Here is a 40,663-nt window from a genome sequence, read left to right as displayed (position 1 = left end):
TGAGTTTCTCGGCTTAAATCTCTAATAAATCTCATAAGTCTCTTGTTTTCTTGACTTTTGTTTTAGCTTATTCTACTTTTTATTATGTGTAATTTATTTTACATAAGCACTTACCTGAAAACGAAGGCACGCGCTATGAGATTATTGATGGAGAGTTGTTTATGGCCAGAGCGCCCCACTGGAAGCATCAACGCACCTGCTTCAACATCTGTTGAGAAGTCGATGCTTGGTCTGTTTTTAGTGGTTTAGGGCAAGCCAGCATCACTCCGGGTGTGCTATTCAGCGAATCAGATAACGTCATACCAGATGTAGTGTGGGCTAGTAACGGAAGATTAGCTGTATTGCTAGACGAGGCGGGACATCTAACAGGCGCACCAGAATTAGTGGTGGAAGTGTTATCACCTGGTATAGAGAATGAACGCCAAGATAGAGAACCTAAACTCAAACTTTACGCATCACGGGGAGTCCAAGAGTATTGGATTGCTGATTGGCGCTTGCAACAAGTTGAAATCTACCACCGCGAAAATGCCATGCTGAAATTAATCCCAATGCTACTAAATAATGATGAATTAAGTTCGCCTCTGTTACCAAGTTTTACCTGTCCTGCGGCTCGTTTTTTTGTGTAGGTAAGGGTAGAGGAGGAAGGCGATCGCGCTCTTCATTTAGTGTTCCCACCCACCTCTAGCCACAACAAAATTATTGGCTGACAACGGAGTAAAGATGCGATCGCACCCTACCTCACTTCATTAGCAATTGCGATCGCTCTCAACTGAGTCTAAGCCTTCCGGCTGATGTATAGCGGCAATAAAATTTCAACACTTGTGGCATAACTGACAGAAAAAATCTGTAGTTATGAAATCTCATTTGTGCCTTATAACCGGAGGAAAAACAATGTTTTCAAATCAACCGAAGCACGTTGATGCCGTAGGCGCTGACAACACTGGCAGTGGGTTTCTCACCCCTGATGCTGGCCCGGATACCGCACGCGCCGATTATTCTGATCAAGCAGATTTGAATGACGCAAGCCATGATTATGACAACGCTGATGAACCTGTTCCCGATACCTCTGTTGAGGAGTCGAAGGGTAACGTTGTCGATCGTCAAATGAGAATTATTGGACGCACCTCAGGGTGACATCGCAAGTATCATTCAAACAATCAAAATCGGGATGACTGGATTCGAACCAGCGGCCCCTTCGTCCCGAACGAAGTGCGCTACCAAGCTGCGCTACATCCCGTTGTCACAAGTGACAAACTAGATCCACAATATCACGCCAAATCCCAAATCACCAACCCACGCCACCAGAAATTAATTCAGCGAGTCCGTTGCTTGCTAGGATAAACTCTGTATGACTGAGAGTAAAAAGAGTGGGTTGTGGCTGTTAAACCAGATTGGTTGCGCGTCAAAGCGCCTCAGTGGGAGCGAGTCGGTAGTGTTAAAGAAATTTTGCGGGATTTGGGGCTGAATACCGTTTGTGAGGAAGCGTCTTGCCCCAACATCGGCGAGTGTTTCCAAGCCGGTACAGCGACATTCTTAATTATGGGGCCAGCCTGCACGCGGGCTTGCCCCTATTGCGATATCGACTTTGAGAAAAAGCCCAAAGCGCTTGACCCCACGGAACCAGAAAACTTGGCGGAGGCAGTTAGACGACTCCGACTCAATCATGTCGTAATTACCTCCGTGAACCGGGATGACTTGCCGGATGGCGGTGCGTCTCAGTTTGTCCGCTGCATTCAAGCGGTACGCGCCACCTCACCAAAGACGACAATTGAGGTATTGATTCCTGACTTGTGCGGCAACTGGGGGGCACTCGAAACAATCCTCCAGGCAGCACCCGAAGTGCTAAACCACAATACAGAAACGGTTCCCAGCCTTTACCGGCGGGTGCGTCCTCAAGGAAATTATCAGCGATCGCTCGAACTACTACATCGAACCCGCGAGTTAGCCCCTTGGGTTTACACAAAATCTGGTTTGATGGTAGGGCTGGGAGAAACTGACACCGAAATCCGGCAGGTAATGCAAGATTTACGAGATGTCGATTGCGATATTTTGACGATTGGGCAATATCTCCAACCCTCCCAAAAACATTTGAAAGTCGATAGCTTTGTCACACCTGCTCAGTTTGATGCTTGGAGACAGTTTGGGGAGTCGCTGGGTTTCCTGCAAATCGTCTCCTCTCCCCTGACTCGGAGTTCTTATCATGCCGAACAGGTACGGGAATTGATGGAACGCTATCCTCGATTCAAGAGTTATGAGTGACCAGAACTCCTCTAACTCAATCAAAATCATTCCCTTGAGGGAAGCGAAAGGTCAAAACTCAAAACTCACGATAGCGATTCTTGGATCGGGCGCTTGGGGTACGACCCTTGCCTCTCTCGCATCTCAGAACGGTCATCACGTCCGTGTGTGGTCGCGTCAGTCTTCCCTATGCTTAGAGGCGGTTCTAGAGAATGCTGAAATTGTTTTATCCGCCATCTCGATGAAAGGTGTCGGCGAGGTTGCGGCGAATGTAAAAAAAGCTGTCTCTTCTAAGCCAATTTTCGTTACTGCTACCAAAGGATTAGATCCCGTTACCACCTGCACCCCTTCGCAGATTTGGCAGGCGGCATTTCCGACTCGCCCAGTGGTCGTTTTATCGGGGCCAAATCTTGCTAAAGAAATTCAACAAGGATTGCCAGCCGCTACTGTAGTAGCCAGCCGGGACGCTGCCGCTGCCTCGTCGGTGCAAGCGGTATTTTCTTCTCCCAGTTTTCGGGTTTATACCAATGCTGACCCTTTAGGAGTGGAACTCGGCGGAACGCTAAAAAACGTGATGGCGATCGCTGCCGGTACTTGTGATGGGTTGCAACTGGGAACGAATGCCAAAGCCGCTTTGTTAACCCGTGGTCTCACTGAAATCATCCGCATCGGCAACTGCTGGGGGGCACAACCTGAAACGTTTTATGGATTGTCAGGACTTGGTGACTTACTCGCCACCTGCAACAGCAGTCTCAGTCGCAATTATCAGGTCGGTTACAGATTGGCTCAAGGTAAGACACTCTCCGAAGTTTTAACCGAGCTGGAAGGAACCGCTGAAGGGGTCAACACCGCTTCCGTGCTGATTCAACGAGCGGATCGAGAAGAAATTTCAGTTCCGATTTCTTACCAAGTCTATCGCTTGCTCAAAGGGGAAGTTACCCCACTCTCAGCAGTTGAAGCACTCATGCTAAGAGACAGCAAACCTGAGTATAGCTAGGTTTTAGCCCTTAAAACCATCTATAGGGAACTCTTTGAGCCAATATTCTTTCTTAACCCTAGGGATTTTTCAGGAAATCCTTCAATTGGTGATGTAGATTAACTTGGCCTTTGACCCAAATCACTACTCTAAGATTGAGCGCTGCCTATACTACCCAAAGATAGAAATCTGAATCCTACTAGAGACAGGTTTTTCTGAATGTCACGTCGTCCCTGCCTGCATAACCATCGATATCGATGAATTCAGTAAGTGTCATGCAGCTAGATGTAACAGAAAGTAACAGAAAGGTAAGCATTAGCTGTTTCGTCCTGGAGGGTGGGAATTCTAGCAATAAGTAGTGAAGTGATTAATTGAAAGACTATTCCGGACGCAATTGAGAGATCCCTATGCCAGCCACTCCTTTTTATGCAGAGACAGATACAGAATTTGACTCCGAGTTGCCAAATTACAACTTTGGGTCTGCCGTGTTGAACGACGATGCTCGACCCCCGGTGGATGATCTCGATAGCCCTGAGATGGAAGGTCTAGATGCAGAGTACGGGCGACTCGGCGAGGCATCTCTACGGGCAACTGCCAGCCGTCGTACTACCGATCTGGTTCGGTTATATCTTCAGGAAATTGGTCGGGTTCGGTTACTAGGGCGAGATGAGGAAGTCTCGGAAGCTCAAAAAGTCCAGCGTCATATGCGGTTGCTGGAGCTGAGAAATGATACTGCCAACCAGGCAGATCCAGTGATTCAGCCGTATGTACATCTGATTGAAGTACACGATCGTCTAGCATCTCAGTTGGGGCACCGTCCTTCTTTGGAACGGTGGGCGACGGAAGCGGGTATTGAGCTGAGCAACCTGAAGCCCACATTAGCTGCTGGGAAGCGTCGCTGGGCAGAAGTAGCAGGTCTGGCAGTTGAAGAGCTAGAGCGGATTCAGGCTACTGGCATTCGCGCCAAAGAACACATGATCAAGGCCAACCTGCGTCTAGTGGTTTCTGTGGCGAAGAAGTATCAAAATCGCGGATTGGAATTGTTGGATTTAGTCCAGGAAGGAACCCTTGGGCTAGAACGGGCGGTTGAGAAGTTCGATCCGACCAAGGGTTATCGGTTTAGCACCTATGCTTACTGGTGGATTCGCCAAGGAATTACCAGAGCGATCGCAACTCAAAGTCGTACCATCCGCCTGCCGGTTCACATCACCGAAAAGCTTAACAAAATTAAGAAAGCTCAGCGCAAAATTTCTCAAGAAAAAGGTCGCACGGCAAGTATTGAGGATATCGGCGTTGAGTTAGAAATGACACCGGAGCAGGTACGGGAAGTTTTACTTCGGGTGCCTCGTTCTGTCTCTTTAGAAATTAAAGTAGGAAAAGAGAAAGACACAGAATTAGGCGACTTGCTGGAAACAGACAGCATATCTCCCGAAGAAGTGTTAATGCGAGAAGCTTTACACCGAGATTTGCAGCAGCTGCTTGCCGATCTCACCAGCCGCGAGCGAGATGTGATTCGGATGCGGTTTGGCTTAGGAGATGGTCATCCTTACTCCTTGGCAGAAATTGGTCGCGCTCTGGATTTATCTAGAGAACGAGTTCGTCAAATTGAAGCCAAAGCTTTACAAAAGTTGCGGCAACCCAAGCGCCGCAACCGTGTACGCGACTATCTGGAGTCCTTAGGCTAAGAAATAGTAATTTCATTTTCACAACTGCCCAATACTAATTTCTCAAAACCCCCCTTAAAAAGGGGGGTTTTGTGATTTCAAATATAGTCTTGCAACAGAGAAATGTTCTAATACCATTTCACGAATTTGCCTGCAACAGAGCCGACAGACCGCCGCGATGGAAGTGCGGAACCCGGTAACAAGGGCGGCAAAGAGAACATCGCCAGTGTAGCGCCAGTAAAGTGAATGGATATAAACAAGTCAAAAATAAAAGTCCGATTTTTTTGACAAATGCGAATAAAAGTTAGGGAGCGGCGAGCAGTCGTAAAAAGAGGTAAATACTGCACCCAGCAGGGACAACGCATCAAACTAGATCCTACAACTAACAACTGACACGCACAGCAGCGGTCAAAAGGAAATAAGAAAAAAGTAAAAGATATAATTCTTTACTTATCTTGTTTCCTTTTTCCTATTGCTTTCCCTATCTCTTAGCCTTGTTTCTTATTAGACATTATTCTCAATAAGCTTCGATTGTTGCAAATATTCTAGGAATTCGCTATTCTTCTCAATAGGGCTACTTTCTTGAGAAGGTCAACATGTCTTTCTACACAGCAACCTCACTCAAGGCTGAACTGAACGAACGGGGCTGGCGTTTAACTCCCCAACGGGAAACGATCCTGAATGTCTTTCAACATCTTCCTAGAGGTCAGCATCTTAGTGCTGAAGACCTCCACGAGTTGTTGCACAGTGAAGGTGAGGACATAAGCTTATCCACCATTTACCGAACCTTAAAGTTGATGGCTCGGCTGGGCATTTTGCGCGAACTTGAACTGGCAGAAGGACATAAGCATTACGAACTCAATCAACCTTACCCGCATCACCATCACCATTTGATCTGTGTTCGGTGTAACAAGACGATTGAATTCAAAAATGACTCGATTTTAAAAACCGGCACCAGAACAGCCAGAAAAGAAGGGTACCACCTGCTTGACTGTCAGATGACGATTCACGCTATCTGTCCAACTTGCCAGCGGGCGTTACTACCCATTTAAAAAGCGATCGAGTAGGGTTAGGGCGGGATGCACCACTTCCACCATAGCGATTAGCTAGTAGTATAGCTAATCGCTAATTGCTATGTTTGTTTAAAAACGTCCCTTGACGATGTCATCAGCGCTGAGACCATAAGCACGTTGGGCAGCTTCAACTGCTGCTTTGGTTTGCGCCTCGAAAACCCCATTTAATGGTCCGCGATAAAAGCCGTTTTCTTTCAGACGCTTTTGTAAAGACAATACATTAAAGCGATCGCTTGTATTTTCCAGAGCCAATATAGTATCGGGTCTAGCGATTCCATCAGCTGTTAAACCTTGCGATTTCTGAAACTGAATCACGGCGTCTTTGGTGTCTTGATCGAAGTAGCCAGTCATGGCACCTTGAAAAATTCCCATCTGCCGCAACCGTCGCTGGAGTTCTACCACCTCCCGGTTGTTACTGCCTAACTGTAGGATCTGTCCGCTAGAAGCTGTATTAAAGCGATCGCTTGTATTTTTCAGAGCCAATATAGTATTGGGTCTAGCGATTCCATCAGCTGTTAAACCTTGCGATTTCTGAAACTGAATTACGGCATCTTTGGTGTCTTGATCAAAGTAGCCAGTCATGGCCCCTTGCAAAATTCCCAGTTTCCGCAACCGTCGCTGGAGTTCTACCACCTGCCGGTTGTTACTGCCTAATTGTAGGATCTGCCCACTAGAAGCGATATTTTTAGGCGGAGTCCGATCCTCTCCGCCTCCCACACCTATCAAAGCTGCCTGGGTATCCGAACCGACAATGCCATCTACTGGCATTCCCGCCGCTTGCTGAAATCGGTTAACAGCTGCTTTTGTGATCGGGCCATAATAGCCAGTGATATTTGCTTGAAAATAGCCCTGTTTTTGCAACCGTTGCTGGAGGGCTACTACCTCCGGACCGCTGTCTCCTTCCTGTAGGACTCCACTCCTCGGACGTTGGCTGACCTGAGAAGCCTTGCTGACCGGCTGCGGACGTTGCCTGACAGACTGGAAACGCTGGCGGCTGACCTGTCTGACCTGCCGAGATTGGCTGGTCTGCGCCTGAATTGGCTTGCCTCGCTTCTTCTGTAAGGCGGCTTCGGTTCGCGGCCCCACAATGCCATCCGGTTCCAGCCCATTAGCTTTCTGGAATTGGATCACAGCTTCCGTTGTAATTGGGCCAAAATTGCCTGTGATACCTGCTTTGAAATAGCCTAGCTGCTGCAAGCGCTGCTGGAGAGTGGCTACCTCCGCGCCGGTGTTTCCTGGCTCAAGTATTGCTAAAGCTTGAGACATTCCCAAGAGGCTCAGTGAGACAAAAAGCGATAGCAGAGACAAACTCGCTCTAGTAGACAGCTTTTGGCGGTTCAGTCCTTCAAAAATTTTTTGGCTATTCCAGACTATAGGAAACTCGCTGTTCGTAGAGGCTTCGTAGGCCAGGGCAAGATGCAGGTAGGCAAGGGTTTCCATAATTTTACTGGCAAACTCTTGATAGACAGTTTAAGAAGGTCAATTTCATCAACTAGCTATACCATACCAGTGCCTAGGGGCGATATACCACCCGTGCATCTAGTCCGCGCGATCGCAGTAGCTCGGAGCGGCTTTCGGCAAGCTGCCGATTGGAAAATGCCCCTGCATTTACATAGGAACCTCGTTTCGATTTCGGCCCCAGATCCGCATTCGGTACATAGCGGAGGACTTTATTCAATGTTGCGTAATTTCCTGGTACGACTACCACGTAGCGATTCTCGGCAAAATTAATTCCTAATTCCTGTAGAGTTCGTGCATCTGCAATGCCGTCAGGGTATAAACGCCGAGCTTGCTGAAACCGCCTGACAGCTCGCTGGGTAGCGGGACCATAAACCCCATCAATGCGACCAGGGTTGAAGCCTTGATCGCTCAATCGCCGTTGGAGATCCTCGACCTCGGAACCGCGATCGCCAGGTTGGAGACTTCTACGACTCCTGTCGTTCCGGTTGCTGTAGTCACTTAGTTGTTGACTTGGACGACCGGCAACGTAGTCGTCTAGTGCCCGCAGCGTTTCTGAAGTAATCGTCCCGCTGGGGGATAAACCTACACTTGCCTGGAACTCCCTGAGAGCTTGCGCCGTATTTCGACCAAATACTCCATCAATACGACCGGGGTTGAATCCTGCCTGTGCTAACTGTTCTTGGACAAGCCTAATGTCTGAATAGGTATTTTCTGAATAGGTATTTTCTGAATAGATATCTTCTGGATAGATATTTTCTGCTCTCAGTGTAGGGATGTTGGGAGGAGACAGTGTAGGGTTTTCCGGAAGCGAGTCAAGAGTTCTGTCCGGAGGTGGCAGCGTAAACGGGTCATTGTTGAAGCTTTGGCTTATAGTCGGTCTAACTTGATTAAATAATTCTGCCCTGGTTCCTCGACCCACAATCCCATCTGGTGTGAGCCGATTGGCTTGCTGGAATCGAATCACCGCATTTTTAGTTTGCGAGCCAAAATTGCCAGTGGCGGGCACACTAAAGCCTCGCGCCTGTAACTGCTGTTGTAATGCGCGTACCTCAGAACCGCGATCGCCTTGTTTCAGCGTTCTCTGTGCTAACGCCTGAGAAGAGATTCCTAGCATCGCTAAGGCAACGGCAATCGATAGAAAATGAATCGTTGCGTGGCTAGAAAGTTTTTTCCAATTCAATCCGGTCAGAAATTCCTGGTTTTCCCCAACCGGAGAAACACCGGCTTCTTGTACAGGTGTTTCGTAGACTAAGGCTAGATGAAGATAGGCAAGGGTTTCCATTACTTTTTACAGCATAGATTTTAACGCCAGTCTAGCCGATTGATTGCATCAAATCGCACTCTCTATCGACGATATACCACTCGTGCATTCAGTCCTTGCGATCGCAACATCTCTGACTGACGTTCTGCCCCAGACTCAGTGGCAAATGCTCCTGCCTGAATATTTGAATCGCTACTGGAAGTCTCCAGATAAGCATTCGGCACATACTGGCGCACTTGGCGCAGCGTTTCGGTAGTCTCAGCCATTACGATCACCGAGTAAGGAGAATTTGAAGTCGCAAGATACCCGGCAGCAAACCAGGTTTCCCGCCCCATAATGCCGTCAATCTTTAAACCCCTCGCCACTTGAAAGCGCTTCACAGCTTGCTCTGTTTTCCAGCCAAATTTTCCATCAATAGAACCCGGATTAAAACCAGCCGCTTTCAGCCTTTGCTGAGCTTCGGTGACTTCCCGACCGCGATCGCCCAGTCGCAACCCGCGCTTACCAATGTTCATTGCACTCGTCTGCGGAGTGTTGTGCGACTTTTTACTTTTCTTGCTTTTGCTCTCCAGATATCGCTTTAATGCTTCTAGGGTCTCCGAACCCGCGATGCCGTCAGCATCTAAGTCACTGATCGCTTGGAAACGCCTCACCGCTGCCTCGGTCAACTTGCCGTAGTATCCAGTGACAGGTCCCTTATAGTAGTTGGCTGCCATCAAGTTTGTTTGCAAAGCCGTCACTTCAGCACCCCTATCCTCTATCTGTATTGCGCTAGCACTGTGGAGCAAACTGAGGAAAGCTAGATTTAGAGCCAGCGATAGCAGATAGCTTGTCGCGGTGCTAGAAAGCTTTTGCCGATTGAGATCCTTAAAAAGTTCTAACTTTTCTATAACTGGAAAAGCCAGAGGATCTGTCGTTTCCTCGTAAGCTACTGCTACATAAAGATAGGCAAGCGTCTCCATTCTTGTCCTGCAAAACTCTTAGCAGCTAATCCACTCACTGAAGTTTTCAGAGAAGTTTTAACTGCTATTTTTGGCTTATTTTACGTTATTTTCACGTTTTTTGTTTACTAACTACAGAGAGAATACTTTAAGCTAGATGGTTTCTAGGTCTTGTTTTTGAGAAACTCTAGACGTTTTCAGCGATTAAACTAAACCTTAGCATCAAAAATTAAGGCAACTATCACCGCTACACCAGTAATGCCTAAAGCTACGAGCGGGTGTTGACCTTGACTTACAGCAAAAGAAGTAACGATACCAGCACCCAATGCCGCGATAACGGCAGATCCTAATAAATCTTGATGAGAGTTTTTATTGAACATTGTTGCGCTCCAGCAGCCAAGTTAAAAATAGCTGTGACTTACAGTTTTTCAACCTACCACCAGACTTTAGTAGGTTGAAAAGTTGCTGGAATATTGCAATTAAGATTTAAATTAAGCTAATTTTCTTAACACGTCCCAAGGTTACAGAAACGGGGGAACTCTATGCTTGTACTGCAATCCCCCGCACTGAAATCTCTGTCAGATTTCGCCTATTGCTGTTGTTCTGTCTCAACTCGCTCAATGTTACCGGCTTTGATCCAGCCTTGTTGTTCGCCCTCTTCCAGACGGATCTGTTGCCATCTTTTATCATCGCTTTCTTTGATGACTACAATCCGCTGATTGTATCCGACCCCACCGACGCGGTTGGCTTCCAAAGTTGGTGCCTCTCGTAAGCTTAAACCTTCGCGCCAGGTAACGCGAGCGGTATACGCTCCAGGTTCTAGCACTTTAGCAGGAGCAGTGCTGGGCGTCGGCGTTGGGTTGGGTTGAGCGGAGGACGCCGATGTTGTCTTGACAGCGCCAGGAGAAGCTTTGGCTTTTACCTCTGGTTTATCATTTGCATAAACCGGCTTGGGCGGAGGAGCCGACAGTTTAGTTAAGAAGTAATAGGCGGTAGCACCACCACCCACAGCGAGGAGGACGATCGCTAGGAAGAAACCAATTATAAATTTTGCTAAACCCGACCAACTCATGCTTGTGATTCCGGTTGTTGCAGCTGATGAAAGCGACTACTCAAAGGGCTGTGTCTCGATGCCATACGGGCTTTACCGGCGGCTGCCCAATCTTGCAAAAACTGGATTTGCTCTTGGGCAGTCCGAGCTAGGGGCACAATCTGACTGGCGGCTTCTAAAATATCATCGGTAGTGAAGTCTCGATTCTGGCTAAAGCCAATGTGCATCGCTTCTATCAAGGTTTGCTCAATTTCTGCCCCAGAAAAATCGGGGGTTTCGTATGCTACCCGATCGAGATCGTAACTACTCAAGTTGTGAGGCCGCAGCCTGGATAAGTGTACCGCAAAAATGGCGCGACGTTCCTCTTGTTCGGGCAAACCCACAAAAAAGATTTCATCAAATCTGCCTTTGCGAAGCATTTCCGGGGGTAAAGCTTGAATATTGTTAGCAGTCGCCACGACGAATACAGGTGAAGTTTTTTCTGCCAGCCAAGTAATAAAGGTACCAAAGACGCGGCTAGTTGTTCCGGCATCGCTTTTGCCATCAATGCCAGAGAAAGCTTTGTCAATTTCATCGATCCACAGTACGCAAGGAGCTAAAGCTTCTGCTAGTTGAATCATTTGCCGAGTGCGAGATTCCGATTCTCCCACCAATCCTCCAAAAAGACGCCCTACATCTAAGCGTAATAAAGGTAAGTGCCAATGATGGGCGATCGCTTTTGCCGTCAGCGATTTTCCGGTTCCCTGAATTCCTACTAGAAGTAACCCTCTGGGATAAGGGAGACCATATTGCCTTGCTCGTTCTGAAAAGGAACCACCACGCCGCAGCAGCCAGTCTTTTAGGTTATCTAAGCCGCCAATATCAGAAATTTTCTCGCTACTCGAATAAAACTCTAATATTTGCGTCTGGCGAATGGTTTGACGCTTTTCTTCCAGCACCAGTTCCACGTCCTCAGGGCGCAATTCTCCGTGAGTCGCGATCGCGCGTGCCAAGACACGACGAATCCGTTCCATCGATAGCCCTTGGCAGGAACGCACCAGTTCATCCAAAATTTTGCTGGTGAGGGATTTACCTGTGGCACCGAGTAAGCGTTCCACTTCTGTCTTGATCTCAGCTGGCGCTGGCAACGGAAACTCCAGGATGGTTAAGACTTCACTCAAGTCCGTTGGAATGGCAATTTGCGGCGCGACGATGACAATATTTTTCGGCTGGGATTTCAGACGCCGTGACAGATTCCTCAGCTTGCGATAGACTGATATATCTTCTAAAAAACGGGAAAAATCCCGCAAAATAAAGATTCCTGGGGCAGATGCTGCCACTTTTTCTACAAATTCTAATGCTTGAACCGGATTGCGTCGTCCAAAACCGGCATCGTTGGGGTTGCCCTGATAGCCATCGACAAAATCCCATATATAGACTGGGCGATCGCCTAACCGTTGAGCTACCTGCGCGATCGCTACTTCTACTCTCTCCTCTTCGGGAGTTGGAATATAAATTAATGGATATCGGGCGCGTAGCAGCAGTTCAAACTCTTCACTGAAGCTCATAGCTGTTAATAGGATGTCAGTTGGTAGAAGACTTGCGGTTGTCGCGTCTCCAGGTCAGTGGTCAGTTGGTAGGGCGCGAACAAAAATCTTGGCAACCCAAAACTCTCTCCATTTAACCCGTCCGTACAATCATTGTTGCTTGATTAGTTGCCAACTACTTGTAAAAACCAAGAAAAAGCATCTCGCCTTACGGTTCAGTTAGTATACGCAAGGGCGATGCTTGTTCCCTTAACTTGTTTGTTTCTTGCCGCTGACGCTAACCACTGACCGCTGACTATTTAGGAAATTGTTTTTTGAGTGCTTTTAAAGCTTCCCATCGGCGGTCAGATAAACTGTCCGAGCCATTCGTATTTGCTGGTTGAATCCCCGAACAATCTTTGTCACAAAGCTGCCTTGGGGGAATCGCCAAACACATTTGTTCGTATAGCCAAACATCAGGCTGAAAATGACCCTGCGGCGGCAGCATTTCCAACAAATCTTCGAGTGGTGTTTCTCGTTCTACAGGCCCTGTATCTGGTTGATCAGCCCCTTCATCTAACCAAATCATTTCTGATGTATTGATAGCTAGGCGGTGATTATACTGTTGCAAGCAGCGATGGCAAGTGAGAGTGACAATTGCTTCTGCTTTTACAGAAACATCCAGGTAATTTCCTTGATGGGAAACTTTCATCTGTCCGCGCACGGGCGTCAAAGTTTCCAGCTCTGGTAAAAAATCATCAATTTGAATGACTTCTGAGCGCTCTGGCGCTTTCAGAAGCCCAGGAATATAAATCGCCTTCATAATGCTTCAGCCATCCTTCCAACCCGATTAAAAAAGGAAAACAAAAAACAAAAAATTATTTCTTATTTTCCTTTTTTAACTCTTAATTTTTTAATCGTACAACCAGACGCCGGTCTGGTTCTTGACCCCGACTATAGGTTTCTAAATCGTCGCACTCTTGAAAAAAAGTATGAACTTGACGCCGCTCTGCTGAAGACAAGGATTTTATTTCAAATTCTTGACCAGAAGAACGAACTTGCTGAGCGGCATCCTCAGCAAGTTCTTGGAGTTCCGCTTGACGCCGAGCGCGATAGCCATCAAGTTCAATGGTGTAAGCCGTCTGCTCCTCCCGCTCTTGACCCAAGTTCAAAATGGCATTGGCAAGGTACTGGATGGCATCGAGAGTCGCACCTTCAGAACCTACTAAGGCTTGAATTTGTGCGGATGTTAGTTTGGTTTCGTCGATTGTCAACCAGTAAGTTTCTAATTCTGCTTGGGAGGAGTCGCTGCTTTGTGGAATCGTTTGGATTGCGGTTTCTTTAACGCCGGTAGGAAATTTGGCTAGTTGCAGGAGTTGCTCTAGCCACTGCTGACCCCGCTGCATTCTGCGATCGCTCATAGCTAACTCGAAGCCTTTTTCTTAGAACGACCTGGTTCAAAGGGAAGTGCTTCTCTTTCCTTTGCTTTCGTTTCTTTTTCTTGAACTTCCACCATTTTCTGAAGGTTTTCTGGTAGGGGTTCGCGCGACAAAATAAACGTCTGAGCAGTTTGGAAAATGTTAGCAATGACCATGTACATCAACACTCCTGCTGGCAGTGGGAAGAACAAAAACATCCCAGAAAAGAGGATTGGGGTAATTTTGTTGACCGTAGCCTGCTGAGCGTTTGCATCGCTGGAATCGTTCTGTCCGGAGAGAACCTGGTTGAGATACAAACTGATGCCAAAGAATAGCACCATGCCGATAATATCCCAGTGAATGGTTCCGTCTTCATCAAAAGCGCCCACACGACCTAACGCATCAATAAAGAGAAATCCTTTATCTGCCGCTAGTCCTGGAACTGTTCCCTGAACGGTGACTTCCCCAGGCTGAAGAGCTTCCACGCTGCCATCTTCATTCACCTGTACCCGTTCTTCGCCTTTAGTGACCTTCCAGCGGGGAATCAGCTTAGTTTCAGGATAGTCGGCGAGGAGTTCCCGAAGGGGTTTGCCCTCCACGGTTTGAAATTCAATTTTAGCCTTTTCCCCAACCGTCAGGCGGTTCCCTCCCGGCAGCAGCGCCGCAATCGGGGCATGAACGCCATCTGAAAAGTAAATGTTTTGTGGCGCTGTCACGAAAGCTTGCGGCTGAATCCGTTCAATTTGTTCTTGAGGAAAGATTTGCAAATTGACCGTGTAGTTCACATCCGAGAATGGCGATCCCCGCAAGGTGGCAAACAATGCAAAGAGAATCGGCATTTGCAGCAACACGGGGAAGCACCCGGCTAAGGGATTGCCAAATTCTTTGAACAGCTTGCTCATTTCCTCCTGCTGTTTTGCAGGATCGTCCTTGTAAAGCTTCTGAATTTCTTCTTGTCGCTTTTTCATCAGCGGTTGGGAAACTTTCATCCGCCGCATATTGCGAATGGAGCCAGCACTCAGGGGATAGAGAGCAAAGCGAATTACAAGTGTCAGCGCCACGATGGCGAGACCATAGCTAGGCACAATCCCGTAGAAGAAATCCAGGATTGGCAGCATGACATTATTGGAGAGAAACCCGATACCAAAGTCCATTCGTTCTGAGTTAGAGGGGGCGCTAGTAGCTTGTGGAGAATCTTAATCTAAGTTATCTAATGTTTGTGATTTTTGGGTTATAAAACACACAAAAGCCAGGGTAGAGTCGCTGGGGAATTTTTAGATAAGCCATTGACAATTCAATTCGAGCATCTAAAATTTCTTGACTTTTGAGGCAATTCTATCGACTCGCGGAACCATCCGCTGGTTTGCCGGTTCTGGCTGCCATTTTCTCGTTGATGTAGTCATAAATTTCCCGGAATCGAGGTAAGGCTCTGAGTTCCAGGCGACTGCCATCTCGAAGAGTGACTACCATATCGCCCCAGAGACCAATTCCACGGGGAACCTTCACGACATTAACAATTTCTGAGTAGATAATGTCGGTGCGATCGCGTCCCATCCAACCACCCGTTACCGAGATACGACGAGTGGTAATCCGGTATCGCAACCAAAGCGCTCTCACAATTGCCCCTACCGTCAGAGGTATACAGATGACTGTAAATCCCAGCAGGATATTAATAATCAAATCACCTATGTGGGGACCGCCTTCATAGAAGGTTTCCTCTTTGATGCCCATTGAGTACCTCTGCTTCTGCCAACAACTGCTCTAATTCTCGCAAAATTTGACCATAATCGCACTCCACTGCTATGGGTCGCACAACGATGACCAACCGCCAGCCAGGTGCAATGCGAGGTAACATCTGACGAATTGCTGCCCGAATCCGTCGCTTGATCCGGTTCCGGATGACTGCTCGCTTGCTGACTTTTTGGCTGATGGAGATGCCGATGCGGGTTGGCATCACTTCAGCAGTTTTCATGCCCTTCGCGCCGCTTGATTGCCTCAACGCTCTTAAAGCAAAGTGAGGGGCATTGCGACGCAGACCGCTCTGGTACACAGCGGTAAAATCTTGCCGGTGCCTGAGTCGATTTGCTCTGGATAATGCCACTAGAAACTCCGCCCTCCTGGGTGGCTTAAAAGAAGGATGAAGGGGAAATCAATTCATCCTTCATCCTTCTTTTGTTTCTAAACGGAAAGGCGATAACGTCCCTTTTTTCGGCGAGCTTTGATGACAGCCTGACCATTTTTGGTACGCATCCGTGCTCGAAAACCAGATGTTCTTTTTTGCTTACGATTAGTGCCGCCCAGAGTGCGCTGAGTCATCGGTTTTTACTCCAGATTTAGAATCGCCGCTATAGAAAAAGTCACGATTCTCCAGCATAGCATCACATTGCGCTCCTTTTACAGGTGCCCCTTGGCTGCACAGAAGCGGACGTGGACTGTGCCTTAATTAATACTCAAAATCCAGGTACCGAGATAACGGGGCAACGGTACATCGCCGGGAGTAAGAATCGCACCCGTGAAATAATAAGTTCCACCAAAAGGCGGGTTTTTCACGTTAGACAAGATTAAATCTACGCTGTTACCAGCAGCCACTGGCTCCTGCATATAAATCAGAAGTTTGTAATTTTCTTTGTCCCAGACAACCTCTTTGAGGGGCAGCTTTTTCCCTTTGACACGGACTTCAACGTTTTTCGTGTCAAACTTGCCCTTATAGTAATCGGGATAAGTGATGACAAACTGAGCTGCCCCTAATTCCATTTTTTTGGCGGGAATCTTGAGCCGGTAGCGATCCCAAGCATCCGATTGACCGCCAAAATCTAACCGATAGCTCAGCTGATTTTGCCGTTCAACACCGCTAAAAATGGTTAAACCGGGTAGACTCTGTGCTTGGGTGAGGCTGGCAAAGCCCGTTAGCACGCAACCCGTCGCCGCTAGGGCAGAAATTAGGCGTCGCTTAGAGGATTTTGTTGACAACATAGGCTCTTGTATCTCAACTGTAGAGAGTGGGCTTCGTTACTAAACTTTACTATTTTTGGCTCAAGCGGGGATGTAGCCGCCTCGAATGAATCCTCCCCCGTGACGCGGGAAGCCGGAAGAAAGTGCCCCAGATGCAAGCTTAGTGAGCTTTTGAGTCGAGCGATCGCTCAGGTTAGGGCAATGGAACCAGACCGGCTCATAAAGACAGTTGATTTTAAACTAGTTGCCGCTCGGCGCGATCGCGCTGCTCGGCATTTTTTTATGTACTAATGTATATCATTATGTATTTTTTTGGTTATTTATTGAATAAATTTGAAAAAATCAGCCGGAAACAAACCCTTCAATTAATCTGAATTGACGCCAGAGATTATAGGCACCAGAGGGTTTAAGAGAAAGCTTTTTATCATCGGTTAAAGCTTTGAAAACGGGTTCTAGGTGATATCGTCTTAGGACGTGCGTGAGTGTGGAACTCTAAATTCATAAAACAAAGTTAAAGATACGGATCGGAATTTAGAAATCCGCCTAGGATGCAAAAGGATAGGATGCAGAAGGGTTTCGTAGAATTGATTGGGAGAGTTCATGAGAATTGCGGTTGCAAAGGAAGTTGAAGTTGGCGAACGTCGTGTGGCACTGGTGCCTGACACTGTAGGCAGGTTAGTAAAACAGGGTCTAGAAGTGTGGGTAGAGGCGGGTGCTGGTGAGCAAGCATTTTTCTTTGATGACGCCTATAAAGCAGCTGGTGCAACGATTGTCTCGGATACAGGTGCTTTGTGGCGCGAGGCGGATGTTTTATTAAAAGTTAATCCGCCGAAAGAGCATGAAATTCATCAGCTCAAGGAAGGAGGCGTGTTGATTGGGTTTCTAAATCCTTTGGGAAATCCAAACCTAATCCAGCGTTTAGCCGAGCGCCGAGTCACTGCCTTCAGTATGGAATTGATCCCCCGCACCAGTCGGGCGCAGAGCATGGATGCTTTGTCTTCTCAGGCGGGAGTGGCTGGATACAAGGCGGTACTGATTGCAGCGGCGGCTGTGCCGAAGTTCTTCCCGATGTTGACGACAGCAGCTGGGACAATTGCACCGGCAAAAGTATTTATCATGGGTGCAGGCGTAGCGGGACTGCAAGCGATCGCTACTGCTAGACGCCTAGGTGCCATCGTAGAAGCCTTTGATATTCGTCCTGCCGTGAAAGAAGAGGTGCAAAGCCTAGGGGCGAAATTTATCGAAGTGCAGCTGAATGAAGAAACTGTAGCGGCGGGTGGCTACGCGAAAGAAGTTTCTGAAGCCTCTAAGCAACGCACCCAAGAAGTCCTCACCGAACACGTCAAGCAAGCCGATGTCGTCATTACCACAGCTCAGGTTCCGGGCAGGAAAGCGCCCATCCTGGTGACTGAGGAAATGGTAGCCCAGATGAAACCGGGTGCGGTCATTGTCGATTTGGCAGCTGAGCAAGGCGGCAACTGCGCCTGCACGGAACCTGGCAAGGATGTACAGCGCAACGGAGTCACGATTATTGGCCCGATAAATTTACCTGCGTCTATGCCGGTTCACGCCAGTCAAATGTATGCCAAGAATGTTTTGACTTTGGTGCAATACCTGATTAAAGAGAGTGCATTGCAGCTGAATTTTGAGGATGACATCATTAGTAGTACCTGCGTCTCTAATAACGGTGAGATTCTCAATCAACGAGTCCGGGATGGTTTGACTCAGGTAAAGATTAACGCCTAGAAAAATGGTGGATGAAACCCATTTTCTCTCTAGAAAACGGGTTTCTTAGCTATCAAATTAGGTATCCAATTTGAAGATTGTCGGTGGGCAGTGTCCACCTTGACCGCTGAATCAAGAAGGAGTATTGAGCTGAATGACAGAAACCTTAATTGGCGCTTTGTTTGTATTTGTATTAGCATCTTTTATCGGATTTGAAGTAATTAACAAAGTGCCACCGACACTCCATACTCCCCTAATGTCTGGGGCAAATGCAATTTCTGGAATTGCCGTGATCGGGGCGCTGATTGTCTGCGGGCCGCGCGAGTCAAATCTCAGCGTCATTTTGGGCTTAATTGCCGTGGTGCTAGCAACCATCAACGTAGTAGGTGGTTTCTTAGTGACGGATCGGATGTTGCAAATGTTTAAGAAAAAGGTAAGCGGGTAATGGATAAGCTTTGAATTTTGAAAAGAAGAAATTTCTCACTCAAAATTCAAACCCGAACACTCAAAACTTTTCTGATTACCAATCACCAATTACCCATTACCGACGAACAAGTGATATGACGGAATTTCTGCCAACTGGGATACAGCTGACTTACTTAGTAGCAGCGTGTTTGTTTATTCTGGGATTGAAGAAGCTGGGTTCACCGGCGACAGCTCGCACAGGCAATCAGTGGGCAGCTGTCGGGATGCTACTGGCTATCGTGGCAACACTGCTAGATAGGCAGGTGTTGAACTACGAAATGATTCTGTTAGGTTTGCTGATTGGTTCAGTGTTGGGAGCGATCGCAGCCTATAAAGTAGAAATGACCGATATGCCCCAAATGGTGGGTCTACTCAACGGTTTGGGAGGCTTAGCTTCTGCCCTCGTCGCTGTAGGAGAATTTTGGCGGCTCTTGGGCACGCAGCAAGCAATCCCCTTCGACGCCAACCTCTCGATTATCAGTAGCGTATTTATCGGCGGCGTCACCTTCACTGGCAGTATGATGGCCTTTGCCAAATTGCAGGGACTCATTAGTGGTTCTCCCATTACTTTTCCCTTACAACAACCCATCAACGCCCTCCTATTAGTAAGTTTTGTAGCAGCGAGTGCCTTCCTGCTAATTACCCCAGACAACTTACCTGTATTTCTAGCAATGGTAGGGATTTCCTTACTGCTGGGCGTGCTGTTCGTGATTCCGATTGGCGGCGGCGATATGCCCGTCGTAATTTCGCTGCTGAACTCGCTTTCTGGGGTCGCTGCGGCGGCTGCTGGTTTCGTGGTGATGAACAATATGCTGATCATCTCCGGAGCCTTGGTAGGCGCTTCAGGCTTAATCCTGACCGAAATTATGTGTAAGGCGATGAACCGTTCCCTTGCCAGCGTGCTGTTTGGTGCCTTTGGGAAAGCTGGGGCATCTGGTGGCGCTGGTGGTGCAGATGGGGGCGATAAAAATGTCCACAGCATTGATACCGAAGAAGGCGCGATGATGTTGGGCTATGCGCGTTCCGTCGTGATTGTTCCCGGCTATGGCATGGCAGTGGCTCAAGCACAACACGCTGTCCGCGAATTGGCTGACGGCTTAGAAAAACTAGGCGTTGAAGTGAAATACGCCATTCACCCAGTCGCGGGACGGATGCCAGGACACATGAACGTATTGCTAGCAGAGGCGAATGTGCCTTATCCGCAGCTATACGACATGGATGATATCAATCCGCAGTTAGAGCAGACGGATGTGGCGCTGGTGATTGGGGCGAATGATGTTGTGAATCCAGCGGCTCGTCACGATTCTGCTAGCCCGATTTACGGGATGCCGATTCTGGAAGTAGATAAGGCAAAACACACGATTGTAATTAAACGCGGGATGAGTGCGGGTTTTGCCGGTGTGGATAACGAGCTTTTCTACAAAGACAAAACGATGATGCTATTTGGCAGTGCGCGGGATGTCGTGGCGAAGCTGGTTGCTGAAGTGAAGCAGCTATAAACAGATTTTGAGTTTTATATCATCACTCAAAATTGCGATCGCGATACGATACCAGTCTGCTTCAGGAGTTTAATACTCCTGAAGCTATCTTTTCTTTGGAATAAAAGATAGGTTAGGCTGGGCTTACCAGAGGCATCTGCTACATTCAGAAACCACGGTTATGTGATTTTGCATGAAAGCAGCATGAGACAATTCATCGCGGGTTTTACCGCCGCTTTAGTAGGTTTGGCGATCGCTTCGGTTGGTTCCGCGATGGCTCGTGAACCTGGTATCTATTTTAGGAATTCCCGTGCATTGTCAGACAAGGCAGATGGGAATGGGACTCCAAAGCCGATTTTAACCAGCCAAACCGCGTCCTCCACTCCAAAACAACCAACAGAGGAACTTTCCGCACTTTTAGATACGGTGGTGGAGGGCAACAGCTCGTTTGCCCTCGATCTCTATAACCGTCTGCGGAAACAAGAAGGAAACCTATTCTTCTCCCCTTACAGCATTTCAACGGCACTCGCCATGACCTACGCTGGAGCTGGCGGACAAACGGCGACCGAGATGGCGAAAGTTCTCCACTTCACCTTAGAGCAAGAACGCCTGCATCCGACTTTTGCCGCGCTCATGGCTGAGCTAAACGCCAGCGAACAGCAGGGATATCAAATTGCAGTTGCGAATCGGCTTTGGGGTCAAAAGGGCTATGGCTTTAGCGATCGCTTTTTGAAAACTACCCAAAACGACTACGGCGGGGGACTCCAAGAGGTGGACTTTGCCGGTGCGACTGAACAGACTCGCCGCACGATCAACAACTGGGTCGCAAAAAAAACTGAAGACAAAATTCAAGACCTGATTGCGCCAGGGACGATCTCTTCTAAGACCAAGCTGGTGCTGACAAATGCCATTTACTTTAAAGGTGCCTGGTTCAGCCCGTTCGATCGGCAAAAAACCAAAGATGAGCCGTTTTATGTCACTCCAACGCAGCAGGTTAGCGTGCCGATGATGTGCAAGACGGAGCAATACGGCTGGGCAGATATTGGCAGCTTGAAAGTGTTAGAGCTACCCTACGGTCAAGGCGAGGAGATATCCAAGGAATTATCGATGGTCATTCTCTTACCCAAGCAAGTGGATGGGTTGGCGAAGATGGAGCAGCAGCTGACGCCAAAAAACTTGGAACGGTGGCTATCGTCCCTCAAATACGAGCAGATGGTTGAAGTTTGGGTGCCTAAGTTCAACCTCACTTCAGAGTTTGACCTAAGCAAGGTACTGGCAAATATGGGGATGCCCGAAGCTTTCAGCGTTCAAGCTGACTTCTCGGCGATGACCGGCAAGAAAGGGTTGTTCATCTCCAAGGTGATTCACAAAGCCTTCGTGGAGGTAAATGAGGAGGGCACTGAGGCAGCTGCGTCTACAGGGGTTGGGATGACTAGGGGGGCAAACAAAGAGTTTCGAGCCGATCGCCCATTTGTGTTCCTGATTCGGGACAAGCAGTCGGGTAGCATTTTGTTCCTGGGTCGTGTGTTGAATCCGCTACAGTCAACAGCGGCTGTTGGGAAGTAAAGTTGATGCCGATCGCTTGGGAAATCGAGAAAATAGAAGATAGAGGGTTCCCAGCATTGATGCCTTTATCCTAAATTAGGAGTCTGCCAGCCGTGGTTGTACAAATATCTGATAGCACCTACGAAGTCAAGACCCAAGAAATTGCCAAACAACTGTTGGCAGCAACGAGAGAAAATCGCTCCTTTTTTGCCCAAATGCGCGACCAAATGCGCTGGGATGATAAATTACTTGCTTGGGCAATGGCCAACCCTGGTTTGCGAGTGCAGCTATTTCGCTTCATTGACTGTCTGCCTGCGCTGCACAGTAAACCGGAAGTTGCTCGCCACTTACAAGAATACTTGGCGGATGAGTCGGTTGAACTCCCGACGAGCCTGAAAGGGATGCTCAACTTTGCGTCTCCAGACTCAATGCCCGGTCAGGTAGCAGCGACAACGGTGAATACAGCAGTTGAAACCTTAGCGCATAAATATATCGCTGGGGAAAGTATTAAACAGGTTATTAAGACGGTTGAGCGATTGCGTAAGGAGAAAATGGCTTTCACCATCGACCTGTTGGGGGAAGCGGTGATTACGGAAACTGAGGCGCAGTCGTATTTAGATAGATATTTGGAATTGATGCAGCAGCTGACGGAGGCAGCGAAGACGTGGACGCGGGTTCCGGCAATTGACCAAGCAGATGGAGAAGAAATCCCCCAAATTCAAGTATCTGTCAAGCTGACAGCGTTTTATTCGCAGTTCGATCCGTTGGATGCAAAGGGAAGCGAGGAGCGAGTGAGCGATCGCATCCGGCTTCTCTTACGTCGCGCCCAAGCGTTGGGGGCTGCCGTTCACTTTGACATGGAACAGTATGCCTACAAAGATTTGACGCTCTCCATCCTCAAACAGTTGTTGATGGAAGAGGAGTTTCGGAGTCGCACGGATCTCGGGATAACGCTGCAAGCTTATCTGCGCGACAGCGAACAAGATTTGCGCGGCTTGATTGACTGGGCGAAACAGCGTGGCTATCCCCTGACAGTGCGCTTGGTAAAAGGGGCGTACTGGGATCAAGAAACGATTAAGGCGATGCAGAAAGATTGGCCGGTGCCAGTTTACAGCGATAAAACGGCAACCGATGCCAATTTTGAGAAGATGACCCAGCTGTTGCTGGAAAATCATGAGTATTTGTACGCGGCAATTGGCAGTCATAACGTGCGATCGCAAGCACGGGCGATGGCGATCGCGGAAAGTTTGAAAATTCCCCGCCGTCGCTTTGAGATGCAAGTTTTGTACGGCATGGGGGATAAGCTGGCAAAAGCGCTCGTCGATAAAGGTTATCGGGTGCGGGTGTATTGTCCTTATGGGGATTTGCTACCGGGGATGGCTTATTTGATTCGCCGGTTGCTGGAAAATACTGCCAATAGTTCGTTCTTGCGACAAAATCTGGAAGAGCGTCCGATTGAGGAATTGTTAGCGCCTCCCGTCGTAGAAAGTTCGGATTCATTCAAAGCTCAAAACTCAAAACTCCCAACTCAAAACTTGCCTTTTCACAATGCAGCGGATACGGATTATGCAGAAGCTGAGGAAAGGAAGCGATCGCAACAAGCTTTGCAAACGATGCGCGAACAGTTGGGTAAAACCTATTTACCTCTGATTGACGGTGAATATGTAAACACATCCGATCTCGTTAATTCAGTGAATCCTTCCAACCCCAGCGAGGTGGTTGGCAAAATCGGGTTGATTAGCGTAGAACAGGCAGAACAAGCGATCCAAGCCGCAAAAGCAGCATTTGCCAATTGGCGGCGGACTCCGGTGCCAGAAAGGGCTGGAGTGTTGCGGAAAGCCGCAGATTTGATGGAAAAACGCCGCGCTGAATTATCCGCGTGCATGGTATTAGAAGTTGGGAAGCCAGTGCGGGAATGCGACGGTGAAGTTTCCGAGGCGATAGACTTCTGCCGTTACTACGCCGACGAAATGGAACGGCTGGATGCTGGGCACCATTATGACATCGCCGGGGAAACCAACCGCTATAACTACCAACCACGAGGGATTTCCCTGATTATTTCCCCTTGGAATTTCCCCTTGGCGATTCCCACCGGAATGACAGTGGCGTCACTGGTGACTGGGAATTGTACGCTTCTCAAACCCGCTGAAGTTTCATCGGTGATTACAGCGAAACTCAGTGAAATTTTGGTAGAAGCAGGCATCCCTCGTGGGGTGTTCCAATACGTCCCCGGAAAAGGTTCAACGGTGGGTGCTTATATGGTGAAGCATCCCGACGTCCACATGATTACTTTCACAGGTTCTCAGGAAGTCGGTTGTCGGATTTACGCTGATGCGGCGATTTTACAACCAGGGCAAAAACACCTGAAGCGGGTGATTGCCGAAATGGGTGGCAAGAATGCGATTATCGTCGATGAAAGTGCCGATCTCGACCAAGCTGTGCAAGGTGTGGTGCAGTCCGCCTTTGGTTACAGCGGACAGAAGTGTTCGGCGTGTTCGCGGGTAATTGTTCTAGAACCCATCTATGATGCCTTTGTAGAGCGTTTGGTGGAAGCGACGCGATCGCTCAATGTTGGCCCGGCGGAGGCACCCAGCACCCAAGTTGGCCCCGTGATTGATGCAAACGCACGCGATCGCATTATGGAATATATCGAGAAAGGGCGTCAGGAAGCCAAAGTCGCGCTGGAAATGTCCGCACCCAACAATGGCTATTTTATCGGGCCGACGATTTTCTCAGAAGTCCCGCCAGAGGCAACGATTGTTCAAGAAGAAATTTTTGGTCCGGTTCTAGCCGTCATGCGGGTCAAGAATTTTGAGGAAGCGATCGCGGTTGGTAATAACACCAACTTCGCCTTGACTGGCGGTCTATATTCCCGTACACCTTCCCACATTCAACAAGCTGAAAATGAATTTGAAGTCGGCAACCTCTACATCAATCGCGGCATCACTGGCGCAATTGTAGCAAGGCAGCCCTTCGGTGGTTTCAAACTTTCTGGCGTCGGTTCTAAAGCAGGTGGCCCAGATTACTTGCTACAATTCCTCGAACCCCGCGTAGTGACAGAAAATATCCAGCGCCAAGGATTTGCTCCGATTGAAGGAGTAGATTAGAAAGGCAAAAGTAAGAAGACAAAAGTAAACAGAAAGAATTGTTTCTTTTACTTTTGTCTTTTTATTGGGGTAAGGTAATTGGGAGAAAATAATAGAGCGGTTCTCAATTTGATGCAATACAAAATGAGAAAGAAGTTAAAAGAACCTATCTGGATTCTGTGACCGATAAAGATAAAAGCACTAAGTTTAAAAATAGAAGTCTGCTAATTCTAGGAATCATTTGGCTGGTGGGGGCAGTTAGCGATCGCATTTGGTTTACGCTTGACCACTCGGTGCCAGCTTGGGATCAGGCAGATTACTTGACGGGATCGTTGAACTACTGGAGGGCTTTGCAACAACCCCAGTGGTTTTCAGGCGAGTGGTGGACGAGTTTTTGGCTGTTGACCTCCAAAGTGCCGCCTTTTACCTACATTGCGGCTGCTATCGTCCAGCATCTCTTTGGGACGGGGGCGGATCAAGCCACGCTGGTTCTGTTGCTATTCAGTGCGATGCTTTTGGGTTCGGTTTATGGTTTGGGCGTCCAGCTATTTAGCATTGAAGTCGGTTTATGGGCGGCTGGGCTGTGCCAATTGTTACCGGGGATTTATCAATATCGCCTGGATTTTCTGCTGGATTATCCGCTGACAGCGGTTGTGACGTTGAGTTTCTTTTGCTTGACGGTTTGGCGAAATTGTCGAACCGCAGAGGAACAGAGGACGCAAAGAACAAGAGAATGGGTTTGGGCGGCGGCGTTTGGGCTTTCTTTGGGGCTGGCGCTGATGGTAAAGCAGACAGCGCTGTTCTTTCTGTTGACGCCGATTTTGTGGGTGGGGTTTGGGACGATTCTTCGGCACCGGGCATGGGGACGCCTCGCGCAACTGGTTTCTGGGTTGCTGCTTTCGGTTTTGGTCTTTGGTCCTTGGTATCGCACCAATTGGCTGCTGATGCTGACAGCGGGAAAACGGGCAACCGTGGATTCAGCGATCGCGGAGGGAGATCCCGCCCTCAATACTCTAGACGCTTGGACTTACTATTGGAAAATTCTTCCTTACCATCTGTCTTGGCCTTTGTTACTCATTCCAATTGTGGGATTGCTGATTTATTCAATTAAAAAAATAAAAACTCAACAAGAGAATTCTTCAACTTTTAATTTTTCATTTCTAAATTTTGATTCAATTGCTTGGCTTGCGGTATTTTGGCTGGGAGCTTATTTACTGGGTTCGCTGAATATTAATAAAGATTCTCGCTATGTCTTGCCTTACTTGCCGGTGGTAGCGCTATTTTTGGCTTATGGCTTGACGCGCCAGACAGGACGCTGGAAACATCATATCCGTTGGGGAACCGTTGGTTTGGCGGTGCTGCTAATGTTTCTGAACCTGTTCCCCGTGGGATGGATGTTTGCCAATTTCACGCAAGTCCTCAGTCCCTATGCCCAGCATCCCGTTTATCTGGGAGAAAAATGGCCTCATCAACAAGCGATCGCCCAAATTATTCAAACCGAACCTTATCTGCGTTCCACACTAGGAGTATTACCCTCAACCGCAAAAATTAACCAGCACAATTTCAATTATTACGGTGCGTTAGAAAATTTTCAGGTGTATGGGCGTCAGGTAGGAACCCGAAAAAGGTTTGTCCCTCAAGATGCGCGATCGCTTTCCTGGTTCCTCACCAAAAGTGGCAACCAAGGATCGATTCCAGACGCGCAAGCAATCATCGTCCAAACTGTTGAACAAGGTTCGGATTTCCAGTTGCACAAAACTTGGGATTTACCCGATGACAGCGTTCTGAAACTGTATCATCGCAAAACGCCACCCATCCAAGTACAACCCCTCACAGAACCCCGCACTCAAGTCAACCTAGAACGGGTGAGTGTACCGAATCAAGCCCCACCAGGGATTCCCGTACCGATTACCTACGAATGGTCTGGTTCCTGGGAACAGTTGCAATCTGGGTTAGTGCTGCTGACTTGGCGAATAAGCGATCGCATTGTTGAAAATTCCACAGTTAACAATTCCAAAGTTGAAAATTCCAAATCTGAATGGCTGCACGATCACGGGATTGGCATGGGAGAATTGTATCCAAAAGTTCTTCCCTCTAAGCTTTCTGCGAATGGCTTTCGAGTTACCGAACAGATGGCGATGCTGCCGCCAGCAAATATATCGGCTGGAATTTACCGCCTAGAAGCGACTTACCTGAACCGGCAAACGGGTGAAACTTACCCGATACAGGTTCCCCCCGTGACACTGAAGATTGAACCCCTTGCCGCCGCCACACCCGCACCTGAATTGGATTTGCTGACTCAGTTGCGGACTCTAGCCGCTACCTTACCCCAAGGGACAGAAGCTCTAGAGTCGATATTTGAAGAAACTGGGCGCATCAACCAGTACGACCCGATTCAAGACTATCTAAATCAAACCTTAACGGCATTGGAATACCGACTGCAACGGGAACCGCAAAACCGGGATTGGGCATACACGCTGGCTTTGTCAAAGGCGCTGAAGCGACAAGTCAAAGGTGCGATCGCTGCCTTAGAACGAGTCGTTGAGATCGACTCCCAAAATCCTTACGCTTATGCCTATCTCGCCTTTGTCCATCTGTACGATTGGCATCCCGCCGCCGCCCAGAAAGCTTTGAAACCGGCTCTTGCCATCAACCCGAACTTATCCGAACTTCAAGCCCTGAATGGCGTAGCAACGCTTCTGCAAGGCAATCTTGTCAAAGCTTGGCAAATTCTGAAAGAATTAAAAATTCCGAATTAGAAACAAAATTCTTGCTTTTGCCTTTTACTTTTTGCCTTCTTCAGAGATGTTTCATCAAAATTAGCTCCAACTGAGGAATGCCTATCGGCTTGCTGAGATAATCATTAGCACCAGCCTCTAGAAAACGGTCTCGATCTTCTGCCATTGTATTTACCGTCACCATTACCACTGGCAGTCTTTCCAGTTCCGGCTGCTGTTTTAAGTCTTTTAGTAAATCTAACCCGCTGTATCCACCGGGTAAATTTACATCCAACAAAATCAGATCGGGCTGGAAGTTTCGCACCCGCTGGAGGAAATCCGTCCCATCAAGCAAATGTTCGACGGTATGACCTACGACTTGGAGATAGTCTTGCAACAGCAACCCACTATTTTCATCGTCTTCCACAATTAGAATTCGTCCTTTGCCAGGGAGAGAAAAAGGGTTGGCGGCGGCTTTTAACTCGCCTTTTAACTCGCCATTGTTAAGTCCAGAAGACAATGAAGAAGAATCGCCCCCCTCGCTTGGAAACTGATAGATGGAGACTGATTCATTGCTCATATCGGGCAGATATAGAGTAAACTCACTGCCTTTTCCTAGGGTTGAGGAAACCGTCACATCTCCACCATGAAGTCGGGCTAAACTGCGAGTCAGTGACAACCCCAAACCAGTGCCAGCAAACTGCCGGTTCAGTCCGCTGTCCAATTGGCGAAATGGCTCAAATAATAATGACAGCTTCTCAGGGGCAATACCAATGCCCGTATCCGCTACGGTAAACGCAATGCATCCAGGCTGCTTTTGCACAATTAGGGAAACTTGACCCGATGGTGTGAACTTAATTGCATTCGATAGCAGATTCAATAACATCTGCTTTAGACGTCGTTCATCGGCGACACAAACATCAATTTCTGGGTCAATTTGACTGGTGAGTTGTAGCCCTCGTTCGTAGGCTTGTTCCCTCATAATTGTAACGATGTATTCGCACAAATTCGGCACGATAATTGGCATCGGGCAGAGTTTCTCTTTGCCTGCTTCGACCTTAGAAAGGTCAAGAATATCGTTAATCAGCGATAGGAGATGTTCGCCACTGTTATTAATGCAGGTGACATACTCTTTCTGTTTCTCATTGATTGTGCCAAAAATTTCTTGCCGCAGGATGTGAGAGAGTCCTAAGATGGCGTTAAGGGGCGTTCGGAGTTCGTGGCTCATGGTGGCAAGGAATTCACTTTTTGCTCGACTTCCCGCTTCTGCCGCTTCCTTTGCTTCCCGCAGTTCGATTTCTTTGTTCATGCGATCGCTAATGTCATACACGACCGCTTGCAGCACTTTTCGGTTGTCCAGCTCGATTGCCGTTAGCATCACCTCTGCCGGAAAATCTTTACCATCCAACGTCCGATGAATCCAATCAAAGCGACAGTTGCCTTCTGTTAGGGCAGTGGTAATGCGATCGCAAGCTAGAGTCAGGGAACTTTGACCATCGGGCTGAGTTGGTGGTGAGAATGTGCTGGGATGTTTGCCGCAAAACTCCTCCAAGCCATTACAGCCAAATAGGTGTAGGGTTGCACTGTTGCAATTGAAAATTTCTTGTTCATCCAACAGCATCACCGCCGCGCTGGTCGATTCATAGAGCGTTCGGAATTTGGTTTCCGATTCTTGCAGTGCCTTTTCTGCTTGTTTGCGCTCGGTAATGTCTCGCGTCGTATTGACCGCCAGCAGGACTTTCCCCCTGTCATCGCGGATTGCCGCCCCATTGATACTCACCCACTTGCGCTCTCCATTGAGACCGTGTACCACCAGCTCCTGATCGGTAAAAACTTCCCCTTGAAGTGCCCTTGTTAGGGGTAACTCCGACCGACGAGGGCGGGAACCATCTGGGTTACGGACTTTTAATTTAGTTAAAAAATTCTTGACGTGAGGCATAGAGCCTGGAGCGGAGGTAGGTGTAACACCATTCCCGACCAAACCATATATCTGCAATGCCGCCCGATTTAACAGCACGATTTGACCATCGGGTTGAGTAACAGTAATTCCCTCTTGAATAGAATCAAGAATGGCTTCCAGCAGTGTTTTTTCTTGAGCGAGTTGCTGAGTGCGCTCCTGAACCAGGCTTTCTAGCTGTTCAAGCTCGTGGGCATTGTAGAGTGCGATCGCTGTCTGTCCAGCTAACTGTTGCAGCAGTTGGATTTCCCATTCTAAGAACGGCGGACGCGGCTTGATCGAGCCGACGACTAGATAGCCGTAGAATTGCTCTCTTACGAAGATAGGAGCCAAGAGCATCGTACTTGGTCTCGTTTCCGCGCAAAGCGCTTGATAGGCTGGGGTCAACCAAAAGTCAGTAGTGTTTGCGATCGCTACCGGACGGTTTTCGAGCAACTCACTTCGCACCGTTTCCCAGCCTTCTACGGACAGGGTTGTCCCTTGTAGGGGCGATTGAGAAATCGGCTTTACGGCATCTGATAAATGGGGCCAATACTCCGCTTCAATGTAAACTCGGTTTGATTCCGACAAGTCTCGGACTACCATGCAGAAATCGCAGCTCATCGGGACTGCCGTCTGTCGGACAATTTCATCAACGACTGATTTTGGATCGAGATTAGAATTTAAGGCAGTCGTGATGCGGTTTACTAAGGCTTCTCGCTCCAGTTGTTGCTGCAAGGCTCGCTGGGTTTGTTGGAGTCGTATCTGCATCCGCTGACGCTCAATGGCATATCGCACGGTGCGGAGCAGCAGATGGCTGTCGGCATGACCTTTGACGAGATAGTCTTGCGCTCCTTCTTGTACAGCAGAAAGTGCGATCGCTTCATCGGCTAGCCCCGACATCACCACAATCGGCACCTCTGGTACAGCATTGCAGACTCGTCTGACGGTTTCTAAACCCTGAGCATCTGGCAGCGATAAATCTAACAAAATCACCCCGATCGATAGTGGGAGGCGATCGCCTTTCAGCTCAAAAGGTTGCTGGTTCGCTGGTTGGTTAAACCTTTCAATCTTCAACTTCTGAACGTTCAACCCTTCTGAACTGACGAGGCAATCCAGGGCTTCTGTGAGCGTTTGAACGTGGATCAGCGTTATCTGGGGAGCATTGACTTCCCGCAGCAGTTCCCGCACGAGACGGGCATCGCCAGGGTTATCCTCCACAAGCAATACGGCGATCGGTTCAGTCTGCATGGGTTGCACTCCAATTCTTTTACTGGAGGGTCTTCTTCCAGCATTTCCCCTCTCTTTCGGCAGCGTTACCATCTTTATGAGCTAAAACTTCCAGGATTACTTTGAAAATTCTTAGGAACCAATCCACCTCTACTGGCTTGGTAATGTAATTGAGATGCTATGTATTGTAAATATTTTAATCTTTCATCAATGTTATCGGGATTACTTGCGGAGTCCCTCCAGTGTGCTGGTTTGGCTTGTTTTTTGCCCACACTCGATCAATATTTTTTTAGAATTCGTATCTACAAGCATGATGTCTGACCCTACCTACAGGGTGAATTTACTATACTTCGCCCCCTGAAATGCCACGTCTGAGAAGTTGGTTATGGCATCATCCCTCTGTACAGGCTTTCCGATTCGGGCGGCAATTTCTTAGGATTGGCGACAGTATCTTCTTGACCGAATAAATAACTCCTCGTAGTTGCTGATACGACTTTTAAAAAAATCTAAATCTTTAAAGATTGTAAAGCTAATGGCTGGTCATTTTTTTGCTTGAATAATTGCTAAAATTTATTTTTTTAAGAATTTCTAAATAAAAATAGATTTTATATGTCTAATTTTTTTATTGAATTTTAAATTAGTGATATAGTAGCAATCTCATTTGAGCTGTAAGATGCTAGCAGTTCAGATACCTGACTTCTTAGAGAAGTCGGGTATCTCGCCCTTAGAAACCATTTAGGCTGGCTATATATATTATTAAATTAAAAGAATTTTAGTTGACAAATGCACCTAAGCTAGGTTTATTTTTTAGCTAAAAAATAGTAATTTATCCTATATCTGAAGACTGATTTCTGATGAGGGATGTAATCAGAACTGGGATAGATGTGTAATAGAAAATATAAAACTTCCTTAAAAGGGAAACAATAATTATGACTTGGTTAGAAAGGCAATTTGGACCACAGAATACCAGCACAGAAGGAGACAGCAAACATGACGCGCAAGCTGTCGAAGAACAAATGAGTCCAGGACTTACGGGTGAGTATGATTGGGAGTTGCGTGAGAAGGCTGGGATGCATAAACCTCCAACATTGCCAGAATACATGGGCTTTGAGGGGGAATACGATGCTAACGGATTAGCTAAGCGCGTTGCTGCTGCATTTGATCAAGAGCCGAACCTCAAAAATATTGACACTCTTGAAATCGCTCAAGACGGTGGCACGATTATCCTCACGGGTTCTGTACCCGATCAATCAATTTTGAGCCATGTCGAAGCGGTTGCTGCCAAAGTAGATGGCACCAAAGCAGTAGACCTTCACCAAGTGGAAATTAAAACCCACGAAGGTTCCGTCCGATAAAATTAGAAAGGTCTGCTGTTAGTGGGAGATAAAGATTGGCTCAGCTGCAACGATTAGCGATCGCTCCCTCTCAATTTCAAAACCAGCAAATTATCCTGACTGCCGAACAACAGCATTACCTCAGTCGGGTGTTGCGGTTGCGGGAGGGCGATCGCTTTATCGCAATGGATGGACAAGGGCACTGGTGGCTGGCGAAGCTGGAGGCGAATCAGGGGCAGCTTCTAGAGCCGATTTCCGTCCAAACTGAGTTGCCCTGCTCGATAACGCTAATGCTTGCGTTGCCAAAAAACGGCTTTGATGAAGTGGTGCGCTACAGTACCGAACTAGGGGTGGTAGCGATCGCGCCCGTCGTGAGCGATCGCACCCTGCTCAATCCCAGCCCCCAAAAACTCGAACGCTGGCGGCGAATTGCCCAAGAAGCCGCTGAACAGTCAGAACGTCAAATCGTTCCCACAATTTTAGAACCCGTTTCCTTTTCGGCTGCTTTGTCTTCACTCAAGATTAATTCTTCTTCGACAAGGGACAAGAATTATATCTGCGTTGCTCGTGGAGATTCTCCTCATTTACTCGATTGCTTGATTCATCTCTTGCCGCAAGAGGCTTCTCCCCCAGCCCCTCTCCTACAAGGGGAGGGGGCTGGGGAGTCAGGTTTTTCAGGTACAGCAGATGAACTGAAGAATCCAGGGCAAGGAACGATTGTCATCGCCATCGGGCCAGAGGGAGGCTGGACACCCGCAGAAGTCGAACAAGCGATCGCTTCTGACTTCCAACCCGTTTCTCTAGGGCGTCGTATCCTGCGATCTATTACCGCCCCAATGGTCGCCTTATCTCTGGTAGCTGCGGCATGGGAATCCGAAATTAGAGAGATTTAAGGGACTGCTCAATGCACAATTAGAAATGAAGGATGCTTCAATTGCTAATTTTTAATTGTTAATTTTTTAATTACTGTAATGCTTGAACAACTTGCGGAAGCTTTCGAGCGCAAAGACTATAAAACCGTTGCCTGGTTACTCAACCATCTGGTAAAACAGATGCCGCAAAATCCCTTAGTACAGTTTTATGTGGGACGGCTGTACGAAGAAACAGGCAAGTTGGAGGCGGCAGAAAATGCCTATCGGCAACTGCTACGGGAAACCACCAATCCCAAGATTATGACTCAAGCTCGTCAAGGATTGGGACGTATAGAAGCGATCGCCCAACAAAAAAGACGAGACGCGATCGCTCAAGCCACCGCCGCCCCAGAAGACACAGAAGCAGGCGTCTTAGTTCTAGAAGCCGTTAGCGCTGAAAAGAAACAGGTCGCCGCCCAACAGTTAGCTCGAATCGTGCAGATAGACCCTTACACCGCACGGCTACAACTTCCCAGTCGCGGCTGGCGGTTGTACCGAACTGGTCCGGTAGGAGAACTGCGATTCTACAGTCAACAGATGCAGCAAGCCGAAATTCCCAACTTCTGGGCAAACCTTGCAGATGTTCGGAAACTTAACGTTTTTCGCGTCAGCCATTTCCTTTCGGCTTCCCCACCTAGCGTCGTTTGCGAGAACGAACACGGTCAGACAGGTTCCCTGACCTTCAACTGGTCAGAAGTCAGACAACAAGTGCAAGGACTCTTACCAATCTTTGGCGAAGTCATCGACCAAGATGCTCGTCGCCAACTGCAATGGAAAACTCAAACCCAAGACTATGCCCAATTGATCGACTTGCATCTTCCTTCCAGACACAGTATTCTTCGCCTTTGCGATAGCAACTACCAGTTTGGGCAAGGGATTTCTTTCAATGCACAGCCGACTCAAGCCAATCAGGCTACCAACCGCAGTCACTGGAACAATTTACTTCATTTTCTAGAAGGACATTTGCCCCAGACGCCGATTTGGGCAGATTTTACAGATTTTGCTCAAACTGCCCTAGATCGCACAGAAATTCTAAAAAGTCTCAAATCTCATATCGACTTATTTCGGCGTGAAGAAACCCTCTGGGACCCAGCTTTCCAACTGTACAGTGGGCTGGTTTTCCTCAGAGGGTCAAAGAATTAAAAAGCAAATCAAAAATTAGACAACAAGCCTGCTAATTTTTAATTTTTAATTATTTTTTCACCTGACGCGCCATGTCCATGAAGTTGCTCATGCTGGGACCGGGACGCCGACGAGTATTAGAGCTAGAAATTGGATTCAAGTATTTCGGAGCAAACGTGGTATCGGATTGGCTTTGACCCTTGCCGTTAATTGGTGCTGCTGGTTTCTCAGCAACTACTGCCTCAACACCTTCAGCCGTCTGAATTAGCTCTACTGGGGGTCTTTGAGCAATTTCTTTCGGTTCTGAGACTTCTTTAGAGTTTGATGAATTCTTGGATGCAGCCCCTACAAGTTCTGGGGTTGCTTGAGGCTTCGATGAATCTTTTTGTCCATTAGACGCAGATTTAGAAGCGGATGCAGATGCCTTCGCGGGTTCCGGCTTCTTCGATTCTGATGTTTGGGCTTTGACTGGTTCTGGCTTCTTCTGGCTCTCTTGTGCCGCTGGTTTTGCGTCTTTGGACTCTTCTAGCTCCATGTAGTATCCACCAGACTTCTTACGAGGAAGAGCAGCAGCCTCGTTTCCTTCAGATTTCTTAGAGCCAAAAATTCCACCAATGAAAGCGGTAATGCCGCCCAACAATTTTTTGATAAAACCAAACATTTAGTATTACTCCTGAGATTTAAATGACGATGTTGACTGATTCCCGAAACATTGGAGCAAGCTATTCTATTTTTGATGCAAGACTGGTATCGCCAAGGATAAGCTCAACTGCTCAGCTCAGAAAGCAGCCGCTTTACAATATGGACAAAGCGTTTCTACCGTTGCAATTTGCGATCCAGATCGGATTATGAAGTTTTACGGCGGACAAACGCAAGATTCCCAGATAGTTCTTTACAAAAATTTACAAATTTTGTTTTAGTAAGTACAGTTACCCAGCCAGTTAGCTCTGGAAAACGCTCTTTTGTTGCAAGAATTTACATTAATCTCAGATTTTAAGCCACAGCCACTCGACAGGCTGTCCTAAACCAACCCCAGCCGCGATCGCTCGTGTCTAAGCTGGGATTATATGAGATTAATTCCTGGCAAAATGAACAGTGCCCCTAAGCGCAATCCTGTATTGCTAATTCACGGCATCAACGATACGGCTGCTGTATTCCATAAAATGGCTCCTTACCTGGCACAGCAAGGCTGGTCTGTATATGACCTCAGCCTCACCCCCAATAATGGTGCGATGGGTCTGGACTCTCTAGCACAGCAGGTTGCTGATTACGTTGCCAAGACCTTTGCACCCGACCAACCATTTGATTTGGTCGGCTTCAGTATGGGAGGCATCGTTAGCCGCTACTACGTGCAGCGACTAGGGGGCATTAACCGGGTGCAGCGTTTTATTACCATATCAGCACCCAACCACGGAACGTGGGCGGGCTACTTTCACAATGGGATTGGCTGCGTTCAGATGCGCCCTGATAGCGCTTTTCTACAAGATTTGAATCGGGATGTGGCGATGCTGGAACAGGTGAATTTCACCTCGATCTGGACGCCTTTTGATTTAATCATTCTGCCACCGAATAGTTCGGAAATGCCCGTCGGTCAAAATCTACAGGTGCCAGTATTGCTGCACCCGTGGATGATTACAGATGCTAAGGGGGTTAAGGCTGTGGAGAAGGCACTTTTAGAACCACTGAAGCACGATCGCGTAGCGTCTCCTAATGGGAATCGCCAATCTCGGCATACTCCCGAACCCCGAAAATTGCCTCGGCATGAGAGTAATATTTGAACTCCATCAGGTTATAAAACGGATCTTCGAGGAAGAAGGTGCAATGTTCGGTGAGTTGACCGGGAAAGCGATGTTTCGGCTGCTGATAAAAGTGCAACCGTCGCTGTTGTGCCCGTTCTAGCAAGCTTTCCCAGTCAGCAATTGATGTAAAAACCAGCCCAAAGTGTCTGGGATAAATCCCTCGTTGCGGGATAATCGGTTCTTTGCTAACGTGACCTACCAGCTGATGACCGTAGAGATTCAGAATTAAGGCATCGCGGGTTTCACGCCCAACTTGGCAGCCGAGTCCATCAGCGTAGTAGGCTTTCGCTTGGGCAACATCGGAGATGGGAAAAGCAAGATGAAAGATGGTTGGGTTCATCGGTAATATTCTGAGTGCTGTGCTTTTGCGGCGCTTTACTTGCAAGCGAAGATCAAGGGTGATATCGCTATATAGATATATCCTTCACTTGCGGTTCCTTTTTGCGCCTCTCTCACGGGCGAGAGTATTGTGAAAGAGTGTTATGAATTCAAGATTTTTACAGATGCTCTCTACCATTAATTCTTTCAATCCCTGGTTAGTTGCAGTGGGATTGAATACAGTTTTGTTAGCGATCGCCTATTTCGCCCCTAAAAAGTTACTGACCCCCGCCGGATTCCTCCACGCTTGGGCGCTGGGCGTCATTATCTGGGGTACCCTCGGCTGGCAAGGATATTTAGTCGTGATGTTCTATTTTCTCGTAGGTTCTGCCGTCACGCGCATCGGCATGGCTCAAAAAGAAGCCGAGGGAATCGCCGAGAAACGGTCTGGGGCGCGGGGACCAGAGAATGTCTGGGGTTCCGCCCTCACGGGCACTCTATGCGCCTTAGGAACGCTACTGGTGAGTTATTTAGGGCAACCTCAATGGGTGCCTTTCTTACTGCTGGGCTATGTAGCCAGCTTTAGCACTAAGCTTTCAGATACCTGCGCCAGTGAAGTCGGGAAAGCTTATGGTAAACGGACGTTTTTGATTACGACCTTACAACCTGTCGCTAGGGGAACAGAAGGGGCAGTTTCTTTAGAGGGAACAATCGCTGGAGTGGTGGCATCGGTTGCGATCGCTTGTGTTGGCTGGGGCGTTGGTGCGATCGATCTCATCGGGGTGGTTTGGTGCATAGTAGCAGCGTTTATTGCGACCAATTTGGAAAGTGTCATTGGTGCTACGCTGCAATCTCGCTACGATTGGCTTACCAACGAAGTAGTGAATTTTCTCAATACCTTAATCGGCGCGATCGCTGCATTTTTGTTTGCCTTAGCATGGCACTCGTTTAGTCTGACTACTGTGGGGATTGCTTGAAACAGGATGATTTTAAGTAGTCTTTAACTGGATGGCTGCTGACGTTGATAAAGCGACCAATACAGCCCTTTTTTTTGCATCAATTCTAGATGAGTTCCTTGTTCCATTAGTACCCCTTGCTCCAATACCAAAATCAAATCTGCCCGTTTGAGCGGCTCAAATCTGTGGGCAATCATAAAAACGGTACGGTTTTGGGAAATCGCTTGTAAATTTTGTAAAACTTGCTGCTCTGTTTCGCTATCTAAGGCGCTAGTCGCTTCGTCGAGAATTAAAATAGGAGCTTGAGATAAGAATAAACGAGCTAAAGCAATTCGCTGACGCTGACCGCCAGATAAAGCAGTGCCTCGTTCTCCAACGTTATTCTCATAACCGTGGGCTAGTTCGCTGATAAAATCATCGGCAACGGCTAATCGTGCGGCTTCTACAACTTGCTCGGTGGTAATCTCTGAATTGCCTAAAGTAATATTTTCCAAGATGGAACCGTTAAAAAGAAAATCTTCTTGGAGAACTACACTAATTTGTTGGCGCAAGGATGCTAAATCAGCACTTTTAATATCAAATCTATCAATGAGAATCCGCCCTGATTCAATTGGATAAAGTCGTTGCAAAAGCTTGGAAAGGGTACTTTTACCAGAGCCACTTCGCCCGACAATGCCGACAAACATTCCCGGTTGAACGGTGAAGGTAATTCCTCGCAAGATTAGTTCTTGATTGGATTGATAGCGGAAGAAAACCCGATCGAAGCTAACTTTACCTTTGAGAGGCGGGAGAACTAAACCCGATCCGGGTTCCGCTTCCGGGGCAACGTTGAGAATATCTCCAATGCGGTCTACAGAAAGTAAAACTTGCTGGAGATTTTGCCACAATTGCACTAACCGTAAAAGTGGCCCAGTCATTCTTCCCGCCAGCATTTGAAAAGCAACTAGCTGACCAATTGTGAGCTGATGGTTGATGACTAGCGCGGCTCCAAACCAGAGAATGAGTAAGTTGGAAAAATTAGTGAGAAAGTCACCAATATTGTTACTGATATTAGAGGTGGTAGAAGCTTTAAAGCCGGTGCGAATGAAGCGGGCAAATAAACCTTCCCAGCGATCGCGTGCGGTTCCTTCGGCTGCATGAGCCTTCACTGCATGGATTCCCGTCACCGTCTCTACAAGAAACGATTGACTATCCGCACTGCGGTTAAAGGTTTCATTCAGCCAGTTTCGGAGAATTGGCGTCGCCACCAATGTCAACATTGCAAATAGCGGAATCACTGCCAAGGCAACGAAGGTAAGCTTGACATTGTAGTAAAACATCAGCGCCAGGTAGACAACGGCAAAGATGCTATCTAAGATGACAGTTAACGCCGTTCCAGTGAGAAATTGGCGAATATTTTCCAGTTCTTGTACTCGCGCTACCGTATCTCCAACGCGGCGAGACTCAAAATAAGCCAAAGGTAGCCGCATCAAGTGGCGAAATAATTGAGCGGATAAACTAAGGTCTAGGCGTCGTGCAGTATGGGTAAAGATGAATAGCCGCAAGATGCCTAGAATCGCCTCAAAGATAGCAACGCCCAAAAGCGCGATCGCCATCACATCCAAAGTCGGCAGGCTTTCCTGCACCATCACCTTGTCAATAATTACCTGAGTAATGATTGGCGTTGCTAAACCCAACAGCTGCAAGGTGAAAGACGCAACCAGGACTTCCCCCAATAAACCCCGGTAACGCCAAACTGCCGGTAAAAACCAAGTAAGGTTAAATTTGTCTTGTCGCTGAATTAGTTCAACTTGCCACAGTTGCCCATCCCAAGCAGCTTCAAGTAAAGCAAGAGGAATATTTTCGCAAGTTTGGCTGGGGTTGAGGGGGTTAGCAATGATGACGCGATCGCCTTTTACCTCGTATACCACTACCCAATGTTCCTGGTTCCAATGCAACAAAGCCGGAAAAGATAGCTGCTGCAATTCGCGCCCAGATACTACCAAGCGTCGCAGATGTAGCCCTATTTTCTCACTGGCTTCTACAAGCTGTTTCGGGCGTTGTCCCCGGAACTGACGTTGTATCCACTCTAAAGAAGCTGGATTTTGTAAGTATTGCGCCACCATTGTTAAGCAAGCAGCCGCTGAGTTAAGGCTAGAAATAAACGGATAATTACTTACAGGTATCCTCGTTTCGGTTTCTATCGTTGCCTCTTCGCCGCTAGATTTCACGCCGCTAGATTGCTGCCAAAAGCTATCGATTTCTGGAGATGAAGCTTCGTTCCATAACGCCGTATCCCAACGCACTACCACAACTTCTTTGCTAGAGGCGATCGCTTTAAATCCCAGGAATTGCTGCAAGTCGCCGAACCAATCTCCCGCCTCTAAAGTTGCCAGCGGTTTCGCTACTCCTTCTTCCCGCAAACGCACCTTTCCAGACACAATTAAAAACTGGTTGCCCGGACAATCTTTAGACCAAATTTTTTCCCCTAACCTGTAGGAACAGATTTCGGCTTGCGTTTGGAATTTTGCTTGCTGTTCGGATGTCAGCAAGCTCAGAGGTGGAATATTCCAAGGCAAATTCCTAGCGATTTCAACACTACTCAACTGATTTGCAGTTTGACCGTTAAGGTTTGAATTTTCTGTGCTAGCCATTGCTCAAAAAGTTCATTTTGTAGTGCTTCCTTTAGCTGATTATCTTCTAACGAAGCTGGCAGGAATTGCTCAACACGAAATAAAGCCCAACGATTTTCCAGTTTTAATGGCTCTAATAACCGTCCTGGACTCGCGGTATCAATCGCGGCTCGGATTTGGTCTGGTAGCGTTCCTCGACTGACTGGCCCCATCATGCCATTTACAATTCGATCGTCTGTGAGAGAATACTCTTGCGCTAATTGTTCAAAGCTGGCTCCCTCTTCAATTTGGCTATATAATTCTTCAGCTAATTCTTGTTGGGCTACCACAAGACGAGAGAGTACAACTCGATCCAGAAGTAGCTTGCGTTCAATGAAATATTCTTTCAGTTTCGGCTCTGCAATCTGAGCTTTGAGCTTGGTTAACTGAAAACCAGATTTTACCTGATTGTGGAAGGTTTCGTAGTCGATTCTGTTACGAACTAGCCATTCTTGAAAACTCTTGGGATCTGCTAGATTTCGTTGTAAGCGAAAATCAATCACTGCTTGCTCAATAGCCGCCAAGCTAATCTCTAGATTAAGTGCTTGTAGTTGTTGTTCTATAACATACTGTCGGAGAATCTCTCCGACAAAAGAAGTAAGTTTACCAGACAATTGCAGATATTTTAGAGCTTGTTCAAGGGAAATTGATTGGTCATTTACGAGCAGAAACGGTACAGATTCCATAATATAAAGAATTGAGGGAATGTTTGTATTTTCTAAAATTATGAGTAATTATAAGTGCTTATGTAAAATAAATTACACATAATAAAAAGTAGAATAAGCTAAAACAAAAGTCAAGAAAACAAGAGACTTATGAGATTTATTAGAGATTTAAGCCGAGAAACTCA

General features: G+C 47.6%; 34 protein-coding genes, 1 tRNA gene and 1 pseudogene. 17 read left to right on the top strand and 19 right to left on the bottom strand.

Features of this window, described 5'->3' with window-relative positions; genetic code table 11:
- Positions 1–95: 95 nt before the first annotated feature.
- A pseudogene (locus NDA06_RS17475) lies at positions 96–626 on the top strand (Uma2 family endonuclease).
- Between the two features lie 265 nt (positions 627–891).
- Complete coding sequence (locus NDA06_RS17470) at positions 892–1,134, top strand: hypothetical protein (RefSeq protein WP_190986330.1); 243 nt, start codon at positions 892–894, stop codon at positions 1,132–1,134.
- Between the two features lie 29 nt (positions 1,135–1,163).
- Here NDA06_RS17470 and NDA06_RS17465 read toward each other — a convergent pair.
- Positions 1,164–1,237 (bottom strand) — tRNA-Pro (locus NDA06_RS17465).
- 137 nt (positions 1,238–1,374) lie between these two features.
- Here NDA06_RS17465 and lipA point away from each other — a divergent pair.
- The 4 genes from lipA (at position 1,375) to NDA06_RS17445 (ending at position 5,930) form a co-directional block, all read left to right on the top strand.
- Entirely contained in the window at positions 1,375–2,259 is an 885-nt protein-coding gene (gene lipA / locus NDA06_RS17460) for a lipoyl synthase (protein WP_190986329.1), read from the top strand.
- Positions 2,252–3,235: an NAD(P)H-dependent glycerol-3-phosphate dehydrogenase gene (locus tag NDA06_RS17455; protein ID WP_190685420.1), complete on the top strand. Its 984-nt coding sequence runs from the start codon at positions 2,252–2,254 to the stop codon at positions 3,233–3,235. The genes lipA and NDA06_RS17455 overlap by 8 nt, the downstream gene beginning before the upstream one ends.
- Positions 3,236–3,621: 386 nt before the next feature.
- Positions 3,622–4,899 carry an RNA polymerase sigma factor SigC gene (sigC, locus tag NDA06_RS17450; protein WP_190527923.1) on the top strand — a complete coding sequence of 426 codons (1,278 nt, stop codon included), beginning with the start codon at positions 3,622–3,624 and terminating at the stop codon, positions 4,897–4,899.
- A 575-nt stretch (positions 4,900–5,474) separates the two neighbouring features.
- Entirely contained in the window at positions 5,475–5,930 is a 456-nt protein-coding gene (locus NDA06_RS17445; RefSeq protein WP_190412715.1) for a transcriptional repressor, read from the top strand.
- Between the two features lie 90 nt (positions 5,931–6,020).
- Here NDA06_RS17445 and NDA06_RS17440 read toward each other — a convergent pair whose 3' ends face one another.
- The 13 genes from NDA06_RS17440 to NDA06_RS17380 form a co-directional block, all read right to left on the bottom strand.
- Positions 6,021–7,391 (bottom strand): peptidoglycan-binding protein, encoded by a 1,371-nt coding sequence (locus tag NDA06_RS17440; protein WP_190986328.1) that lies wholly within the window; start codon positions 7,389–7,391, stop codon positions 6,021–6,023.
- A 73-nt stretch (positions 7,392–7,464) separates the two neighbouring features.
- Entirely contained in the window at positions 7,465–8,694 is a 1,230-nt protein-coding gene (locus NDA06_RS17435; RefSeq protein ID WP_190986327.1) for a peptidoglycan-binding protein, read from the bottom strand.
- A gap of 62 nt (positions 8,695–8,756) precedes the next feature.
- Positions 8,757–9,635, bottom strand: a complete 879-nt coding sequence (locus NDA06_RS17430; RefSeq protein WP_190986326.1) for a peptidoglycan-binding protein — start codon at positions 9,633–9,635, stop codon at positions 8,757–8,759.
- 188 nt (positions 9,636–9,823) lie between these two features.
- Complete coding sequence (locus NDA06_RS17425) at positions 9,824–9,994, bottom strand: hypothetical protein (protein WP_190412719.1); 171 nt, start codon at positions 9,992–9,994, stop codon at positions 9,824–9,826.
- A gap of 209 nt (positions 9,995–10,203) precedes the next feature.
- The gene (locus tag NDA06_RS17420) at positions 10,204–10,686 is read right to left on the bottom strand and encodes an SH3 domain-containing protein (protein WP_190412720.1); all 483 of its coding nucleotides are present in this window, start codon (positions 10,684–10,686) and stop codon (positions 10,204–10,206) included.
- Positions 10,683–12,212: an AAA family ATPase gene (locus NDA06_RS17415; RefSeq protein WP_190412721.1), complete on the bottom strand. Its 1,530-nt coding sequence runs from the start codon at positions 12,210–12,212 to the stop codon at positions 10,683–10,685. Before NDA06_RS17415 ends, NDA06_RS17420 begins: the two co-directional genes overlap by 4 nt.
- A gap of 274 nt (positions 12,213–12,486) precedes the next feature.
- Complete coding sequence (locus tag NDA06_RS17410; protein WP_190536251.1) at positions 12,487–12,993, bottom strand: YceD family protein; 507 nt, start codon at positions 12,991–12,993, stop codon at positions 12,487–12,489.
- Positions 12,994–13,075: 82 nt separating this feature from the next.
- On the bottom strand, positions 13,076–13,591 hold the full coding sequence (locus tag NDA06_RS17405) for a R3H domain-containing nucleic acid-binding protein (RefSeq protein WP_190412723.1): 516 nt from the start codon (positions 13,589–13,591) through the stop codon (positions 13,076–13,078).
- A gap of 2 nt (positions 13,592–13,593) precedes the next feature.
- On the bottom strand, positions 13,594–14,742 hold the full coding sequence (gene yidC, locus NDA06_RS17400) for a membrane protein insertase YidC (RefSeq protein WP_190412724.1): 1,149 nt from the start codon (positions 14,740–14,742) through the stop codon (positions 13,594–13,596).
- Positions 14,743–14,923: 181 nt separating this feature from the next.
- Positions 14,924–15,319 carry a PH domain-containing protein gene (locus NDA06_RS17395; RefSeq protein WP_190412725.1) on the bottom strand — a complete coding sequence of 132 codons (396 nt, stop codon included), beginning with the start codon at positions 15,317–15,319 and terminating at the stop codon, positions 14,924–14,926.
- The gene (gene rnpA, locus NDA06_RS17390) at positions 15,291–15,689 is read right to left on the bottom strand and encodes a ribonuclease P protein component (protein WP_190412726.1); all 399 of its coding nucleotides are present in this window, start codon (positions 15,687–15,689) and stop codon (positions 15,291–15,293) included. Before rnpA ends, NDA06_RS17395 begins: the two co-directional genes overlap by 29 nt.
- 77 nt (positions 15,690–15,766) lie before the next feature.
- On the bottom strand, positions 15,767–15,904 hold the full coding sequence (gene rpmH, locus NDA06_RS17385; RefSeq protein ID WP_190412727.1) for a 50S ribosomal protein L34: 138 nt from the start codon (positions 15,902–15,904) through the stop codon (positions 15,767–15,769).
- A gap of 123 nt (positions 15,905–16,027) precedes the next feature.
- Positions 16,028–16,561, bottom strand: a complete 534-nt coding sequence (locus NDA06_RS17380) for a DUF2808 domain-containing protein (protein WP_190536249.1) — start codon at positions 16,559–16,561, stop codon at positions 16,028–16,030.
- A gap of 579 nt (positions 16,562–17,140) precedes the next feature.
- On the opposite strand from NDA06_RS17380, the gene NDA06_RS17375 reads away from it, so the two are divergent.
- From NDA06_RS17375 to NDA06_RS17350, 6 genes are all read left to right on the top strand, one after another.
- Positions 17,141–18,286 carry a Re/Si-specific NAD(P)(+) transhydrogenase subunit alpha gene (locus NDA06_RS17375; protein ID WP_190986325.1) on the top strand — a complete coding sequence of 382 codons (1,146 nt, stop codon included), beginning with the start codon at positions 17,141–17,143 and terminating at the stop codon, positions 18,284–18,286.
- A 133-nt stretch (positions 18,287–18,419) separates the two neighbouring features.
- On the top strand, positions 18,420–18,710 hold the full coding sequence (locus NDA06_RS17370) for an NAD(P) transhydrogenase subunit alpha (protein ID WP_190412730.1): 291 nt from the start codon (positions 18,420–18,422) through the stop codon (positions 18,708–18,710).
- Positions 18,711–18,825: 115 nt separating this feature from the next.
- Positions 18,826–20,229 carry an NAD(P)(+) transhydrogenase (Re/Si-specific) subunit beta gene (locus NDA06_RS17365; RefSeq protein WP_190439677.1) on the top strand — a complete coding sequence of 468 codons (1,404 nt, stop codon included), beginning with the start codon at positions 18,826–18,828 and terminating at the stop codon, positions 20,227–20,229.
- 183 nt (positions 20,230–20,412) lie between these two features.
- Complete coding sequence (locus NDA06_RS17360) at positions 20,413–21,774, top strand: serpin family protein (protein WP_190677709.1); 1,362 nt, start codon at positions 20,413–20,415, stop codon at positions 21,772–21,774.
- Positions 21,775–21,866: 92 nt separating this feature from the next.
- Positions 21,867–24,860 (top strand): L-glutamate gamma-semialdehyde dehydrogenase, encoded by a 2,994-nt coding sequence (gene pruA / locus NDA06_RS17355; RefSeq protein ID WP_190986324.1) that lies wholly within the window; start codon positions 21,867–21,869, stop codon positions 24,858–24,860.
- A 158-nt stretch (positions 24,861–25,018) separates the two neighbouring features.
- On the top strand, positions 25,019–27,598 hold the full coding sequence (locus tag NDA06_RS17350; protein ID WP_190986323.1) for a glycosyltransferase family 39 protein: 2,580 nt from the start codon (positions 25,019–25,021) through the stop codon (positions 27,596–27,598).
- Positions 27,599–27,638: 40 nt separating this feature from the next.
- Here NDA06_RS17350 and NDA06_RS17345 read toward each other — a convergent pair whose 3' ends face one another.
- Positions 27,639–30,743, bottom strand: coding sequence for a response regulator (locus NDA06_RS17345; RefSeq protein ID WP_190986322.1), 3,105 nt, complete (start codon positions 30,741–30,743; stop codon positions 27,639–27,641).
- Positions 30,744–31,651: 908 nt separating this feature from the next.
- Between NDA06_RS17345 and NDA06_RS17340 the strand changes: the two genes are divergently transcribed.
- The 3 genes from NDA06_RS17340 to NDA06_RS17330 all read left to right on the top strand — a co-directional run bounded on the left by NDA06_RS17340 (position 31,652) and on the right by NDA06_RS17330 (position 34,110).
- The gene (locus tag NDA06_RS17340; protein ID WP_190536244.1) at positions 31,652–32,077 is read left to right on the top strand and encodes a BON domain-containing protein; all 426 of its coding nucleotides are present in this window, start codon (positions 31,652–31,654) and stop codon (positions 32,075–32,077) included.
- Positions 32,078–32,112: 35 nt separating this feature from the next.
- The gene (locus NDA06_RS17335; RefSeq protein ID WP_190986321.1) at positions 32,113–32,949 is read left to right on the top strand and encodes an RsmE family RNA methyltransferase; all 837 of its coding nucleotides are present in this window, start codon (positions 32,113–32,115) and stop codon (positions 32,947–32,949) included.
- Positions 32,950–33,027: 78 nt separating this feature from the next.
- A complete protein-coding gene (locus tag NDA06_RS17330) occupies positions 33,028–34,110 on the top strand; it encodes a tetratricopeptide repeat protein (protein ID WP_190986320.1) in 1,083 nt (360 codons plus the stop codon).
- A 49-nt stretch (positions 34,111–34,159) separates the two neighbouring features.
- Here NDA06_RS17330 and NDA06_RS17325 read toward each other — a convergent pair whose 3' ends face one another.
- Positions 34,160–34,750 carry a hypothetical protein gene (locus NDA06_RS17325; RefSeq protein WP_190412739.1) on the bottom strand — a complete coding sequence of 197 codons (591 nt, stop codon included), beginning with the start codon at positions 34,748–34,750 and terminating at the stop codon, positions 34,160–34,162.
- Between the two features lie 427 nt (positions 34,751–35,177).
- Between NDA06_RS17325 and NDA06_RS17320 the strand changes: the two genes are divergently transcribed.
- The gene (locus tag NDA06_RS17320) at positions 35,178–35,867 is read left to right on the top strand and encodes a triacylglycerol lipase (RefSeq protein ID WP_190527900.1); all 690 of its coding nucleotides are present in this window, start codon (positions 35,178–35,180) and stop codon (positions 35,865–35,867) included.
- On the opposite strand, the gene NDA06_RS17315 is transcribed toward NDA06_RS17320, so the two are convergent.
- Positions 35,797–36,228, bottom strand: a complete 432-nt coding sequence (locus NDA06_RS17315) for a VOC family protein (protein ID WP_190430473.1) — start codon at positions 36,226–36,228, stop codon at positions 35,797–35,799. The two genes, NDA06_RS17320 and NDA06_RS17315, sit on opposite strands and share 71 nt — an antisense overlap.
- Positions 36,229–36,391: 163 nt before the next feature.
- Here NDA06_RS17315 and NDA06_RS17310 point away from each other — a divergent pair, with 163 nt between their 5' ends.
- Entirely contained in the window at positions 36,392–37,183 is a 792-nt protein-coding gene (locus tag NDA06_RS17310) for a TIGR00297 family protein (protein WP_190986331.1), read from the top strand.
- A 23-nt stretch (positions 37,184–37,206) separates the two neighbouring features.
- Here NDA06_RS17310 and NDA06_RS17305 read toward each other — a convergent pair whose 3' ends face one another.
- Positions 37,207–39,795: a peptidase domain-containing ABC transporter gene (locus NDA06_RS17305; RefSeq protein WP_190986319.1), complete on the bottom strand. Its 2,589-nt coding sequence runs from the start codon at positions 39,793–39,795 to the stop codon at positions 37,207–37,209.
- The gene (locus tag NDA06_RS17300; RefSeq protein WP_190986318.1) at positions 39,744–40,499 is read right to left on the bottom strand and encodes a peptidylprolyl isomerase; all 756 of its coding nucleotides are present in this window, start codon (positions 40,497–40,499) and stop codon (positions 39,744–39,746) included. The genes NDA06_RS17305 and NDA06_RS17300 overlap by 52 nt, the downstream gene beginning before the upstream one ends.
- Positions 40,500–40,663: the final 164 nt, after the last annotated feature.

The organism is Trichocoleus sp. ST-U1 (assembly GCF_039961835.1).
GTDB lineage: Bacteria > Cyanobacteriota > Cyanobacteriia > Cyanobacteriales > FACHB-T130 > FACHB-T130.
The sequence above is the reverse complement of the archived record's forward strand: the minus strand, read 5'-3'. Positions and strand labels throughout refer to the sequence as shown.

What these genes read in the sequence shown, in the direction of transcription:
- NDA06_RS17470 (WP_190986330.1), top strand. Translation starts at nt 892, where the DNA reads ATGTTTTCAAATCAACCGAAGCACGTTGATGCCGTAGGCGCTGACAAC.
- NDA06_RS17455 (WP_190685420.1), top strand. Translation starts at nt 2,252, where the DNA reads ATGAGTGACCAGAACTCCTCTAACTCAATCAAAATCATTCCCTTGAGG.
- sigC (WP_190527923.1), top strand. Translation starts at nt 3,622, where the DNA reads ATGCCAGCCACTCCTTTTTATGCAGAGACAGATACAGAATTTGACTCC.
- NDA06_RS17445 (WP_190412715.1), top strand. Translation starts at nt 5,475, where the DNA reads ATGTCTTTCTACACAGCAACCTCACTCAAGGCTGAACTGAACGAACGG.
- NDA06_RS17440 (WP_190986328.1), bottom strand. Translation starts at nt 7,391, where the DNA reads ATGGAAACCCTTGCCTACCTGCATCTTGCCCTGGCCTACGAAGCCTCT.
- NDA06_RS17435 (WP_190986327.1), bottom strand. Translation starts at nt 8,694, where the DNA reads ATGGAAACCCTTGCCTATCTTCATCTAGCCTTAGTCTACGAAACACCT.
- NDA06_RS17430 (WP_190986326.1), bottom strand. Translation starts at nt 9,635, where the DNA reads ATGGAGACGCTTGCCTATCTTTATGTAGCAGTAGCTTACGAGGAAACG.
- NDA06_RS17425 (WP_190412719.1), bottom strand. Translation starts at nt 9,994, where the DNA reads ATGTTCAATAAAAACTCTCATCAAGATTTATTAGGATCTGCCGTTATC.
- NDA06_RS17420 (WP_190412720.1), bottom strand. Translation starts at nt 10,686, where the DNA reads ATGAGTTGGTCGGGTTTAGCAAAATTTATAATTGGTTTCTTCCTAGCG.
- NDA06_RS17415 (WP_190412721.1), bottom strand. Translation starts at nt 12,212, where the DNA reads ATGAGCTTCAGTGAAGAGTTTGAACTGCTGCTACGCGCCCGATATCCA.
- NDA06_RS17410 (WP_190536251.1), bottom strand. Translation starts at nt 12,993, where the DNA reads ATGAAGGCGATTTATATTCCTGGGCTTCTGAAAGCGCCAGAGCGCTCA.
- NDA06_RS17405 (WP_190412723.1), bottom strand. Translation starts at nt 13,591, where the DNA reads ATGAGCGATCGCAGAATGCAGCGGGGTCAGCAGTGGCTAGAGCAACTC.
- yidC (WP_190412724.1), bottom strand. Translation starts at nt 14,742, where the DNA reads ATGGACTTTGGTATCGGGTTTCTCTCCAATAATGTCATGCTGCCAATC.
- NDA06_RS17395 (WP_190412725.1), bottom strand. Translation starts at nt 15,319, where the DNA reads ATGGGCATCAAAGAGGAAACCTTCTATGAAGGCGGTCCCCACATAGGT.
- rpmH (WP_190412727.1), bottom strand. Translation starts at nt 15,904, where the DNA reads ATGACTCAGCGCACTCTGGGCGGCACTAATCGTAAGCAAAAAAGAACA.
- NDA06_RS17380 (WP_190536249.1), bottom strand. Translation starts at nt 16,561, where the DNA reads ATGTTGTCAACAAAATCCTCTAAGCGACGCCTAATTTCTGCCCTAGCG.
- NDA06_RS17375 (WP_190986325.1), top strand. Translation starts at nt 17,141, where the DNA reads ATGAGAATTGCGGTTGCAAAGGAAGTTGAAGTTGGCGAACGTCGTGTG.
- NDA06_RS17370 (WP_190412730.1), top strand. Translation starts at nt 18,420, where the DNA reads ATGACAGAAACCTTAATTGGCGCTTTGTTTGTATTTGTATTAGCATCT.
- NDA06_RS17365 (WP_190439677.1), top strand. Translation starts at nt 18,826, where the DNA reads ATGACGGAATTTCTGCCAACTGGGATACAGCTGACTTACTTAGTAGCA.
- NDA06_RS17360 (WP_190677709.1), top strand. Translation starts at nt 20,413, where the DNA reads ATGAGACAATTCATCGCGGGTTTTACCGCCGCTTTAGTAGGTTTGGCG.
- NDA06_RS17345 (WP_190986322.1), bottom strand. Translation starts at nt 30,743, where the DNA reads ATGCAGACTGAACCGATCGCCGTATTGCTTGTGGAGGATAACCCTGGC.
- NDA06_RS17340 (WP_190536244.1), top strand. Translation starts at nt 31,652, where the DNA reads ATGACTTGGTTAGAAAGGCAATTTGGACCACAGAATACCAGCACAGAA.
- NDA06_RS17330 (WP_190986320.1), top strand. Translation starts at nt 33,028, where the DNA reads ATGCTTGAACAACTTGCGGAAGCTTTCGAGCGCAAAGACTATAAAACC.
- NDA06_RS17325 (WP_190412739.1), bottom strand. Translation starts at nt 34,750, where the DNA reads ATGTTTGGTTTTATCAAAAAATTGTTGGGCGGCATTACCGCTTTCATT.
- NDA06_RS17320 (WP_190527900.1), top strand. Translation starts at nt 35,178, where the DNA reads ATGAACAGTGCCCCTAAGCGCAATCCTGTATTGCTAATTCACGGCATC.
- NDA06_RS17315 (WP_190430473.1), bottom strand. Translation starts at nt 36,228, where the DNA reads ATGAACCCAACCATCTTTCATCTTGCTTTTCCCATCTCCGATGTTGCC.
- NDA06_RS17310 (WP_190986331.1), top strand. Translation starts at nt 36,392, where the DNA reads ATGCTCTCTACCATTAATTCTTTCAATCCCTGGTTAGTTGCAGTGGGA.
- NDA06_RS17305 (WP_190986319.1), bottom strand. Translation starts at nt 39,795, where the DNA reads ATGGCTAGCACAGAAAATTCAAACCTTAACGGTCAAACTGCAAATCAG.
- NDA06_RS17300 (WP_190986318.1), bottom strand. Translation starts at nt 40,499, where the DNA reads ATGGAATCTGTACCGTTTCTGCTCGTAAATGACCAATCAATTTCCCTT.